Origin of the sequence: Streptomyces sp. NPDC050610 (assembly GCF_040654875.1) — a bacterium.
In the GTDB taxonomy this organism is placed as follows: Bacteria; Actinomycetota; Actinomycetes; order Streptomycetales; family Streptomycetaceae; genus Streptomyces.
This window is the reverse complement of the sequence record NZ_JBFAIV010000009.1, coordinates 1-56626: the sequence shown is the minus strand read 5'-3', so window position 1 is coordinate 56626 and position 56626 is coordinate 1. Positions and strand designations below refer to the sequence as shown.

Sequence of the window (56626 nt, the reverse complement as noted above, 5' to 3'; positions counted from 1 at the left end):
CGCGCGGATGCGGTGCGCGTACCGACGTCCGAAGCTCACGAACTCCCGCTCGGCGGGGCCGGGGCCGATGGTATCGCCGGGGCCGCTTATGGAGGGTGAGGTGGGCGTTCCGGACCACAGGGGCGGTGCCCCAGGCTCGTGGAGCCCGTGAGCCTCGATTAAGCCGCTGGGTGATTCATCAGGGGTTCCATCCGGTCCGTCAGATCTGTTCGGTGTATCCGATCGATCCGATCGATCTGGTCTACCTGGTTCGAGTGTCACGCCGCGCCCCCGCTCGCCGGGATCCGCCATCGATTGTCGGTCGATTGACCGTCACACGTCCGCGGGCGCCGACGATAGCGTCTGTCAGGTCAGCGTGCGGGCCGCTCCGGCACCTTGCCGGGACGGGCCCGTACATCGCCGGGACGTCCTCACCGCCCGGCCCGGGGCGCCGACCGGCCAAGGACACCGACCGGTGCTCCGGGCCCGTGGTGCCGCGGGTCCCGGGCCGAAGGACTACGACTCTGAGCCAAGGCGCTACGGCTACGAACCAAGGCGCTCCGGCCAAGGTGTTGCGGCGGCCCGGCAGAGACGCCGGACCTGACCTACCGCCCGTGACATCGGATCGCCGGGGCGCTGGACGTCCCGCCCGGGACGCCGGGGCATCGGATCGCCGGGACCGCCGGGTCTCCTGCCCCACGGGGGTGGGCAGGGGTACCCGGCCGGATGGTTTCGGGGGCGGGCAGCGCCCCTGCCCGGCGGGCCCTGAGCGTATGGCCCGCAGTCCTCGCACCCTGCGCACCCTTCGCGGACCCGCTCTGATCAGGCTGATAGCGTCTCTGCCGAAAGTGAGGGCACGTCAGGATCGTGCCGCCGGGGCGGGAAGGAACGAACGCGCGATGATGGGCCATTCGCACGCCATGAGCGGTGCGCTGATCTTCGCGGGCACCGCGTCGTACCTGCCGCCCCTGGTGATGCACACTCACCTCTCGCCGCAGGAAATACTGATGGGCACCGTGCTCTGCGCCGGTGCCGCGCTGCTGCCCGACCTGGACCACCACGACGGGACCATCGCCAACTTCCTCGGCCCGGTCTCCAAGACGCTGTGCCGCTTCGTCGCCTGGATCTCCGGCGGCCACCGGCACGCCACGCACTCGCTGTTCTTCGTGGCCTTCATGACCCTCGGGAGTTGGGCGGGGGTGACCTACCTGGGCCGCCCGTTCACCCTCGGCATGTCCTTCTTCCTGCTGGCGCTGGCCGTACGGGCACTCAACCTCTGTCCGCCCGGGCACGGTTTCTCCGCCTGGGGCACCATCGTGGCGATGGCGGGGATGGGTACGGCGGTGCTCGCCAAGTTCATCCCCTCGGCGCCGGGCTGGCTGCCGTACGCCATCGGGCTGGGCTGCATGGCGCACCTGCTGGGCGACTCCATCACGAAGATGGGCGCGCCGTGGCTGTGGCCGCACAAGAAGCGCTACGAGATCGTGGTGATCCAGCACAGCGGCAACAAGCTGGAGACGGAGATACTCACCCCCATCATGGGCGTGGCCACCGTCATCCTGCTCTGGTTCACGGCGCTTTCGCCGAACTCCATCAGCTGACGCCATAGGCGCGCTCGAAGCTTCGGCGGAGCGACGGAGCGTCTCTGGCCCCTCGGCTCCATCAGCCCCGTCAGCTCTCCAGGCCCCTCAGCCCTTCAGGCCCCATCCGGCCCCTCAGCCCCCAGCCCTTCAGTCCTCCGGCCGTACGCGTACGGACCGCAGCGTCGGGTCCATCGCGTCCGGTAGGTGCATGCCGCCCGCGACGCCGGTCCGCAGATACCGCAGTACGGGGTCCGTCAGCCGCTCGCCGGGCAGCACGGCGGGGATGCCGGGCGGGTACGGGGTCAGCATCTCGGCGGCCACCCGCCCGGCGGCCTCGTCCACCGGCACGGCCTCGGTGGGGCCGAAGAACGCGTCGCGAGGCAGACACGCCTGTTCGAGCCGGAGGTCGCCGGACGGCGGGACGTCGATGACGGGGGCCGGCCGCAGCCGCCGAGCCTGCCCGGCCAGGGCGCGCAGGGCCTCGACCAGCGCGCCCGTAGTCGCCGCGTCGTCGGCGTGTGTGATCTGGGCGCTGATCCTGCGGTGGTCGGCGAGGTGCGCGTCGATGCGATGGTGCTCGCGGAGCCAGTCCGCCGCCCGGTAGCCCGTGGTCCCCAGTCCCCGGACGTCGATCACCACGGGGAGGGGGTCGAACCCGGCGGCCAGCCCCGGCCCGCAGAAGTCGTCCCGGTCGTTGACGTGCAGCCCCTCGATGTCCTCGATGGCCGCGCGTGCCTCGGCGGCCAGGTCCAGGGCGCGGCTCATCAGCCGGTGCCCGTCCAGCGCCATCTGCCGCCGCCAGCCGTCCATTCCGGCGTAGAGGAGGACGGAGGGGCTGGTGGTGCCCAGCAGATCGGCCCGCGAGGCGAGGACGGCGGGATCGACCAGGCCGCCCCGGAGGTGGAAGACGGAACCCTGCTCCAGCCCGCTGCCCATCTTGTGGATGCTGGTGACGCAGACGTCCGCGCCGGCGTCCATCGCCCAGGACGGCAGCTCGGGATGGAACGGCAGATGTGCGCCCCACGCCTCGTCCACGATGAGCGGCCGCCCGCGCCGGTGGCACACCTCGGCGATGGCCGGGAGGTCGGCGCAGCTGCCGTACGGGGTGGGGCTCGTGACCAGTGCGCCCATGGCGTCCGGGTGCTCGGCGAAGCCCCGCTCGAACTCGGCCGCGGACGGCGGGTGCGCCAGGTGCAGTTCGTCGTCCCAGCACGGGTCCGCCCACACCGGCCGTACCCCGGAGAGGATCAGTCCTGACACCACCGACTTGTGCGCGTCGCGGCCCACCAGCAGCTTCTCGTGCGGACCGGCGACCGAGAGCATCGCGGCCTTGACGGAGAGGGAACTGCCGCAGGTGGAGAAGAAGGTGTGCTCGGCGCGTACGGCGTCGGCCATCAGAGCCTCGGCCCGTTCCAGTACGCGGCCGGTGGTGCGCCGGTCGTCGAGGCCGCCGGACGCCAGCAGATCACCGTAGAAGACCGCGTCACCGAGCACTTCGCGCACTCGCGGGTCGGCTCCGCGCGCTTGTTTGTGACCGGGTGGGGTGAAGGACAGTTCCTTCGACTCGCGGTAGCGGACCAGTGCGTCGAGTACCGGCGCTTCATTGTGATCGATGCGATCCACGTGCTCGACTTGATCGACTTCATCGACAGCCATGGACAGACGACTGCCCGAGACCGCGCGGACCCAATCCCTTTCGGACGTGCACCGCGAATTACCGCCGGTCAACTGATTGCCGATCAACTTCCTTACTGAGCAAAGGACAAGAAGTCGTTATGCGTCGGTGGTGGCTGCTGCCAGGTGTTCACTTGATTGGCGGATGAAGTGGAACAGGTGTCACCGGTGAGCGTATGGGTACTCCTCCGGCACCGACCGGTGAACGAGCGAAGAGGCCGAACGCGTCGAACGGATATCAGCGCAGGTGGGACAGGCTGCGATTAACTGGAGGCGGCATGACTATTTCTCGTGGTCCGGCATGAGGACGCCACGACGGCGTCCTTCCCGTAGGGGAGAACCGCTGCCGCCTCGGGCAGGCGAGCCGCAGTCTTCCGCGGGGGAGTCGCGGCCTTTCGCGGGAGAGCCGCAGCCGCAGCCCTGTGCAGGCGAGCCGCGGCCATACGCGGACGAGCCACGGCCATACGCCGACGAGTCACGGTCATACGCGGAGGAGTCACGGTCATACGCGGACGAGTCGCGGCCTTCCGTGGGGGAGCTGCGGCCTTCCGTGGGGGAGCCGCCGCCACCTCCGGCGAAGGGCCCGCAGCGACTGCCCGTACCGCGCGTCATCGCCCCCGGCATCGAGGGACCCGAGGACGTGATCGTGGACGGCGCGGGCCGGATTCTGGCCGGCGCCGCCGACGGGCGCATCTGGCGGTTCGCGCTCCCGGAGGCGGCCGGGGACGCCCGGCCGGAGGTCGTCGCGCGCACCGGGGGCAGGCCGCTGGGCCTGGAGGCCCTACCCGGCGGCGGGCTGCTCGTATGCGACGCGGAGCGCGGACTGCTGCGGGTGGACCCGGATACCGGGGCCGTGGTCACCCTCGCGGACGAGGCGGCGGGCGCACCGCTGCGCTTCTGCAGCAACGCCGCCGCAGCCGCGGACGGCACCGTCTACTTCACGGTCTCCAGCCGCCGTTACGGCCTCGAAGACTGGCTCGGCGACATCCTGGAGCACATCGGCACGGGCCTGCTGCTGCGCCTGCGCCCGGGCGGGGAACCCGAAGTGCTCCTGGAAGGGCTCCAGTTCGCCAACGGCGTGGCGCTCGCCCTGGACGAGTCCTTCGTCGCCGTGGCGGAGACCGGCGCGTACCGCGTCGGCCGCTACTGGCTGTCCGGCCCCCGAGCCGGACAGCACGACACCCTCGCTGACGGCCTGCCAGGCTTCCCCGACAACATCTCCCGCGACGCCGACGGCCTGTTCTGGATCGCCCTCGCCGGGCCGCGCCTGCCGGGCCTGGGCCTGCTGCACCGTAGGGGCCCCGCCGTCAGACGGGCGGCGTGGAACGCGGCGAAGCGCGTCCGGCCCCGGCCGAGCCGCACGGTACGGGTGCTGGCGGTCGGCGCGGGCGGCGGCGTCGTCCGCGATCTGCGGTACGCCAGGAGCCCGTACCGGATGGTCACGAGCGTCAGCCGGCACGGGTCGCGCCTGGTGATGGGCAGTCTCGTGGAAGGGGGCATCGCCACGTTCGACCTCCCGCCGGCGCCAGGGGCCGTCCCTGGCATCCCTGACGTTCCTGGTACTCCTGGCGCTCCTGGCGCTCCTGGTGTCCCGGGCATTTCAGGCGCCCCTGGCGTCTCTGGTGGCCCGGGCGTCTCTGGCGACGGCGTGGAGTAGTGGAGTAGGGGTGGTGGATCGGCCGCTTTCACGCGGAGTCGAAGAGGTTGTGTGGGGTTCGTGGGGCGTATGGGATGGCAATAGCCGTGGCATTAGCCGATGGCAACCTCTTCCGTCTCTTCCTCGCCCTCTCCTCCATCTCTTCCGCCCTCCCGTTCTTCGCTCCTTCTTCGCCTCTTCCCCGTCTCTTCTTCGCTCCTTCTCTGCCTCTTCTCAGCCTCCTCGCCGTCGCTTCACCGCTTCACCACTTCTTCGCCGGACCGCTTCTTCGGCTCACCAGCGCTCCTCTTCTCCGGCTCTCCGTCTCTGTGGTTGTTCACGACGCCGGACAGGCGCCTATGCCCGCATCAGCCCGTTCGGCAGAGCCGGTTTGTATCGGCTTTGCTACGGGATCCCTCATACGCGGCCGGATGCGTGTCATTCGGCGCAGAGATTGTGTGTTCATCTTTAAGATTGCGGGATGTACATAGCCAGCACACTTCCCAACGGGGTGATCCGGTGATCGGTCGCGACGCCACCGACGAGCAGTGGGAGGGCCTGGCCGAGGTCGTCCCCCTGCGCAGTCGCAACGCATGGCCTTCCTGGCCCAACCACCGGGCGCTGCCCGAGGAGGAACCCGACGAGGAGCAGCGCCGGTTCGTCGTCATCCGCGTGCAGGTCTTCGCCGACGCCCGAGAGGTCGCCGAGTACCTGATCGCCCAGATCCCGGTCCTGCTCGACCTCAGCGTCGCCGACAGCGAGGTCGCCAAGCGGATCCTGGACTTCTCCAGCGGGGTCGTCTTCGGCCTGGGCAGCGCCATGCACCGGGTCGACGCGAACGTGTTCCTGCTGGCCCCCGTGGGCACCGAGGTCGAGGAACCGGCGATCGGTTCGGGCGTACCCCGATCGTAGGAAGAGCGGTCAGCTAAAACGGTTCGCCGCACAGGCCGGTGCATACGGTCCGGACATGGACGCACGCTGCGCCGGACCGGCCGCCACAGTTCGCCCGACCGCTCGCCCCACCGTCACCGAAATCAGGCTCCCCGCCTTCAAAACACACCGCAGAGCGGCCTTCCCGCTCGGCCCGCTCACCCTCTTCACGGGCGCGAGCGGCAGCGGCAAATCCACCGTCCTCCAGGCGTACGAGGCGCTCGCCCGGCTCGCCGGCGGTGAGCCCCTCGACGCCGCCCTGGCCCCGGTGGCCGGCGGCAGTGCCGCGTGCGTGCCGCACCACGCCAGACCGGACGCGCAAGGACGGCGCGGCTTCCGCATCGGCTGCACGATCGACGGGCCGGCCGGCGAGATCCGCCTCGACCTGGCCGTACAGACCGAGCCCGAACTGCGCCTGGTCGGCGAGCGGCTCACCGGCGCGGGCTGCACACTGCTGTCCAGCGCGCTGCGCGACCCCGAGCGGCGCAGCGTCCAGGCGGCCTGGCACACCGCCGGCGCCGTGCCCGTCACCCGCGCCCCGCTCCCCGACGACCTGCTCGGCACGGCCCTGCTGCCGCTGCGGGTCGCGGGCAAGACCGCGGGCCAGCGGCTCGTGCTCCAGGCCGCGGAACAAGTCGTCGTCGCGCTGCGCTCCGTCTTCGCCTGCGACCCGCGGCCGGAGCTGATGCGGTCCCCGGCGCAGGCGCGGGACGTGCTGCTGCGGAGCGGTTGCGACAACGTTGCCGCGGTGCTGGGGCGTACGAGCACGGAGTGCGCCATCCGGCACACGGCCCTGGTCGCGGCGGTACGGGCGGGGTGCCGGGGGGCCGCGGTGGACGGGCTGACCGCGCGGGAGACGGAGGGCGGTCTCGTACGGGCCGTACTGGCGTCGGCGCCGGACGGCGACGGGATGCCGGTGGAGCGGCTGGGCGACGGCGAACTGCGCTACCTGGCGCTCGCGCTCGTCCTGCTGACCGGCCCCGGGGTGCTGGCCATGGAACGGGCGGCGGAAGTGCCAGCGGCCCGGCAGTCGCTGACCCTGCTGCTGGACGGCTTCGACCGGTGTCTCGACCGGCGGCAGGCGCGCGAGCTGCTGGCGCTCGCGGTGCGGATGTGCGCGCGGGGGCATATCAGGCTGGTGGGAACGGTGGGGTCGGCCGAGGCTCTCGGGGTGGGGGAGGCGGGGGCCGGGTGGGGCGGGGAGGTGACGGTGGTAGACCTGGGGCGTGACCGAAACCCCTGATCCCGCACTGCACAACGGCTCCGCGCGGTACGACGGCTCTGCGACGCACGATGGTTCTGCGACGCGCGAGGGCTCCGCGCCGAACAATGGCTCTGCGCCGCGCGACGGCTCCGCACCTGGCGACATCGATGCCCGTACGGCCGGCAATTCCGGCACCGCCGAGGACGTACGGGCGCTTCAGCGGCGGCTCGTCGCGTTCGCGGCGGCGCGCGACTGGCAGCAGTTCCATACGCCCAAGAACCTGGCGGCGGCGCTGAGCGTCGAGGCGTCCGAACTCGTGGAGATCTTCCAGTGGCTGACTCCGGAGCAGTCCGGGCGGGTGATGGAGGAATCGAAGTCGGCGGCGCGGGTCGAGGACGAGGTCGCGGACGTGCTGGCGTACCTGTTGCAGTTCTGCGAGGTCCTGGGGATCGACGCGCTGGCGGCGCTGGCGGCGAAGATCGACCGCAATGAGCACCGCTTCCCCGCGGTGCTCACGGTGTCCGAGGAGTCGAAGCGGAACGGTCCGGATTCGACCGTTCGTCACTCTCCGGAGTGATTGAGTTATCCACAACGCATCTGGTATCCACAGATTTCTGCTTTCCCCTGGCTTTTCCGGCGACTATTCATCACTCTGGGTAGTGAGGTCGGGACGGCGAAGAGTGGGGACGGAACATGGAGGCACTGCGGCTCATCGGAGCCACACGGCACGCCCTGGCAGGAGCCAGCGGCGTGCGGGACATCGTCACGGAGGCGTGGCAGGTACAGGCGTTGGCCCAGGCGATGGGCAGTCATCTGGCGGCCACGGGGCCGGCGGAGATACGGGCCGAGGCGTGCGGCCTGAGCGAGGCGGGGAGCAGGGCCTGCGGTTCGTTACGTCAGTCCGTCCTGCGCGATGGCGGGGTGCGGGCCACGCAGCTCTCCGAGATGCGGGACCCGCGGCGAGCTCTGCTGGGGCTCGGCGGACTGCTCGGAGATGTGGGAATAGCTCTGGTGACGGTCGCCTCCGCCTCTGACGAGGACGGCGTGTACTGGCAGTGCATGGAAGCGATCGACGCCGCCGACGAGTCCAGCGACCGGGTGCTCGGACTGCTGAGGCGCTTCGCGGTGCGGGAGCGGGGGCCTGACGACGCGTGGGCGCGACGCGCGTGCGGTGGGTAGCGGCATCGGGTACGGCCCGGCGCCGCGCGGGTGCGGCGCGGCCCGCACCCGACGCATCCGACGAACCCGACGCGGTCGAAACCGCAGGAGGTTCGGCGGCGGTGATGACGGGGGTGACGGCGGTGGCGGTGGCGGTGGCGGCGTCAGCTCAACCGCGCCGACACCACCTCGCCGACCCCTTCACGTCAGTCCCGTCACGTCAGCCCCATCACATCAGGCCCATCACGTCAGCTCGACCACACCGGCCCGCTGACTCCGACTGACCTGCTACGACCCGCCCGGTCCGGCCCGCCTGCTCCGACGTGTCTGGTCCGGTCCACGTACATCAACCCGTCCGCGTCAGCTCATCCGCGTCGTCAGCTCACCTACGTCAGCTCACTTACGTCGGCTCACCGTCGTCAGTTCATCCGCGTCAGTTTGTCTGTATCAGCCCATCCGCGACGGCTTATTCGCGTCAGCTCACCTGCGGCATGACCTTGTCGGCGATCAGCTCCAGGTGGTCCAGGTCCGACAGGTCGAGCATCTGGAGGTAGAGCCGCTGCGACCCGATCGACTCGAACTTGCCGATCTTCTCGGCGACCTCGTCCGGGGACCCGGCGAGCCCGTTCTCCCGGAGATCCTCCACGCTGCGGCCGATCGCCTCGGCCCGGCGCGCGACCTCCGCGTCGTCCTTGCCGACACAGGCGACGAGGGCGTTGGAGTAGACGAGGTCGGACGCCTTGCGTCCCCGCTCCTCGGCCGCCGCCCGCACCCGACCGAACTGCAGCTCCGTGTCTTCGAGGGAGGCGAAGGGAATGTTGAACTCGTCCGCGTAACGCGCGGCGATGGCGGGGGTGCGCTTCGTGCCGTGGCCGCCGACGAGCACCGGGATGCGGGGCTGGGCGGGCTTCGGCAGCGCGGGTGAGTCGGTGAGCTGGTAGTACGTGCCGTCGAAGGAGTAGCGGTCGCCGACGGGCGTGTTCCACAGCCCGGTGATGATCTCCAGCTGCTCCTCCAGCCGCCCGAACTTCTCCTTCGGGAAGGGGATGCCGTACGCCGCGTGCTCCTCGGCGTACCAGCCCGAGCCGAGGCCGAAGTCCACTCGGCCGCCGGACATCTGGTCCACCTGGGCCACCTGGATGGCGAGCACGCCCGGCAGCCGGAAGGTGCCGGCCGTCATCAGGGTGCCGAGGCGGATGCGCTTGGTCTCGCGGGCGAGCCCGGCCAGCGTGACCCAGGCGTCGGTCGGACCGGGCAGACCGTCGACGTTCCCCATGTGCAGATAGTGGTCGGAGCGGAAGAAGGCCCCGTAGTTCAGCTCCTCCGCGGTCTGCGCGACGCGGAGAAGGGTGTCGTAGGTTGCGCCCTGCTGAGGTTCGGTGAAGATGCGAAGATCCATGCCCCCCATCTTGCCCCGCGGAACCGGCGAGCCGGCCACCGCGTGGCCCGAGGACCACCCATGATCACTGCTCCCTCTCCCCCGATCGCCGCAGCCCTCGCCCATGGGCCGCTCGTCCTCGACGGCGGACTGTCCAACCAACTGGAGGCGCAGGGCTGCGACCTCTCCGACGACCTGTGGTCGGCGCGCCTCCTCGCCGACGACCCGCGGCAGATCGAGGCGGCGCACACGGCATACGCGAGGGCGGGTGCGCGGGTGCTGATCACCTCCAGTTATCAGGCCACGTACGAGGGGTTCGCGCGGCGCGGGGCCGGGCGCGCCGAGGCGGGGCGGCTGTTGCGGCGGAGTGTGGAGCTGGCCCGGCGGGCGGCCGGCGCCGTGGAGGGCGCGGTCTGGGTCGCCGCGTCCGTCGGGCCGTACGGCGCGATGTTGGCGGACGGCAGTGAGTACCGCGGGCGGTACGGGCTGAGCGTGGCGGAACTGGAGCGGTTCCACCGGCCCCGGGTGGCGGCGCTCGCCGAAGCGGAGCCGGACGTTCTCGCCCTGGAGACCGTGCCGGACACCGACGAAGGAGAGGCCCTGCTGCGGGCGGTCGAGGGGTGCGGGGCGCCCGTGTGGCTCAGCTACACCGTGACGGGGGAGACCACTCGCGCCGGGCAGCCGCTGGCGGACGCCTTCCGCCTGGCGGCGGGCAATGACCAGGTGATCGCGGTCGGCGTCAACTGCTGCGAGCCGGACGACGCCGAGCGGGCCGTGGAGATCGCGGCGCACACCACGGGGAAGCCGGTGGTGGTGTATCCGAACAGCGGGGAGGCATGGGACGCGCGGGCACGGAGCTGGCGGGGCAGGCCCACGTTCGACCCGGCGCGGGTCAGGGCGTGGCAGGCGGCGGGCGCTCGGCTCATCGGGGGCTGCTGCCGGGTCGGCCCGGACCGGATCGAGGAACTGGCGCGAACCATCGCCGGAGACGCCGCCCACGGCGAATCCACCCCAGGGCTCATAGCCGGCCCCAGCACCAGTAGTCCTGTCACCGGCACCGGCCGCGCACCAGGGGGCGGGGCCGGCGAGAACTGAATCAGGAGCGCAGATCGGAAAACAGATAGAAGCGCAGGTCGAGGGGGGAGATAATGGCACATGTGTTCCTGACAATCACCACTACCGGCAGCCCTGAGCGCCCCGCGACCGATCTCGGATTCCTGCTGCACAAGCATCCCGACAACGCGCAGCGCTTCTCCACCTCGTACGGCACCGCGCACGTCTTCTACCCCGAGGCGACGGCGGAGCGGTGCACGGCGGCGCTGCTGCTGGAGGTGGACGCCGTGGCGCTGGTGCGGCGGAGCCGGGGCAAGGGGCGCGGCGGGGCGGCCGACTCGGCCCTCGCGCAGTACGTCAACGACCGCCCGTACGCGGCCTCTTCGCTGCTCGCCGTGGCGATCGGCGCCGTGTTCTCCAGCGCCCTCAAGGGGCAGTGCCGTGCCCGCCCCGAGCTGCCCGGGCAGCCGCTGCCGCTGCGGATCGAGGTGCCCGCGCTGCCCGCGCGCGGCGCCGGCGACCTGGTGACCCGGCTGTTCGAACCGCTCGGCTGGGCGGTGACGGCGGAGCCGGTGGCGTTGGACGAGCAGTTCCCCGAGTGGGGCGACTCGCGGTACGTGCGGCTCGTGCTGGAGGGCGAGCTGCGGCTGGCCGACGCACTGCGCCAGCTGTACGTACTGCTGCCGGTGCTCGACAACGCCAAGCATTACTGGGTCTCGCCCGACGAGGTCGAGAAGCTGCTGCGCTCCGGCGAGGGCTGGCTGGAGAACCACCCCGAGCAGCGCCTCATCACCAGCCGCTATCTCGCCCGGCGCGAGGGGCTGACCCGGGACGCGCTCGACCGCCTGGAGCTCGCCCGGCTCGCCGAGGCCGACGGCAGCGAGGCGGAGGAGCTGGACAACGCCGTGGACGAGGAGAGCGATACCGAGGAGAAGCCCGTACCACTGGCCGTGCGGCGCCGCGAGGCGATCCTCGGGGAGCTGCGGGCGGCCAAGGCGGCGCGGGTGCTCGACCTCGGCTGCGGGCAGGGGCAGTTGGTGGCCGCGCTTCTCAAGGAAGCCCAGTTCACCGATGTCGTCGGCGTCGACGTGTCGATGCGGGCGCTCAAGGAGGCCGCGCGGCGGCTGCGGCTGGATCGGATGTCCGAACGGCAGGCCGCGCGGGTGCGGCTGATGCAGGGTTCCCTGGCCTACACCGACAGCAGGCTCAAGGGGTACGACGCGGCGGTGCTCAGCGAGGTGATCGAACACCTCGACCTGCCGCGGCTGCCCGCTCTGGAGTACGCCGTCTTCGGTGCGGCCAGGCCGGGGACCGTGCTGGTGAGCACGCCCAACGTCGAGTACAACGTGCGCTGGGAGAGCCTGCCCGCCGGGCATGTGCGCCATGGCGACCACCGCTTCGAGTGGACGCGCGCGGAGTTCCGCACATGGGCCGAGGGCGTGGCCGAGCGGCACGGTTACGCGGTGGGGTTCCGGCCGGTGGGGCCCGACGACCCGGAGGTCGGGCCGCCTACCCAGCTGGCCGTGTTCACCATGAACGTGCAGGAAGCGACCGACAAGCGGGGCGCGACCACCGACAAGCGCGACTCGACCGAGAAACAGGCCAGGAACGAAAAGCAGGCCAGGAACGACGAGCCGGCCAGGAGCGGCGAGCCGGCCAGGAACGACGAGCGGGACAAGACCGAGAAGAAGAAGGAGGAGAAGGCAGCATGACCGGCATCGAAACCGATACTCGCGCCAAGCGCACTCTCGCCGTGCCCGACCTCTCCCTCGTGGTCCTCATCGGCGCCACCGGCTCCGGCAAGTCCACCTTCGCGGCCCGCCACTTCAAGCCCACCGAGGTCCTCTCCTCCGACTTCTGCCGCGGTCTGGTCAGCGACGACGAGAACGACCAGGGCGCCAGCCGGGATGCCTTCGACGTCCTGCACTACATCGCGGGCAAACGCCTGGCGGCCGGCCGGCTCACCGTCATCGACGCCACCAGCGTCCAGGCGGAGAGCCGCGGCCAGCTCGTACGGCTGGCCCGCGAGCACGACGTGCTGCCGGTGGCCATCGTCCTCGACATGCCCGAGGAGGTCTGCGCGGAGCGCAACGCGGCACGCCCCGACCGGGCCGGGATGCCCCGCCATGTCATCCAGCGCCACCAGCGCGAACTGCGCCGCTCCCTGCGCCACTTGGAGCGCGAGGGGTTCCGCAAGGTGCACGTCCTGCGCGGCGCGGAGGAGGCGGAGGCCGCCGAGATCACCCTGGAGCGGCGCTACAACGACCTGCGGCACCGCACCGGGCCGTTCGACATCATCGGCGACATCCACGGCTGCCGCTCCGAGCTGGAGACGCTGCTCGGCAAGCTCGGGTACGCCGTCGAGCGGGACGGCGCGGGCCGGCCGGTGGACGCCGCGCACCCCGACGGCCGTACGGCCGTCTTCGTCGGCGACCTCGTGGACCGCGGCCCGGACAGCCCCGGCGTGCTCCGCCTCGTCATGGGCATGGTCGCCGCCGGCCACGCGCTGTGCGTGCCCGGCAACCACGAGAACAAGCTCGGCCGGTACCTGAAGGGCCGCAAGGTCCAGCACACCCACGGGCTCGCCGAGACCGTCGAGCAGCTGGAGAAGGAGGACGACGCCTTCGTCGCGGAGGTCCGCTCCTTCATCGAGTCGCTGGTCAGCCATTACGTGCTCGACGGCGGGGGACTCGTCGTCTGCCACGCCGGGCTGCCCGAGAAGTACCACGGTCGCACCTCCGGCCGGGTCCGCTCGCACGCGCTGTACGGGGACACGACCGGGGAGACCGACGAGTTCGGCCTGCCTGTGCGCTACCCGTGGGCGGAGGAGTACCGGGGCCGCGCCGTCGTCGTCTACGGTCACACGCCCGTACCGAACACCTCCTGGATCAACAACACCATCTGCCTCGACACCGGCGCCGTCTTCGGCGGCAAGATGACCGCTCTGCGCTGGCCCGAGCGCGAGCTGGTCGACGTGCCGGCCGAGCAGGTCTGGTACGAGCCGGCCAGGCCGCTCGCCTCCGAGGCGCCCGGCGGCGCCGACGGCCGGCCGCTCGACCTCGCCGACGTCGCCGGCCGGCGGGCCGTGGAGACCCGGCACGCGGGCCGGATAGCGGTGAAGGAGGAGAACGCCGCCGCCGCGCTGGAGGTCATGAGCCGCTTCGCGATCGACCCGCGGCTGCTCGCCTATCTGCCGCCCACCATGGCGCCCTGCGTGACCTCGAAGGAGGACGGCTACCTGGAGCACCCGGCGGAAGCCTTCGCCGGTTACCGCTCGGACGGCGTGCGCCACGTGGTGTGCGAGGAGAAGCACATGGGGTCGCGGGCCGTGGTGCTGCTCTGCCGCGACCAGGACACCGCGCGGGAGCGCTTCGGCGCGGCAGACGGTGTGACGGGGGCCGTGCACACGCGCACCGGACGGCCGTTCTTCGACGATCCGGCGCGGACCGAGGCGGTCCTCGCGCGGCTGCGGAGCGCCGTCGACGTGGCGGGCCTGTGGGAGGAGCTCGCCACCGGCTGGCTGCTGTTCGACGCGGAGCTGATGCCGTGGTCCCTGAAGTCCGGCGGGCTGCTCCGTAACCAGTACGCGGCCGTCGGCGCGGCCTCCCGCGCCGTCTTCCCGGGCGCGCTGGCGGCCTTGGAGTCCGCGGCGGCGCGCGGCGCGGACGTGTCCGGCCTCCTCGGCCTCCAGCGCGAACGGGCCGCCGACGCGGCGGCCTTCACCGAGGCGTACCGGCGCTACTGCTGGCCCGTCGAGAGCCTGGCCGACGTGCGGCTCGCGCCGTTCCAGATCCTGGCCGCCGAGGGCCGCAGCCTCGCCGCGGTGCCGCACGACGAGCAGCTGGCGTGGCTGGACCGCCTCGTCGACGCCGACCAGGACGCCGACCAGGGCGAGCGGAACGGTGGTGGCGGGCTGCTGACCCGTACCCGCCGGCTCGTCGTCGACACGGAGGACGAGGCGTCGGTCGCCGACGGCGTGCGGTGGTGGCTCGACCTGACCGCGGCGGGCGGCGAGGGCATGGTCGTCAAACCGCTCCAGGCCTATCGGCGCCGGGCGGACGGCAGACTCACCCAGCCCGGCGTCAAGTGCCGCGGCCGCGAGTACCTGCGCATCGTCTACGGGCCGGAGTACACGCGCCCGGAGAACCTGGACCGGCTGCGCGTACGACACCTGGGGCACAAGCGCTCGCTGGCCCTGCGCGAGTACGCGCTCGGTCTGGAGGCGCTGGACCGGATGGCGGACGGCGAACCGCTGTGGCGGGTGCACGAGGCGGTGTTCGCGGTACTGGCCCTGGAATCGGAGCCGGTCGACCCCCGGCTCTGACGTGACAGACGGCTCCGACGCGTCCGAGAGCTCCGGCAGTTCCAGCAGTTCCAGCAGCTCCAGCAGCTCCGACGCGTCGGACGGCTCTGCCCCTTCGGCGGCCCCGGCGGCCCCGGCGGCCCCGGCGTCCCCGGTGGCCCTGGCGTCCCCGGCGATCCCCGACCCCCGCCCCCGGGCAGGCCCCGAGACCCGCACCCCCACCCGCGAGCCGCCCCGCCCTGCCCGCCCCACCATCCGGCAAGCCGGCGCCCCCATGCCACCCCGCTCAACCCCACTCCACCCCTGCCCCCCTCCGGGCCCGAGCCGGAACGTGGCGCGTCGTGCGCCGAGTGATCTCGGCTGGTTCGGGCCAGGATGGGCGCATGGGATTCCACGTCGACTCCGAGGCCGGGCGGCTGCGCCGCGTCATCCTGCACCGCCCCGACCTGGAGCTGAAGCGCCTCACGCCGTCCAACAAGGACGCCCTGCTCTTCGACGACGTCCTGTGGGTGCGCCGCGCCCGTGCCGAGCACGACGGCTTCGCCGACGTGCTGCGCGACCGCGGCGTCGAGGTGCACCTCTTCCAGGACCTCCTCGCCGAGAGCCTGACGGTGCCGGCGGCTCGTACGCTCGTACTGGACCGGGTCTTCGACGAGAAGGAGTACGGGCCGCTCGCCACCGGCCCGCTGCGTGCCGCCTTCGACGAGCTGTCGGTGCCCGAGCTGACCGAGGCGCTGGTCGGGGGGATGACGAAGCGGGAGTTCCTGGCCGGGTACGCCGAGCCGGTGTCCGTGCGGTTCCACGCGATGGAGCTGGACGACTTCCTGCTCAATCCGCTGCCCAACCACCTCTTCACCCGCGACGCCTCGGCCTGGGTCTACGACGGGGTCTGCATCAACGCGATGCGCTGGCCGGCCCGCTGGCACGAGACGGTCCACTACGAGGCCGTCTACCGGCACCACCCGCTCTTCGCGAGCGCCGATTTTAACGTCTGGTCGGAGGGGCAGGCGTCCTATCCGTCCACCATCGAGGGCGGAGACGTGCTGGTCATCGGCGATGGGGCGGTGCTCATCGGGATGAGTGAGCGGACCACTCCGCAGGCGGTGGAGATGCTGGCGCGCGGGCTCTTCGCGGCCGGGTCGGCCCGTACGATCGTGGCTCTGGACATGCCGAAGGGCCGGGCGTTCATGCACCTGGACACCGTGATGACGATGGTGGACGGGGACACCTTCACCCAGTACGCGGGGCTCGGGATGCTCCGTTCGTACACGATCGAGCCGGGCGCGGGCGAGCTGGACCTCAAGGTCACCGACCATCCGCCGGGCCATATGCACCGGGCCATCGCGGCGGCGCTCGGGCTGGACGCGATCCGGGTGCTGACGGCGACGCAGGACGTGCACGCGGCGGAGCGCGAGCAGTGGGACGACGGCTGCAACGTGCTGGCCATCGAGCCGGGCGTGGTGGTCGCGTACGAGCGGAACGCGACCACCAACACGTTTCTGCGCAAGCACGGGATCGAGGTCATCACGATCCCCGGCAGCGAGCTGGGCCGGGGGCGGGGCGGCCCGCGCTGTATGAGCTGCCCGGTGGAGAGAGACCCTGTATAGCCCGGCCGAGAAGCCTGGTACCGGCACTCGCGCGCAGACGTCCAGGTCGGACCGCCGCATCCATATACGGTGCGTCGTATAGACTTCCGTAATTCCCTGTAGTCGTGACCGAGGAGCCCACCCCATGGCGATAGATCTCACGGGCCGCCACTTCCTCAAGGAGCTGGACTTCACAGCCGAGGAGTTCCGCGGCCTGGTCGAGCTGGCCGCGGAGCTCAAGGCCGCCAAGCGCGCCGGTGCCGAGGAGCAGCGGCTCCGCGGCAAGAACATCGCCCTGATCTTCGAGAAGACCTCCACTCGCACCCGCTGCGCCTTCGAGGTGGCCGCCGCCGACCAGGGCGCGTCCACGACCTATCTCGACCCGGCCGGTTCGCAGATCGGGCACAAGGAGTCGGTGAAGGACACGGCGCGCGTGCTGGGCCGGATGTTCGACGGGATCGAGTACCGGGGGAACGGCCAGGAGATCGTCGAGGAGCTGGGGCGGTACGCGGGCGTCCCCGTCTTCAACGGGCTCACCGACGAGTGGCACCCCACCCAGATGCTGGCCGACGTGCTCACGGTCGTCGAGCACACCGCGAAGCCGCTGGAACAGGTCGCGTTCGCCTATCTGGGCGACGCCCGCTACAACATGGGCAACTCCTACCTCGTCACCGGCGCCCTGCTCGGGATGGACGTGCGGATCGTCGCGCCGCGCCGGATGTGGCCGACGGACGAGGTCGTGGCCGAGGCGCGGCGGCTGGCCGAGGGCTCCGGCGCGCGCGTCACGCTCACCGAGGACGTCGCCGAGGGCGTGCGCGGCGCGGATTTCGTCGCCACCGACGTCTGGGTGTCGATGGGCGAGCCCAAGGAGGTGTGGGAGGAGCGGATCAAGCTGCTCTCCCGGTACGCCGTGACCATGGACGTGCTGCGCGCCACCGGCAACCCCGACGTGAAGTTCCTGCACTGCCTGCCCGCCTTCCACGACCTCGGCACCAAGGTCGGCCAGGAGATCTACGAGCAGCACGGGCTGACCTCCCTGGAGGTCACCGACGAGGTCTTCGAGTCCGGGCACTCCGTCGTCTTCGACGAGGCCGAGAACCGCATGCACACCATCAAGGCCGTACTGGTCGCGACGCTGGGCGGCGGGGACGCCGCGACCGCGTAACCGCCGCGACCGCGTAACCGCAGCGCGCCGCACCACCACACCGGCGTCCGCATAGCCATACGCCCCAACGGGCGATCATGCATCGATTGCGGTTACTATTCACCTATTCGGTGGGGTCCGGGCCTGCGTGCCCGGACCCCACCCGCTTGTGCACGACCAGAGAAGAGAACCACCCCATGCCCCCGTCCCGACTACGCGTCAAGTCCCCCGATCTGCTCATAGCCGAGTCCGGCGCGGACCTCGAAGGGCATGGCCTCAAGCGCACCATGGGCCTCTTCCAGCTCGTGTGCTTCGGCGTCGGTGCGATCGTCGGCACCGGCATCTTCGTCGGCCTCTCCGACACCGTCTCCCAAGCCGGCCCGGCGGCCGCGGTCTCCTTTGTGATCGCCGCCGTGACCTGCGTCTTCACCGCCTTCTCCTTCGCGGAGCTGGGCGGCGCGATCCCCGTCTCCGGCTCCTCCTACTCGTACGCCTACGCGACGCTCGGCGAGGGCGCGGCCTTCCTGATCGGCTGGTGCCTGCTGCTGGAGTACGGCGTCTCGGTATCCGCCGTCGCGGTCGGCTGGGGCCAGTATCTGAACGAGCTGCTCGCCGGGCTCACCGGCCACCAGCTGCCCGCCGCCCTGTCCAACGCCCCCGGCGAGGGCGGCGTCGTCAACCTCCCCGCCGTCGTGGTGATGCTGCTCGCCGCGACGCTGCTGGTGCGCGGGGTGCGGGAGAGCGCGCGGGCGACCGCGTTCATGGCCGTACTGAAGATCGCCGTGCTCGTCCTCTTCTGCGCCATCGCGTTCACCGCGTTCAAGGCCGGCCATCTCTCGCCGTTCGCCTCCCACGGCATCGCCGGGGTCACCTCCGGCGCCTCGGTCGCGTTCTTCTCGTACATCGGCTTCGACGCGATCACCACGGCAGGTGAGGAGGTCAAGAACCCGCGGCGCACCATCCCGCTGGCGATCATGATCTGCATCGGCGTCGTCACGCTGCTCTACTGCCTGGTCGCCTTCGCCGCCGTCGGCGCGATGTCCGCCGACGCCGTGGCCGACCGGCCCGCGGCCCTCTCGCTCATCGTCAACCAGGTCACCGGCTCGACCCTCGGCGGCGGCGTCATCGCCTTCGGCGCCGTCGTCGCCATCGCCTCCGTCGTGCTGGCGGTGATGTACGGGCAGACCCGCATCCTCATGTCCATGTCCCGCGACGGCCTGATCCCGCGCGTCTTCGAGCGCATCTCCCCGAAGACCTCGACGCCCGTCGCGGGCACCTGGATCGTCGCCGTGGTCTTCGCGGTGCCCGCCGCGTTCGTACCGCTGGACGTGGTGCTGAACCTGACCACCATCGGCACCCTCGCCGTCATGGCCGTGGTCAACGTCGCCGTGATCGCGCTGCGCCGCACGCGCCCCGATCTGCCGCGGCCCTTCCGGGCCCGGCTCTTCCCGCTCACGCCGCTGCTGGGCGTCGGCTTCTGCCTGTATCTGATGTACGGGACGGGGCCGGCGACCTGGGCGCAGTTCGCCGCCTTCCTGGCGGTCGGCGCGCTCGTGTACGTCTGCTACGGGCGTCCCCGCTCGCGCATCGGCGCCGCCAAGGCGGGTGCGGACGGCCCCCGGGTCCCGGTGGGCGCGGGCGTCAGCACGCCGGGCGGAGAGTGAACCAGACGGCCTTGCCGTGCTCCGTGGCGCGGTAGCCGGACGCCGCGCTCAGCGTACGGATCAGCAGCAGGCCCCGGCCGTGCTCGTCGAGGCTGTCCGGCGAGGGCGACGGCGCGGGGACGCGGCTGTCCAGGCCGCCGACCGGGGCCGGGTCGCGGTCGTGCACCTCGACCTGGCAGCCGGTCTCCAGCAGCTCCACCACCAGCTCTATCGGGTGGTCGCCGCCCGTGTGCTCCACCGCGTTGGCCACCAGCTCCGCCGTGAGCAGCTCCGCCGTGTCGCTGTCCGCCGCCGCCTCGATGTCCGTGAGCGCACTGCGGATCAGAGCGCGTGCGATCGGCACGGCGGCCGTGGTGTGCGGCAGGAAGATGCGCCAGAAGGCCGGGCGGGCGGTGTCGGGCAACGTATCGGTCCGTTCGTCGAAGGACGTGAGGAAGGAGTCGTGGGTGGACTCTTTCCGCCTTCAACAGTACGAAACGGGCGCTGGTGGTGTCAGAGTCCCCGGTCCGCGGCTTATGGGACTTCCGGCCCTCTCGGAATCGGCTCGATATCGGCCCGGCATCGGCCCCGCTGCCTGGAGGCCGCACCGCCCCGGTATCGCGCCCCGGTATCCAGTCCCGGTATCGCGCCCCAGTATCCAGTCCCGGTATCGCGCACTCGTGACGACGGTCACGCTTCGGTGATAACTTCGGAAGGCAGGCAGCACCAGCCGTCCGGCTGAAGGAGGCCGTGCTCCATGAGTCCGTTCACCGGTTCCGCGCACCGCACCGAAGCCGAGGAGTGGCGGCATCTGCGCCTCTCCCTCGACAACGGCGTCGCGACCGTCACCCTCGCCCGCCCCGAGAAGCTCAACGCCCTCACCTTCGGCGCCTACGCCGATCTCCGCGACCTCCTCCCGGAGCTGGCCCGCGACGGTTCCGTACGGAGCCTCGTGCTCGGCGGCGAGGGCCGCGGCTTCTGCTCCGGCGGCGACGTCGACGACATCATCGGCGCCACCCTGGCCATGGACACGGGCGAGCTCCTCGACTTCAACCGGATGACCGGCCAGGTCGTACGGGCGCTGCGCGAATGCCCCTTCCCCGTGGTCGCCGCGGTGCACGGCGTCGCCGCGGGCGCGGGCGCCGTCCTCGCCCTGGCCGCGGACTTCCGGGTCGCCGACCCGTCCGCCCGCTTCGCGTTCCTGTTCACCCGCGTCGGGCTATCCGGCGGCGACATGGGCGCCGCCTATCTGCTGCCGCGCGTCGTCGGCCTCGGGCACGCGACCCGGCTGCTGATGCTCGGCGAGCCGGTACGCGCCCCGGAGGCCGAGCGGATCGGCCTGATCAGCGAGCTGGTCGACGAGGGGCGGGCCCCGGCCGCGGCCGCCACCCTCGCCCGCCGCCTCGCCGAGGGCCCCGCCCTCGCCTACGCGCAGACCAAGGCGCTGCTCACCGCCGAACTCGACATGCCGCTGTCCGCCGCCGTCGAGATGGACGCGGCGACCCAGGCGCTGCTGATGAACAGCGCCGACTACGCCGAGTTCCACGCCGCGTTCGCCGAGAAGCGCCCGCCGAAATGGCAGGGGCGGTAGTGGCCGCGGCGGGAACGGCCGGAACGGGAGGACCGGGAGGAGCAGCGGGACCGGCAGCGGCAGCCGCCACCCGTATCGCCGTCATCGGCGGCGGCCCCGGCGGCCTCTACGCCGCCGCCCTGCTCAAGCGCCTCGACCCCCGGCGCGAGATCACCGTCTGGGAGCGCAACGCCCCCGACGACACCTTCGGCTTCGGCGTCGTCCTCTCCGACGAGACGCTCGGCGGCATCGAACACGCCGACCCCGTCGTCTACCGCGCGCTGCAAGACGAGTTCGTGCGCTGGGACGACATCGACGTGGTCCACCGCGGCACCGTCCAGCGCTCCGGCGGCCACGGCTTCGCCGCCCTCGGCCGCCGCCGGCTTCTGGAGATCCTGCACGAGCGGTGCGCCTCGCTCGGCGTCGAGCTGCGCTTCCGTACGCAGGCGCCGCCCGCCGCCGCGCTGGCCCGCTCGTACGACCTGGTCATCGCCGCCGACGGGGTGCACAGCCTCACCCGCGACGCCCACCGCGACGCCTTCCGGCCGCGCGTGACCACGCACCGCTGCCGCTACATCTGGCTCGCCGCCGACTTCGCCTTCGACGCCTTCCGCTTCGAGACCGCCGAGACGGAACACGGCATCGTCCAGCTGCACGGCTACCCCTACGCCCGCTCCGAGGCGGGCGGCGCCGGCGCCTCCACCGTCATCGTCGAGATGCGCGAAGAGGTCTGGCGCGCCGCCGGCCTCGACCGCTGCGACGAACAGGGCTCCATCGACCAGTGCGGCAAGCTCTTCGCCGACACTCTCGGCGGCCGCCCGCTGCGCGGCAACAACTCCAGCTGGACCGCCTTCCGCACGGTCGTCAACGAGCACTGGTCGCACGGCCACACCGTCCTGATCGGCGACGCCGCGCACACCGCGCACTTCTCCATCGGCTCCGGCACCAAGCTCGCCGTCGAGGACGCCCTCGCGCTCGCCGCCTGCCTCACCGAGCGGCCCACCGTCGCCGAGGCGCTCGCCGCGTACGAGGCCGAGCGCCGCCCCGTCGTGCAGTCCACCCAGCGCGCGGCCCGCGCCAGCCTCGAATGGTTCGAGGACCTCGCGGTCTACGCCGGCCAGCCGCCCCGCCAGTTCGCCTTCAACCTCCTCACCCGCAGCCGCCGCGTCACCCACGACAACCTGCGGCTGCGCGACGCGGAGTTCGTCGGCTCCGTCGAGCGCGAAGCGGCCGTGCCGCCCGGCACGCCGCCCATGTTCACGCCCCTGGCCCTGCGCGGGCTGACCCTGCGCAACCGCGTCGTCGTCTCGCCGATGGACATGTACAGCGCCGAGGACGGCGTGCCCGGCGACTTCCACCTCGTCCACCTCGGCGCCCGCGCCCTCGGCGGCGCGGGCCTGGTCATGACCGAGATGATCTGCGTCAGCGAGCGGGGCCGCATCACCCCGGGCTGCGCCGGCCTGTACGCGCCCGAGCACGAGCGGGCCTGGCGGCGCGTCACCGACTTCGTGCACGCGAGCGCGCCCGGCACCGCCATCGGCGCCCAGATAGGCCACTCCGGCCGCAAGGGCTCCACCCGCCTCATGTGGGACGGCATCGACCAGCCCCTGCCGGACGGCAACTGGCCGCTGGAGGCGCCCTCGCCACTGCCGTACCGCCCCGGCGTCAACCAGACCCCGCACGCGCTCGACCACGCCGGACTGGCGGCCGTACGCGAGCAGTTCGTACGATCCGCCGAGGCCGCCGACCGCGCCGGGTTCGACCTCCTGGAACTCCACTGCGCGCACGGCTACCTGCTCTCCTCCTTCCTCTCCCCGCTCACCAACCGGCGCACCGACGCCTACGGCGGGGACCTCGCAGCCCGGCTGCGCTACCCCCTCGAAGTGTTCGACGCCGTACGGGCCGTATGGCCCGCCGAGAAGCCTATGACCGTCCGCATCTCCGCGACCGACTGGGCCGAGGGCGGCACCACCGGGGACGACGCCGTCGAGACCGCCCGCGCCTTCGCGGCCCACGGCGCCGACGCCATCGACGTCTCCACCGGCCAGGTCGTCCCCGACGAGGCCCCGGACTTCGGCCGCTCGTACCAGACGCCGTATGCCGACCGGATACGCAACACGCTGGGCGTACCGGTCGTCGCGGTGGGCGCCATCTCCTCCTGGGACGACGTCAACTCCCTTGTCCTGGCGGGCCGTGCCGACCTCTGCGCCCTGGCCCGCCCGCACCTCTACGACCCGCAGTGGACCCTGCACGCCGCCGCCGACCAGTCCTATACGGGCCCCGGCGCGCCCTGGCCCCTGCCCTATCGGGCGGGGAGCCGCACACCTCCGACGGGCCGCACGGACGGCCCCAAGCCGAGGCTCACCCTCCACACGTGACGGGCCGTCAGGACGCGACGGGAAGTCAAGACATGACGGGAAGTCAAGACATGACGGGGAGTCAAGACATGACGGGCCGTCAAAGCAGCCACTGCGCCGCGTACACCGCGCCCGCGTCGCGCAGCTTGCGGTGCAGCGCGCCGAACACGTCGGCCGCCCGCGCGCCCGGCCAGTCCGGCGGCAGCAGCGCGGGCGGCAGCCCCGGGTCCGCGTAGGGCAGCCGCCGCCAGGAGTCCAGCGCCAGCAGGTAGTCCCGGTAGGCGTCCGCGGGCGGTACGACCCGGCGGCGCGTCCAGCGGTCCAGCACCGGCTCGTGCGCGTCCAGAAAGGCCTGGTGCCGCTTGGCCAGCCCGGCCAGGTCCCACCACCGCGCGACCGCCGCGGCCGTCGGTTCGAACCCGGCGTGCTCGCCCCGGAAGAGGTCCACATAGCCGGCCAGCCCCAGCCGCTCCAAGGTGTGCCGCGTCTCGTCGTGGACGTGCGCCGGGGCGATCCACACCCCCGGCGCCGCCGTGCCGAACCCCAGCCGGGCCAGCCGCGAACGCAGCAGATGCCGCTTGTTGCGCTCCTCCTCCGGCACCGAGAAGACCGCGAGGAGCCAGCCGTCGCCGCAGCGTGCAGGGGGCCGGGTGTAGATGCGCCGGTCGCCGTCGTCGAGCAGTTGCCGGGCGTCGGGGGAGAGCGCGTAGCCGGCCGCCCCGCTCTCCGTACGGTCCGCGACGAGCAGTCCGCGCCGCTTCAGCCGGGAGACCGCCGACCGCACCGAGGGCGCGTCCACGCCCACGGCGCCCAGCAGCCGGATGAGGGCGGCGACCGGCACCGGGCCGGCGGGGGAGTGGGCGTCCCCGCGCCCGTACGCGCCGTAGAACGTGACGATGAGGGAACGGGGAGCGTGCTGGTCAGTCACGGGGAAACTGTAAAGCGCCGCCGCGCAGCCGAAAGCGCTGGAGCTTGCCGGTCGGCGTGCGGGGCAGCGCCTCGACGAACACGATGTCGCGCGGACACTTGAAGGGCGCGATCTGCTTCTTGGTGAACTCGCGGAGCGCGGCCACGGTCTCCGCGGTGCCCGCCACGCCCGGCCGGAGCACCACATGGGCGACGGCGATCTCTCCGCGCTCCTCGTCCGGCCGCCCCACCACCGCCACCTCGGCCACATCGGGGTGGAGGGCCAGCGCGTCCTCGACCTCGGGGCCCGCGATGTTGTACCCGGCCGAGATGATCATGTCGTCGGCGCGCGCCACGTAGCGGAAGTAGCCGTCGGGTTCGCGGACGTAGGTGTCGCCCGTCAGATTCCAGCCGCCCTGTACGTACCCGCGCTGGCGTTCGTCCGCCAGATAGCGGCAGCCCGTGGGCCCGCGCACCGCGAGCAGCCCCGGCGAGCCGTCCGCCACCGGCCGCCCGTCCGCCCCGACCACCCGCGCCTGGAACCCGGGCACGGCGACGCCCGTCGTGCCCGGCCGGATGTCGTCGTCGGCGGCCGAGATGAAGATGTGCAGCATCTCGGTCGCCCCTATGCCGTTGATGACGCGCAGGCCGGTGGCCCGGTGCCAGTCGCGCCACAGGGCGGCGGGCAGATTCTCCCCGGCGGACACGCACCGGCGCAGCGACGACGTGTCGTACGAGCCGAGCTTGCCGAGCATCGCGCGGTAGGCGGTGGGCGCGGTGAACAGCACGGAGACGCGGTGTTCCTCGATGTGGGCGAGCAGCCGTTCGGGGCCGGCGCGGTCCACGAGCAGCGCGCAGGCGCCCGCGCGCAGCGGGAAGATCACCAGTCCGCCCAGCCCGAAGGTGAAGCCCAGCGGCGGGCTGCCCGCGAACACGTCGGTGGGCCGGGGCCGCAGCACGTGTGCCGAGAAGGTGTCGGCGATGGCCAGCACATCGCGGTGGAAGTGCATACAGCCCTTGGGCCGGCCCGTCGTGCCCGAGGTGAAGGCGATCAGCGCCACGTCGTCGGCGGCGGTCGCCACCGGCTCGTACGACGCGGGCTTGCCGTCGGCCAGCCGCAGCAGGTCGTCGGGGCCCTCGCCGTCGAACGCCGTGACGCGCAGCCCCGGCACGTCCGCCCGCGCGAGATCGTCGAGGCAGCCGGCGTCGCACAGCGCGTGCCGTATGCGGGCGATCCCGCAGATCGTCGCCAGCTCGGCGGAGCGCTGCGCGGCCAGCACCGTGACGGCCACCGCGCCCGCCTTCATCACCGCGAGCCAGCAGGCCGCCAACCACGGCGAGGTGGGCCCGCGCAACAGCACCCGGTTGCCGGGCACCACCCCGAGATCGGCGGTGAGTACGTGCGCTATCCGGTCGACATGGCCGCGCAGCTCGTCGTACGACCAGACGCCGCCCGCCCCGTCCAGCACGGCCGGGCGCCCGGAGTCCGGGCCGAGCCGCCGCACGGTGGCGTCGAGGAGTTCGGCGCCGCAGTTGAGCCGTTCGGGGTACTGCGGCGCGGGCGGCTCGTGGAGCAGCTCCGGCCACTCGTCGGCGGGCGGCAGGTGATCGCGCGGAAAGGTGTCGACGTGGGCCGAAGGACTGAGCTCCATGACGCATGCGCCCCCTTGCGCCGAAAAGGGAAGTGGGGGTCTTGCAGGCAGCGACGATCCGATGTCAGCGTAACGTCTTGGTGACGGCAGTCAACAGACCGCGATAAAGGAGGCGCCCGGTGACCACCCCCTTCGCACTGGAGCCGCACCAGCGACAGTGGTGCGCCGAACTGCGCGCCCTCACCGCCGGACAGCTCCGCCCACTCGCCTCCGACGGCACCCCCGGCCGCGTCAACCGGCCGCTCGTCGCCGCCCTGGGCGAACTGGGGCTGCTGGCACGGGTCTTCCCCGCCGAGGGGCCCGTACGCGCCATGGACCTCTGCCTGCTGCGCGAATCACTCGCCGCCGAATGCACCGAGGCCGAGACGGCCCTCGCCCTCCAGGGCCTCGGCGCGTACCCCGTCGCCCTCTCCGGGACCGCCGAACAGCGCGCCCGCTGGCTGCCGGAGGTCGTCGCGGGCCGCGCGGTCGCCGCCTTCGCGCTCAGCGAGCCCGACGCCGGGTCCGACGCCGCCGCCCTGGCCCTGCGCGCCGACCCGGACGGCCCCGGCCGGTGGCGGCTTACCGGTGAGAAGTGCTGGATCTCCAACGCCCCCGAGGCCGACTTCTGCACCGTCTTCGCCCGTACGACCGAGGGCGCGGGAGCCCGCGGCGTGACCGCCTTCGTCGTACCCGCCGACCGCCCCGGCCTCACCGGCGCGCCGCTCGACATGCTCAGCCCGCACCCCATCGGCACCCTCGCCTTCGACGCCGTCCCCGTCACCCGCGACGACCTGCTCGGCGAGGCCGACGCCGGCTTCCGCGTCGCCATGCGCACGCTCAACCTCTTCCGGCCCAGCGTCGGCGCGTTCGCGATCGGCATGGCCCAGGCCGCGCTCGACGCGGCGGTGCGCCACGCGGGGGAGCGGCAGGCTTTCGGCGGCCCCCTCAAGGACCTCCAGGCCGTCTCCCACCAGCTCGCCGAGATGGCCACCCGCACCGAGGCCGCACGGCTGCTCGTGTACGCGGCCGCCGCGGCGTACGACGCGGGGGCGCCCGGCGTCGCGAGCAGCTCCGCCATGGCCAAGCTGCTCGCCACCGAGACGGCCCAGTACGTGGTGGACGCCGCCGTCCAGCTCCACGGCGCGCGTGCGCTGCGCCACGGCCATCTGCTGGAACACCTCTACCGGGAGGTGCGCGCGCCGCGCATCTACGAGGGGGCGAGCGAGGTGCAGCGGACGATCATCGCCAAGGAGCTGTATCGGGGGCGGGCGGGGGTCGGTTTTGGGGCTGGGGCCGGGGCTGGGGCCGAGGTCGAGGTTGGGGCCAAGGCCGGTTCCGAGCCGGGCGGGGAGCCGCGGTGAGAGTCCCGAGAAAGCCCCTTGGAAAGCCCCGAGAGAGTCCGGAGAAAGCTCCGAGACAGTCCTGAGAAAGTCCCGAGAAGGAGAGGACCGATGACCGATGAAGGACGAGGCCGCTGAGCAGGAGCTGGTGCGGATCAACCCGGCGGAGCTGTCCCCGCCCACCGGATTCACGCACGCCGTGACCGCCACGGGCGGCCGGCTCGTCTTCCTGGCCGGGCAGACCGCCCTCGACGGGGACGGCAAGGTCATCGAAGGCGGCCTGGCGACGCAGTTCGAGCAGGCGCTGACCAATCTGCTGGCGGCCCTGCGTGCGGCGGGCGGGCGGCCCGACCAGCTCGCCCGCGTCACGGTGTACGCCACGGACGTGGCCGAGTACCGCGCGCACGCGCCCGAACTCGGCCGCGTATGGCGGAGGCTGGCCGGTAGCGACTACCCGGCGATGGCCGTCATCGGGGCGGCGAGGCTCTGGGACGAACAGGCGATGGTGGAGCTGGACGGCATCGCGGTCCTGCCGTGAGCGACGCGGGTCACTTGTCCCCGCCCGCCGCGCCCTCGCCGCCCTCCGATCCCTCCTCGCCCTGGGAGCGGGCGGCGGCGAAGCCGCGCAGCCAGGGGGCCCGCAGGGGGTGGCCGGCCGGGTACGGGCAGTCCGCGCTGCCCTCGCCCAGCTCGTGGGCCAGCCGCCCTTCCTTGAGCGCCGCCACCAATTCGCCGCGTGCCGCCATTGATCTCCGCCTCCCGATTCCGACCCGGCCCGTCGTGTCTCGTCGCGGCCCGATTCGCCGCGACCCGTTCCGCCCGGTGTCGTACATAAGTTTGGCGTCTCCCCTCATGATCGGGTAGACCAGGAAGGTGCTGTTTCGCCAACTCGAATATCTGGTGGCGCTGTCGCGCGAGCGGCACTTCGCCCGCGCCGCGCAGGCGTGCTATGTCTCCCAGCCGGCCCTTTCCGAGGCCGTACGGAAGCTGGAGGACGAACTCGGCGTGCCCCTGGTCCGCCGGGGCCGGAAGTTCGAGAGCCTCACGCCGGAGGGCGAACGCATCGTCCTGTGGGCCCAGCGCATCCTCGCCGATCGCGACGCCCTCACCGACGAGGTCGACGCCCTGCGCACGGGCCTCAGCGGACAACTCCGCATCGGTTCCGTGCCGACCGCCTCGACGGCCGTATCGCTGCTCACGGAGCCTTTCTGCACGGAACATCCGCTGGCGAGCGTGCGCGTTCTCTCCGATCTCAGATCGGAGGACGTGCTCAGTAAGATCCAGGATTTCGAGATCGACGCCGGAATTACTTATCTGCGCGCCGGAATTTCGGAGAAATTTCAGGTGGTGCCGCTTTATCGGGAGCGCTATGTGCTGCTGACCGGTACGGCCGTGGGTCGCCCCGGAGCCCGTAGCGCGACGTGGGCGGAGGCGGCCCGGCTGCCGCTGTGCCTGTTGGTCGGCACGATGCAGGGCCGCCGTGTGCTGGACGAGATCTTCGAGGCGGCGGGTGCGCGGGCGGAGCCGGAGGTGGAGACCGATTCGGTGGCGTCCCTGTTCGCCCACGTCAGAACGGGCCGCTGGGTGGGTGTCGTGCCGTACGCCTGGCTGCACGTCTTCGGCGTGCCGCGCGGGATGCGGGTGCTGCCGTTGGTGGAGCCGGACCACACGGTGCCGATGGGGCTGGTGACCACGGTGCGGGAGCCGGGGTCGGTGATGGCGAGGGCGCTGGCGGAGCTGGCGCGCAAGACGGATGTGGCGGCGGTGCTGGAACGCTTGCCGACGGACTCGCTGACGCCGTGAGCCCACGACCCCACGAGCCCAGGACCCCACGACCTCACGAGGTCCGGAGGCCATGAAGCAGGGCCTACGCGACCCTTCCCGACCGTGATAGGCCGAACTTATCAGGTATTCCAAAATGCCTCTTTGACGGTGCTCCGGAACGGGGCCAGGGTGGAATCAGTTCGGAATTCGGCGCACCGCCGGATGAACATCCGACTGCTTCCACAGGAGTAATGATGGCCAAGATCGTGTGTGTTCTGTACCCGGACCCGGTGGACGGTTTTCCGCCGAAGTACGCTCGCGACGACATTCCGGCCGTGAACGGCTACCCCGGCGGTCAGACCACGCCCACCCCCGACGCCGTGGACTTCACCCCCGGCGAACTGCTCGGCAGCGTCTCGGGCGAACTCGGCCTCCGCAAGTTCCTCGAAGAGCGCGGCCACACCCTCGTCGTCACCTCCGACAAGGAGGGACCGGACTCCGAGCTGGAGCGCGAACTCCCCGACGCCGATGTCGTCATCTCCCAGCCGTTCTGGCCCGCCTACCTCTCCAAGGCGCGCATCGCGAAGGCCCCCAACCTCAAGCTCGCCATCACCGCGGGCATCGGTTCGGACCACGTGGACCTGGACGCGGCCATCGAGCGCGGCATGACCGTGGCGGAGGTGACGTACAGCAACAGCATCAGCGTCGCGGAACACGCGGTGATGCAGATCCTCGCGCTGGTCCGCAACTACCTCCCCTCCCACAAGTGGGCGGCCGAGGGCGGCTGGAACATCGCCGACTGCGTGACCAACGCGTACGACCTGGAAGGCATGAACGTCGGCGTCATAGCCGCCGGCCGGATCGGCATCGCGGTACTGCGCCGCCTCGCGCCGTTCGACGTCAACCTTCACTACACCGACAAGCGCCAACTGCCGCGCGAGATCGAGGAGGAGCTGGGGCTGACGTACCACCCGGACGCGCAGTCGCTGGCCCGCGCCGTCGACGTGGTGTCCATCCACTGCCCGCTGCACCCGGAGACCGAGCGCCTCTTCGACGAGAAGCTCATCGGCAGCATGAAGCGCGGCTCGTACATCATCAACACCGCCCGCGCCCAGATCGTCGACCAGGACGCGGTGACCGCCGCCCTCAAGTCCGGCCAGCTGGCGGGCTACGCGGGCGACGTCTGGTACCCGCAGCCCGCCCCCGCCGACCACCCCTGGCGCACCGCCCCCCACAACGGCATGACCCCGCACGTCTCCGGCACCACGCTCTCCGCCCAGGCCCGGTACGCCGCGGGCACCCGCGAGATCCTGGAGGACTTCCTGGCCGAGCGCCCGATCCGCGACGAATACCTCATCGTCGACGGCGGCAGCCTGGCCGGCACCGGCGCGGCCTCGTACACAGCAGGCGGCGGCACGGCCCCGGGCGTCAGCGCGTAACCCTCACCACCCCTCCCGCAGGCAGAACGGGCCGGACGGCACACCAGCCACCCGGCCCGCTGTGCTGCGCGCGCAAACATCCGAGCACTGGACCTGGCGCCCCCATGCCCCCGGTGATCGCCCGCGCGTACTGCCAGGTGCTCCCCGCCTGCGCGAGCTGATACTGCGTCGAGAACGGGTACTTCGGGTCCTTGTGATCGGCGCCCTGATAAAGGGTGACCGAACCATCCGACCAGCGGACGACCATGTCCATGTGCCGCTTGCCGCCGGCCGAGCCGCCCGTGAGGTAGCCCGAGGCCAGTGACAGTCCGGCGATGATGCCGGTCGCGAGAAAACCCGTCGCCTACCCAGAGCGTGCAGCCTTGCCAGGCATGTGTCTTTCTTGACTATTTCTTTGGGATTTAGGGTGCAACTTGATGACCATGGTAGTTGGCGCGGCCGTCACTTCTTGGCGACGATCTCCAGCAGAGTAAAATCGGGCCCCTGGGAGCCGGAGACCTCTCCGGTCGAGGTCCACTTGTCCTTGTCCAACCTGAAGGATTTCTCAGAAACAGCCGTGATCATGTTGAGGTTGACTGCGTAGTCATTGCCCTTGGCTGTGTACGCAGCGGGCAGCTTCAGGGTCAAGTATCCTGCTTTCCCGGTGACGCGGAAGCAGTAGGGCCGCTGAACGGACGGTGCCGGTCGTTAATCAGGCGATCTCTCCGCTCGTGGGGTTGTTTACTTGGTGGTATGACGCAATTCGCATGAAGCGCGAGTAGGTGGCAGTCGCATGGATGGTTCACAATGTCGCAGTGTTTGTCACTTGTCGTGCTGAGATCCGATAAGACAGCAAGATGCGGGGCCCCGCGGTGAGGCCCCCGCAGAGCAAAGGGAAAAGACATGCAGCTTCCGTCCGTTCCGCTGAATATCTGGTGGGGCGCATCCGTCGTGGTGACAGCAATTTTTTTGGTTTTCTTTATTCCGCTCATGCCGAACCAGCAGTACAGAGTTCGGATGCTCCTTGCCCCTGCGCTTGTTATCGCATTCTGTATAATCGCCTCCTTAGCGAAGGGGTTTGGCGTCGGGGAGCTGCTCCCGATCTACTCTTTTGTGGTCCTGGCGTTTCCTGTTGGCTTCATCGGTCATCGGGCGGAGGTCAAGAGGAGATATCAGGATAGGGTGACGAACGGTGAGGGGCCGGCTAACGGCCTGTCCATGGGTTTGCAGTTGCAGCTGGTCTTGGTGATGGCGGTCGCCGCTTCTTTCGGGGCACTCTTTTCCATGTCGGCGTCGTGACGAGATCAAGTGGGCCCGGGTGTCGGGCGCTGCTGACATTTGGAGAATGGCGTGCAACCTCCTGTCATCTCCATGCTTATATGGTGGTCCGTCGCTGTGATCAGCGTGGTTGCATTCCTGGCATTCTGCGTCACGCTCATGCCGAACCGGCGGTACAAGATTCAGGTGTCTTACGCTCCGGTGGGTGGAGCAATGGTCGCCTTGGTGGCCGGTTTTGTGAAGCATATGGATACGCATACATTGCTGGCGCTGTATTCGAGCGTGATGCTTGGAATCCTTCTGGGGCTGCTGGGGAATCGGCGAGAAATGAAGGAAAAAGCTCGGGATGTAGCGATCCACGGAAATCGCCCGGAGAACAGGGCATCCCGCAGGATTATGGTGCAGCTTCTGACCACGCTGACTGCCACGGGAGCGCTCGCGGCATGGCTCTCCACGGCGAAGCCGTGAACGGAATGTGGCCGCTGCGTCCGGCAGGGCCATGGCGAGGCTGTCGCCTTCTGGCTCCGGCGTTGCGTGACACGCCACGGCTGTCATCTCCCGTCCGCCCGTCCCGTCTGTTCGCCCGTCCCGTCCGCCTGCACAGGACGGGCGCCTGGCGCATCCCAGCCGTGGCGCTGGAGCAGCACCGCGACTCTGGTGTGAGACCGGTGCGTACCCCTCGTGGGCGGCCCGTGGCGGCACCGCCTGGCCGGGCGAAAAAGCGGAGGGCTATCATGTGAGCGCCGCCTAGCTCGAAAGATGAACCTGTGACTGTCAATGACGACTCGTTCACCAATTGGAAGCACCGCGAAGAGATCGCGGAGTCCATGATCCCGATCATCGGAAAGCTGCACCGGGAGCGTGATGTCACGATCCTGCTGCACAGCCGCTCGCTGGTGAACAAGTCGGTGGTGAGCATCCTCAAGACGCACCGATTCGCCCGGCAGATAGCGGGCGAGGAACTCTCGGTGACGGAGACGCTGCCGTTCCTCCAGGCGCTCACCGCGCTCGACCTGGGCCCCGCCCAGATCGACCTCGGCATGCTCGCCGCGATGTACAAGGCCGACGACCGCGGCCTGACCGTGGCGGAGTTCACCGCCGAGGCGGTCGCCGGCGCGACGGGCGACAACAAGATCGAGAGCCGGACGGGGCGCGACGTCGTGCTCTACGGCTTCGGCCGCATCGGCCGCCTCGTCGCCCGGCTGCTCATCGAGAAGGCCGGCTCCGGTAACGGTCTGCGGCTGCGCGCCATCGTCGTGCGCGGGGGAGGCGAGCGGGCCGGCGAGGATCTGGTCAAGCGGGCCTCGCTGCTGCGCCGGGACTCCATTCATGGCCAGTTCCAGGGCACGATCACCGTGGACGAGGCGAACAGCACCATCGTCGCCAACGGCAACGAGATCAAGGTGATCTACGCCGACGACCCCTCCGAGATCGACTACACGGCGTACGGCGTCAAGGACGCCATCCTCATCGACAACACCGGCAAGTGGCGCGATCGCGAGGGACTCTCCAACCACCTGCGCCCCGGCATCGACAAGGTCGTCCTGACCGCGCCGGGCAAGGGCGACGTCCCCAACGTCGTGCACGGCGTCAACCACGACATGATCAAGCCCGACGAGCGGATCCTGTCCTGCGCGTCCTGCACCACCAACGCGATCGTCCCGCCGCTGAAGGCGATGGCGGACGAGTACGGGGTCCTGCGCGGCCACGTGGAGACCATCCACTCGTTCACCAACGACCAGAACCTCCTGGACAACTACCACAAAGCCGACCGCCGCGGCCGCAGCGCGCCGCTCAACATGGTCATCACCGAGACCGGCGCCGCCTCCGCCGTCGCCAAGGCCCTGCCGGACCTGAAGGCCCCGATCACCGGCAGCTCCGTCCGCGTTCCGGTGCCGGACGTCTCCATCGCGATCCTCAGCCTGCGGCTCGGGCGCGAGGCCACCCGCGAGGAGGTCCTCGACTACCTCCGCAAGGTGTCGCTGACCTCGCCGCTCAAGCGCCAGATCGACTTCACCAGCGCCCCTGACGCCGTGTCGAACGACTTCATCGGCTCGCGCCACGCCTCGATCGTCGACGCCGGCGCCACCAAGGTCGACGGCGACAACGCGATCCTCTACCTCTGGTACGACAACGAGTTCGGCTACTCGTGCCAGGTCATCCGCGTCGTCCAGCACGTGTCGGGGGTGGAGTACCCGACGTACCCGGCGCCGGTGGCCTGACGCCGGGGCGCTGGACGCGACGCTGCCCGACCACGCGCCTGCGGCGGCGGCCCGGCTGCGACCGCCGCAGGCGCGGGAGCACGCGGGGGTGTGCGATGCTCCCGCCGCTGCCTGCCCCTGCTGGTCGATGCGCACGCTGGCCGCTGCTGCCCGCCGTGGCTTGAACTCTTCGGTTCTCGCTCACAGGTACGAGGGAATCCTGCTCCCACCACCGGAGGCCCACCGCGTCACACACCGCACGCCGTGGCAGCGGAAGGCAGGTACGTACGCCCATGGCCGACCTGGCGAGATTCCCCCCGTCCGCCCCGCCGCAGGATCTCATCGACGGGATCGAACGGCACGGCGTCGTCGTCGCGGAGGGCCTGCTCGCGCCGGGTCTGCTCGACCGCCTCAACGCCGAACTCGACCCGCTCCTCGAACGGCCGCCCCGGATCACGGCAAGGCGTTCCTCAACCCGACGCTGTCGGAATTCTTCGGCGAGCGGATCCGCCACCTCACCGGGGTCTCCGCCGTCTCCCGGGTGTTCGCCACCGAAGTACTCACGCACCCCGTGCTGCTCGCCGTGTGCGACGCCTTCCTCCTTCCCGGCCGCGCCCGCTACCAGCTGAATCTGGCGCATGTCATCGACCGTGGCCCCGGCGCGGAGCGCCAGTGGCCGCACCGTGACGAGGACAGCGAGGCCCGGCGCTGCCCCGGCCCCCGCGCCGTGTGGTGGTTACGATCCTGAAGCCCGCTTCCGCGACGCCACAGCGACCGGTATCTCGTACGGCTGCCCGATTCGGCGGCGGGCGCCCTACCGTCGCGGGGTGATGAAGGCGTCATTCACAACGTATCCATCCAGTCCGTGGAGCTCGCCGTACGCGATCAGGTCGCTGGTGCGGTTGATGAACCCGCGCCCCGAATAGTTGAGCGAGGTGTTGCAGAGGACGCTGAATCCGGTCAATTCGCCGAAGGAGGTCAGCAGCTCGGCGATTTCCGGGTTCGCCGTCGGGTCGACGGTCTGGGTGCGAGCTGTTCCGTCGACGTGCGTCACCGCCCGCAGTTCGCCGGACTCGACCTGGCTGAAGTACAGCATGTAGGGATCGGGGCCTCCTCCGCCGAACCAGCGGCCCGCGTCCCGCTCCAGGCAGATCGGGGCGATGGGGCGGTAGCCCTCGCGCTGCTTGATCTTGTTGAGCCTGGCTGTCGTCTCCACGGTGAAGGGGGCGGCCAGGATCGACCGGTTCCCGAGCGCGCGGGGACCGACTTCCCAGCGGCCTCGCGCCCAGCCGATGATGTTCCCGTCGCGGAGGCAGCGGGCGACCTCGTCGTAGCTGACCGGGCGGATTTCGTAGTGCTGCGGGTCGAATGCCATGTCCTCGACGAATTCGCCTCCCGCGTAGACGTCCCAGTCCAGGTCGGCCGACCCGGTGTAGAAGTGCTGGGCGTCGATGGCGGTCCCGATCGCGGAGCCGCTGTCGTTGGGGCACGGCGGGACGAAGACCGCGGGGAAGAGCCCGCACTCGCGCCAGCGGCGGTTCCACTCGCAATTGAGTCCGCAGCCTCCTGAGATGAGCAGCGGGAGGCCCTCCCTCAAGTGCTCGCGGGCGTATGCGTGGAACCGGTCGAAGATGGCGTTGGACAGGCGGGCCGCGAGGCTTTTGTACGCGTCTGATTCCACGCCGATGTTGTGGAAGGGGGAATCGGTCATCCGGTCTTTGAGGCGGCCGGTGATGACGTTCTTCTGGCCGAGGATGAAGTCGATGACTTCTTGTTCCGTCCGGGTCGCCGATCGATTGTCGGCGAATCCGGCCAGGGCCATCTGCTTGCCCGCGTCCTGGAAGCGGACGAATTCTTCGTGCGGACTGTACTTGGGGTCCGCGAGCGCGAAGCCGTAGGAGTACTTGTTGCCCGGGTAGTTGAGCACCTCCTTGAGATGGGTCACCTGCCCGCGCTCGTCGATGCGGTAGAACGAGCCGATGTTCCCCTCCCACACCAGGCTGTAGAAGGGCTGGTCCCGACGGAATGCCGACATTCCGTAGGACGTCATGATGTGGGAGCGCTCATGCGTGGAGGAGAAGGCGCGCACGTTCTTCCCGAAGAACCGGCCGGCCTCGTCCGAGATCGTGGACTCGCCCACACCGTAGTACCCGGCACGCGAGGGCTGGTCGGTGGCCTGGGTGCCCTTGATCCAGCCGCTCAGGGCGACGACGTCGGGCTGTTTGTCCAGCCGGTCCGCGGCTACGGCGAACACCTCGGCGGTCAGACCGCTGTAGCGGACGAACGAGTCCTTCTCCGCCTCCAGCGAGAAGAGCAGCTTGCCGTCTTCGACGGCTGCGATCGCCCCGTCATGGCCTTCCTTGAGGGAAAGAATCAGCATGATGGTCCTTTTCTCTGCGTAACGCCGCCGAAGGTGGAACCGGGCGGGTCCGAAAGGGCTTTGAGAGCGAGTTCATGCAACTGAGGGTTTGCGGACAGGGCGCCGGTGCCGCTTTGGGGCGAGGCGCCCAGGAGGTCGGTGCAGATACCGCCGGCTTCTTCCACGAGGATCTGTAGGGCGGTGATGTCCCAGGGGTTCACGACTGGTTCGGCCGCGATGTCGAGGGTGCCTTCGGCGACCATGCAGTGTTGGAGGAAGTCTCCGAAGGCGCGGTCCTCCCAGCATGCTTCGGCCAGGCGCAGATATGCCTCACGTGAGTGGAAGGTGTCCCAGGTGCGAGTGCTGGTGGTGGACAGGTAGGCGTCGGCGAGGCGGGTGTTGCCGGAGACGTGCAGGGGCAGGGGGGTGCTGTCGGGCGCCCCGCGGCGCAGCCAGGCGCCCTGTTGGACCGCCGCCCACCAGCGGCTGCGGAGGGCGGGGGCGCTGACCACGCCGACGCTGGGCCGGCCGTTCTCCAGCAGGGCGATCAGTGTGGCCCAGACCGGTACTCCGCGCAGGAAGTTCTTGGTGCCGTCGATGGGGTCGACCATCCATGTGCGCCCGGCGGTGACGGAGCCGCCGGTCTCCTCCCCGGCGAAGGCGTCGTCCGGGCGGGCGGAACTCAGTGCCTCGCGTACGGCCGTTTCGACGGCGGTGTCCGCGTCGGTCACGGGCGTACGGTCCGGCTTCTCGTGGACGCGCAGGTCGCGGGCTCGGAAGCGACGGCCGGTGATGCTGTCGGCGATATCGCCGAGTCGCAGGGCCAGTTCGAGATCATCCTGTCGTGACATGGAGCGCCTCACCGCACACACCGTAGGTTTCGGGGGCTCGGCCCTTGGCGGTCCGGGTGGAGCGCCGCGGGCTGCGGGATCACTGCGGGTGCAGTTCGAGCAGGTGGTACTCCATGACCCCTACTTCCTCGATCCGGCGCACGCGGTGCAGCAGTTCGACCCGCAGGCCGGCTTCCCCGGCGAAGGCGTCGAGCCGTTCGCGGTCGCCGAGGTCGGCCGTGCCCAGCAGCAGCCTGCCGCCGTCGGCCAGATGATCATGGGCGCCGGCGAGGTAGCGGGCGTGGCCCTGGTAGCCGGGGTCGAAGACGGCGGAGTGCAGATCGGTGGAGAGGGGGAAGCCGTCCTCCACGTAGGTCCAGGGCACGTTCCAGAAGATGGCGTCGAAGCGCTCCGCGGGCTCAAGCGCCGCGTACATGTCGCTGTGGAGGACGCGTACCCGGTCGCTCACGCCGTGCCGCTCGGCGTTGGCGACCGTGTTGGCCACTGCCTTCTCGTTGATGTCCAGCGCGGTGACAAAGGCGCAGCCGTCGAGCGCGGCGGTCACGGAGATGACGCCCGTGCCGCAGCCGACCTCAAGGAACGAGCCGCCCTTGGGATAGGGCACGATCGAGGCCATCACCTCGGTGGCGGCGCCCAGGGTGCCGGGGAAGACGCCTCGGTGCAGGTCCCATTCCCGCCCCAGCAGGGTGAAGGAGTCCGGCAGGTCGTCACCCGCGAGGGCGTGCCGCAGGACTTGGGCCACGTCCTCGGGAGACTCCTCAATGGTCATGTTCTCCACCTCTTCGGTCGGTCGTGTCGGTCGTCTTCGGCGGGGCGGGTCGTCTCTTCGGCGGCGTGGGTCATCGGGGCGGGTCGGCCGCGTACCGTACGAGCGTTTCGCGATGGCGGCCGATCTTGCGGAAGGCTTCGGCGTACTGGCCGATGAGCGTGGTGTCCTCGGGCCAGTTGGTGAAGGTGGGCAGGGACAGCGCGTGCTGCTCGACGTGTTCGGCGTGTGAGCCGGTCTCCGGTGCGGTGCCCTTCTTCGGCGTTCCGGGGAAGAGGGGGTTCTCCGGGTCGGTGTAGAGCGGCAGGGTCGACAACCGGGGGCCGGAGGGGGCGCCCACTTCCATGCCTTCGGCGCGCAGCGCCTCGATGAGTACGGAGCGTGGGACGCCGCCCAGTGCGTCGGGCCGGTAGAGCGGTTTGTAGCCGTACCAGGCGCCCATGTCCACGTGGTCGGCGACGTGTACCGGCTCCAGGTAGGTCACGTCGCGGAGCTGCTCGCTGAAGTGGCGCAGGCAGCGGTGCCGGGCCTCCTTGCGTGCCGGGAACGCCGCGAGCGCGTGCCGGGCGACGATGGCGTTGAACGGCGACATGCGCAGTTTGAGTCCGAAGCCGGTGACCCAGTGCGCGCGCAAGTCCTCGTCGAGGACGGCGTCCCGGGAGCGGTCCCGGTAGTGCCCGAGGAGTGTGGCGAGGTCGTGGACATGGGTGTCGCTGGTGACGAGGATGCCGCCCTCGCCCGCGTAGACGGCTTTGTTGGCCTGGAGGGAGAAGACCGCGGCATCGCCGAAGGTGCCGACGGGCTTGCCCTTGTAGCGGCTGCCGTGGGCGTGGGAGCAGTCCTCCAGCACGCGCAGCCCGTGTCGTTCGGCGATCGGCAGGATCGCGTCCATGTCGCAGGGGTGGCCCCATTGGTGGACGACGGTGATGACCTTGGTGCGTTCGGTGAGCGCGGCTTGGAGCGCTTTGGGGTCCAGGCCGCGGGTGTCGGGGTCGATGTCGGCCAGGACCACGTCGCCGCGGAGCGCGAAGACGGGGCTCAGCGCGGCGTGGTAGGTGAGCGCCGGGCCCACGACGTCCACGCCGTCGCGGACGCCGAGCGCGAAGTAGGCGGCGAAGAGTGCGCTCGTACCGGAGTTGAAGGTGACCGCGAAGCGGGCTCCGCCGTCCAGAAAGGCCAGGAAGTCGTCCTCAAGCCGGCCGATGGGACCGCTGTTGCCCTTGATGGAGATGTCGGTGTTCCGCTGCTCGGCCAGTTCGGACAGCTCCGCCTCGTCGGCGGGGGGCGGCCAGACCTCGTGCGGCAGCGGCTGTCCGATGGCGGGCGCGCCTCCGAGGAGGGCGAGTTGTTCGGTGGTGGTCATGTGTCCTGCCTGCTGTCGCGGCGGGTGGGCTCGGGCCCGGGGCGTCGGGCCTGGTCGATATGTGTACGGCCGAAGAGGCGGTGCGGAGCGCGTTGCGCGGTGATCTCGCTAGGCCCGCCGTACTCGGTGGTGAGAAGGGCGGAGGCGCCGGTGTCCACGGCGCCTTGTTTCAGGCGCACCGGTCGGCGAGCTCGTTCTGCTCACGCAACCGGTCCCGGTAGATCCCGTCGATGGTGCGCACGGCGGCGAGTTGACGCTGGAGATGGTCGTGCCGGTAGTAGCGGTCGTCCAGGTGCCCCAGATAGTGGACGATCATGGAACGTACGGCGTCGGTCTTGGTGCCTTCCCAGGCGTAGCGCTCCAACGGCAGCCCTCCTCCGATGGAGTGCAGGGTGGCCGCCCCGGGGATGACGTTCAACGCGCCCTCCGTACCGAGCACGCAGAGGTGTTCGGCCTTCTCGTAGTTGTGGCGTGAGATGCGCAGCGAGCCCGCCAGCCCTGTTGCGGGATAGCTGCACGTGAGGCTGACGAGATCCTCCAGTCGACGGTCCCGCATCTCCTGGTATTGGTACATGAAGGCGGAGTGCACCCGAGGGGGCTCGGGTTCGGGGAACATTCCGCTGAGTACGTCGATGAGGTGGTAGCCCATGTCGAGGAGCACACCGCCCATCGCCTGCTCCCTGGACGCGCGCCAGCCCGTGGTCGGATGAGCCAGGTCGAAGTGATAGTCGTAGGAGAACCAGTAGGGTTCCCCGATCCGTGCGAGGTTCTTCTGGGCGAACTGGAATACGGGGTTGAAGTTCCGCTGCAGCAGCGTGAAGACGCTGCGGTCGGCTCGTTGCGCCAGCTGTATCAGGTCCCGGGCTTCCTGCTCGGTGACGGCGAACGGCTTCTCCTTGATGACGTGCCTGCCGTGCGCCAGGAGTTTCGTGCAGACCGGGAAGTGCTCGCTATGCGGCACGGTGACCACCGCGGCGTCGAAGTCGACTTCTTCGAGTGCTTCACCGAGGATTTCGCAGTGCGGGAATCCCCATTCGTCGGCGAGTGATGAGGCCGCCGGGGCGGGGTCGACGCCGCCGACGATATCCGCACACTCCCGCACGATCGGCAGGTACTCCTTTCCTTGATGTCCGGCGAACCCGATCACCAGTACTCGCGGTCGCGGACGTACGTTATTCAACCTGTCTCTGGCCATGCGGAATATCCCCTCGCGAAATTTCATTTGAGGATGATGCGGGAAGCCAGAAGAGGCTCGTTGAGGTCCCGGTCGGACTCGTGGCCGCAGGCGGTTCAGGGAGTTTTACGGCTCTTCCCGGAGGCATCGGCGAGCCAGGAGTGTGCTGCGGTCACGATGTCCTTGATAAAGGTGCCTTCGCCGCGCAGCGCGTTCTCGTCGAGCAGTGAGACTTCCTCGGCCGCCACCCAGGCGAACTCGGTGTGCTTGTCCCATTCGAGTTCAGGCGACGAGAGGTCCCCGTCCACCTCGACGACATAGTCCGACTCGATGTGCCGTAGTCCGTTCGCCGTCCACTCCTCGTGCGCCACCCGGGCGAGCACTCGGCCCAGCCGCCACCCGGTCTCCTCCGCTATCTCCCGGCGGAGCGCGTGGAGGAGGGATTCCCCTTCCTCCACGGCTCCGCCGACGACATCCCAGCATTCAGGGAAGAGGCGACGGCCGGCCGAGCGGCGCTGGACGAAGATCCGGTCGTGCGGGTCGCGGATCAGCGCGCCCACCATCCGTCGGGGTTCGGTCACGTCGGCCCCCTCAGCCGCCGCCGGCGGGTTTGCGGGCCGTGGATGCCATGGCCGGGAGGGGCTGATGGGGAAACTGGGCGGGGGATGAGGTCCCAGACGGACCTTCAGTCACACGCCTTCTTTCACGGAACCAGCTGACCATTCTTCCCTCATTTCACCTGCACGTAAAACTCGCGTGCACTACACACCAGGTAAAATATGTATAGAGTCGAACAATCCGCACGGCGACATTGGGGCGGCCGGAATTCAGCGGATTGTGATCATTGCCGGGCCTAAAATTCCTCCCTGGACACTACGCCGGAATCCTGGGAGGCGCATGGGGCCACACGAGGCTTCGGACGCCTCAACTTCTCCTTGACACCACGTCGACTCGCGCGTTGCGGGGTGCGGTCCGGTGGTTGCCGCGTATCCAGCTGGGTGCGGGTGTTCGAGTGGCCCGCGCAGATTCGCGGGCCACTCTCGTCCCGGTCTGCCTGCTCCCTGGGCGAGAGGTTTCCTCATGGGAGTCACGCAAGACTTCGGACGCCTCAACATCTTCTTGACATGTCGTCAACTCATAATGTCAAGGGGTATGGTCCGGTGGGCACCGCGTTTCCCTCCGGGTGCAGGTGTTCGGGTATCCAGTGCCGGTCCGCGGGCCGCTATCGCCTCGGTCCACCTGCCGCGCGGGCGAGGAATTTCCTATCGCGCTTCCCCTAAACCATTGTTTTCTGCCACCGTTAGCCGTTTCGTTGTCGTGTATGTTGGCCAGATTCGCCACTCATCGTGGCCCGGCGGCGCCGCCCGTCCACCACATCGACGCGCAAGAGACGACCTCGATGGCCTGGACCGCCTGGACCGCCTGGACCGCCCGGGCCGCGACCGCGACAGCATCCAGAACGTCGCCCCTGCCTGTCGGCGGGGCCTGCGGCAACACCTCCTGCTCTCCCGAGCGGGCCCTTCGTTCAAGGGCGTTCACGGGCGGCGGGCGACCAGGAAGACATAGCCGATCTGTGGGAGCGCACCGAACCGGGGAAGGGAGCGAGTGGAGTTGAAGAACTCGTAATGGGGGTCATCGACGGAGGGCGCGACACCGTCGAAGGCATCGGCGAACGCCTGGTAGGTGCGCTGGACTTGCTCACCGATGTCGTTGAACTCCACCACCTCCAGACCGGCCCGGCCGAGGGCCGTGCGGAGCTCCTCCGGTCCGGGGAACGAGGGGGACTGGAACGCCCGGCACGTCTGGCAGACTGTCTCCGCGGCCTCCCCGGTCACCGGTGACCGGAGCAGTACATCGGTGATGACCAGCGGGCTGCCGGGCCGTAGGGTCCGGGCGATCTCGGTGAGGGCGGCGGCCCGGTCGCTGATGTGCATCATGGACTCGATCGCCCAGGCGCCGTCGAAGGACGCGGATTCAAAGGGCAGTGCGCAGGCGTCCGCGTACCGGAAGTCCACCCGGTCGGCGAGCGCGCTGGCGTCCGCCCGGGTTCGGGCGAGGTCGATATCCGGTTCGCTGACGGAGATTCCTGACACGCGGGCGCCGGTGGCCCGGGCGATGCGCAGGGCGGGCCGTCCGGTCCCGCAGCCGACGTCCAGCAGGCGCCGACCGGGTGCGGCGGCCAACCGCCCCGCCACGAGGTCGGTGAGCCGGTCGGTGGCCTGGTCGAGCGAGCGGTCGTCCGCGGCGCTGTCCCAGTAGCCGACGTGGATGTTCCCGTCGACGGCCGCGCCGTCCGCGCTCTCGGTCTGCTCGTCGTAGAGCCGGCCGTCGTCAGGCGACGACGGGACGGTGTGGTGCGCGGATGGGTCGTTGGTCATCGAGACCTCCCGAGCATGAGGGGTGTGTCAGCTGGTGATGAGGCCCGTCTGCCGCGATTCGCCGAGTGAGCGGTCAAAGGCTTCCAGGGCTTCCAGGGCTTCCTGGGCGAACGCGATGTGCTTGTCCGCGTGGACGCTGCCCGAGAGTAGAAAGGCGTGGAACGTCGGCAGATACACACCGTGCGTCCGCAGCCGGCAGGCCGGTGCCGCGGGCACCTGCCGCGTCGACACCGTGGAGGGCGCCCCTGGAGCGCTGGAGCCTCTTGCGGGTGAAGGCGGGGGAGAGGAATGAGCGGTTGGCCCTCAGGCCGGCTGTGCCCGGACAGCCTGCTGCCGGTTCGGGTGCATGGGCGGGGCCTGCGGCGCCGAAACGGGAGTTGGCGAACGACTGATCACTGATCCGCAGTGCGGCGGGGACACCGCGTTTGACCGCCTTCACCGCTACGGGAGCGCCGTCCTTCAGGGGCGTGCGGTGCACCAGAGCCATAGAAGCACTCGCCACAGAGTGGGGGGCGAAGTAACCGAAGACGCGCGTGAGACGTCCGCCGCAAGCCCTCTTCGGTTGACGTCTGACGGTGGTGGTGGGCATCGAGTGACTATTTTCCTGGAGGGCGCGCAGTTCGTCCAGAGTGCCCGAGGGGGGTCAGTCGCGACGGCCGGCGGGATCTGCCCGGCCTTGGTCGCCATGGGGCCGGGCAGTGTGCAGAGGCGGCGTAGCCGGCGATCGGGCTGCCTGTCCCGGTCAGTCCTTGGCAGGCGCGTTGATCTTCTTCACGCACATGTCCTTCACGCACATGTCCGCCATGCACACGTCTTTCATGCACACGTCGAGGCCAACGGATGCCGGAGGCATGCCGGTTACGGCCCGGCCCTCCGCGTAAGGAGGCCTCGCAAAATGATCTTAGTGAGGCACAGTGGATGGGGTCGGCCGCTTGTGTCGTAGCCCCTGCACCATCGGAGACCCGCGTGCTCGACTGACGTCATGGAAGCGGTAACAGGAAGCGTCATAGCCGTGCTGGGCACGTTGTTCGGAGCCGCACTCACCCACAGGTTCCAACGGAGGGCGACCGCCGACGCCGTGCGCTTCGCACGGGACGAGCAACTGCGCCAGGAGCGATTGGACGCCTACGCCAGGTACGGGGGCGCACTCATGAACTACCGGCGCAGCGTGATGAACCACTGGCTCGCGCAGCAGGAGCGGCGATCGGACGAGGTCCAAGAGGCTCTGACTCAGGAGTCCTACCGTCAGCGCACAGCGGCTCAGGAAGCCATGTTCAGGGTCGAGTTGCTCAGTGACGATCCGGTGCTCATCGAGGCGGGTCGGGATGCGCTGGAACGGATGTCCGCGATTCGTCAAGCGCGGTCAGGTGAGGACTTCACCCAGCGGCGTAACGCCACACACGCGTTGATCTACGAGTTCATCACCTCGTCCAAGGCCCAGCTGTCGGGGCGGGATTCCCGAACTTGAGCTGCGGACAGGAGCCTCGCGCGCCCAGGTCGACCTGCGGCGGGCGGGCCGTGCGGACAAGGCGGGACTCCGCCGCGTCCCGGCCCAGCTCGGCCAGCCGGTTCAGGAACCGCTCGGAGACCGCCAGTTCCTCCCGTTCGGCCTGGACCTCCTCTGGCTGTTTGGCCAACTCCACGGCGAGCAGGTCCAGTTCACTTCGGGGGCGTGTGATCCGCTCCAGATCCTGCGTCCCCGCATCCTTCAGGTGCGTCGGCCGCCGACCAGCGCGAGCACGGGAAGAGTGCGCACGTCAGCCCCGCTACCTGCAACTGCACAATGAACAAGGCTAATTGGCTGCCGGTTCTCGCGACAGTCGTCCGGGGCCGGGGCCGGGGCCGGGGCCGGGGGCTGCACGATCGAGCAAGCCGAGTTCCGCCAGGCAGCGCGGCCGAACTCCTCACGGCAGTAGGGTAGGGCCACCGCCAGCGGGTATGTCCCAGTCACGGTCGGCTCATCGCGCTGCCGAGGCCGTCGCCCCCGGTTCCGAGGCGCCGAAGCCGTTCAGGGAAGGGCCAGAAATCATGCACCGACCTGCGCAGTACCACCTGCTTCTGCTGCCCGACGGAGCGTGGGACACGGTGGAATGCCTAGCCGCCATGATCCGCCACCACGCCATCGCATCCACCATCATCATCGATGTATCAGCGGTGGACCGGCTGAACATCGATGCTCTGGCAATTCTGGTGCGCAAAGCCATGCGGCTGCGCTCGGTCGGCGGGGAGCTGTTTCTGGCAGGGCCCGCCCCGGCCGTACGCAAGCTCATCGAGCGCACCGGAAGCGGGTGCCTGCTGCACACCCTGCCCAGCAGCGCCGCCGCCGTGCGCCACCTCACCCGACATGGCCGCGTCTGGCACCAGGTCAGCCTGGCGAACGGGCAGGGCACCCTCTTCACCGACCTGCGCGAGCCTGTCTGAGCCGAATGTCAGGCGGAATCCGGGTGCCGGCGCCGAGCGGCGAAGAACAGACCGACACGGTGGGGCCGCTGTCCGGGGCGTAGGCCAGGCGCAGGTTGTAGTTCAGCGTGCGATGGGCGGAACTGCCGTGGCGGGGAAGTAGCGATCGAACATTAGGGAACTCCCGGCTACGGGGCCTTTGCGCTGGACCGCCGCCACTGAATTCCCGCGCGCTGACCGTGCCATGGAAGAACTTTGACTTGTGCAGTGCACTGTTTTCGTCAACGGTCGCGTCTCCGGTCACGAGGCGGTGTGGCGTGACTGCGGACTTCGCGGCGCTCCGTCTTCGCGGCGCTCCGTGAGCTCGCGGCCAACTGGCATGACGTGTGTGCTGCCCGGCTCAGGACCCGGTGGTTCTCATGTGTGAAGCCGTGAGGGCAGGACAACCCGACGGCGGGTCGATCACGGAACCACCGCTCGTCGGCCACCGCTCGTGGTTTTGGGGCGCATGGTTCCTGTGTGTTGAACTGAGGAATGTTCGAGGGTTCCTCGGGCACGAGTTGATCTGACGCGGCTGGTCCGGCCCAGGTCCGGCCCCTTACGTGAGGAGATATGTATGAAGGCATGGCGCAAGCGAATGGCCTACGGCCTGACTGTCGCTGCCGCCGCAGTCGCGATTCCCCTGGCGGCCGGCACCGCCTCGGCCGCGAGCTGGCACGACGTCGCCGGCGGTCCCGAGATGTACCCCAACATGGCCGCGTGCAAGGCGGACATCCCCGAGGCGAAGAAGCACTACAAGGACGCCACCTGCGTCGAGAACAACGGGCGCGTCTCCCTCTGGGCGCTGTACTGATGCCGTAGCCACCGCACGCACCGGGCCCTCTCCCGCTTCGCGCCCGCCGGCGAAGCCCTGAGCACCCCGCAGGCGGGGGAGCGGCGGCGCCACCGGTCCGGGACGTCGATCGATCTCGTACCGGGGCACGCCGCGCTGAAGCCGGGGCCGGGTGTTGCCCCAGGCCGCGATGACGATGCCCTGGCGTCCCGCGCCGGAGATCCGTGTACCTGAGCCTTCAACAATGTCCGCGCCAACCGAGCGGAATGCGGCAGCTTCGAAGGAGTTGAAGCACTTTCATCGAAAGCTCCGTGACCGCCCTACCACCCCCGTAATCTCCTCGACTCCAGCACAGGCGGGGCGACCCGACCTTCCGAGGGAGCCTTGAGGGGATTTCCGTGACCGTACGTCACGTTGCGCCGGGCGGGTTCCCGGACGACGAGGGAGCCGATGATTTCGTCCGGGAGTTCCGGCAAGCCGTGGCACCCGCCGAGCGGGAGTCGCTGGCGCACACCCCGCCACTGATCATTCTGGACGTCCAGAGCGACGACACGGAGTACGACGGCCGGGTCCGGCGGGTGCTCGGCGAGTTGGAGGACTCCCTAAGGGGCGGCGGGGACCGGAAGCTGGTCCCCTACACCCTCGTCACCGCCGTGGACGACAGCGACCTGCTCAGCGGTACCGCCGCCCGGGGGCTCGCCCTCGGCCTGCCCAAGAACATGACACCGGATCGCCTTCCGGGCTTCTGGCCCCTGTGGGACTCCGTCTCCTACATGCGGCAGCACGCCGGGGACCGCAGCGCGCCCGGCGCGCACGTCCTGCGCGACCACGCCCACGAGCAGCTGCGCCTGCACCGCGGACAGCGGCGTGAGGGACGGCTGCAGGTCTTCCTGTGGGCGCTGGGCGGCAGCGCCGCCCCCCCCGGCCGACGGACTGCGCGGCTGGCTGCTCGGCTCCGTCTGGCACGGCATCACCCGGACCTTTCCGCGCTGGTGCTGGGAACGGCGCAAGATCCGCCTGCTGGTAAGCCCCGGCCGCTTCTCGCGCCGCGGACGCCGTGGCTGGCTGGGCAGCGTTCTGGGCACCACCGGCGGCTCCGAAACCGTGTTCGCGGTGATGGACGAGGTGGCCGACCGGCAGATGCCCCGCCTTCTTCTGCCCCCTGAGCACGAGCGGCACCAGGAGTCGCTGCTCGCTCTCGACCAGCTCCTGACCCGCGCCCTGCTTGAGGACCTGGCGAAACCCCGGCTCGGCGGCCGGCTGCCACAGCGCCGCCGCAGAACCGCCCGACCGGTCCTCCTGGTCCCTCTCCCCCGGCAGGGGACCCCGGGAGCACAGGCCGCGGAGCGGTTCCTGCACGCCTACCACCAGGAGCGCGCCACTACCGCGGGGGAGCCCGGCCCGCTCGTCATCGCGGTCGGACGGCCGTCGCGGCAGCTGGTGAGGGACCTGGACGAGCCACCGGAGAGCACCCTCCGGCAGGCGGGAGAGCTGCTCCACCAGTCGGCGCGGGGCCTGGCCCTGGTGGGGCTGAGTGAAGAACCCTTCGGCCGGGAGGGGATCCTCATCCGGCCGAGCTCTCCCAGGAGGTTCAGGTTCAGCTGGCGCACCGTCGCCACGGGCGTGACAAGCGGCGTCTCCGCGCTCGCGCTACTGCTCGGCACGGCTGCCTTCGAACTCTCACCCTCGCCCGCCTCTCACGACTGCATCGGCGGCGACACACCGGTCGCCGGCGCCCCGTATGCCCAGCCCGTCACCCTCCGCCCCAAGCAGTGGTACGACGAGGCACTCGCGAAGATCCGGGAACAGAACGAGCGCGCTGAGAAATTCGCCCGTGAGGGCCGCACGGTCCGTACCATCGTCTCCTTCATCTCCAGCGAGCCGGCCTCCGAGACGGAGACCCTGTTCGACGGGACGGTCTCGGATCTGCGCGGCATCGCGATGTGGCAGGAGAAGCTGAACAAATACGCGGGCTTCGACGACCAGCGCGTACCGCTGCGGGTCGAGGTGCGGACCACCGGTGAGGGCTTCGTGGATGCGAAGGAGAAGGCCCGCAAGCTGGTCGACGAGGTCCAGAACGGGCGTCCGGCCAGGGACTACGAGAGAGTCATCGGCGTTCTCGGCTTCGCCCAGAGCAGGGACTCGACCCGGGACGCCCTGGACATCCTCGAAGCGGCGGGGCTGCCGGTGATCGGCACCACCACCACCGCCGACGAGATGCTGGTGAACGGAATGTACTGGCCTATCGCCCCCCTCAACAGCACCCAGGCACGGATCGGGGCGGACTTCGCGGAGGGCTCGCCCGTGGTGGCGCGCGCCTCCGGCGGCTGTGAACCGGCCGGGAACGCGGTGGTGATCGAGAGTTCGGCGGACCTGAACAGCCGGAGCCTCGCGCAGAAGTTCCGCCAGAATTTCCACGGGACGCAGCAACTCATCGACTTCTCGCAGACCGGCGACTTCGGCGCTACGCCCGCCAGCACTCCGCAGTTCAAGGACGCGCGCAGCCTCGCCGAAACGGTGTGCGAGGAACTCCGCACGAACGGACCGTCCATCGTGTACTGGTCGGCGCGGACCCGAGACTTCGCGGCCTTCATCAACGCCTTGGACAGCAAGGGGACTTGTACGCACAAGGACCTGACCGTGCTCGGCCAGGACGAGTTGACCAACGTAGCGCTCACCGGTGCCCTCAACGACAAGGACTGGCTGCGGCTGTACTACACCGGGTTCCGGATACCGGCCGACGACCGCCTCGCCGACCCCAACACCAAGCAGTTCGCCGCCGCATACAACCAGTTCGTGTCCGGTGGGGCCGAGAATGACCCGTGGCACGACAACGCGGACACCGCGGTGGCATACGACGCGTTCCACGTGCTGTCCACGGCCGCCGACATGGCCCTGTCCGACCAGGGCGGCGTCAACCCGGACGCCATGATCACGGCGCTCAGGACCGGGATCACCTTCACCGGGGCAACGGGATACATATCGTACGACGATGGCACCAATCAGCCACCGCGAGACAAGACGCTGGTGCTGCTGCGGCAGACAAAGCACGGACCAGTCGTCGCGGTCGCGTGCGGGGCGTACCGGAGGGGCGAGTCGAGCCAGAAGCAGGGACCGCCGTGCAGTGACTGACAGATCACCATTTCCTGCCACTACGCGGGTTCGACTCTGCCTCACGTCGGTGCGCGAGGCGGCGTCGCCGTCGACGCGGTCTTCGCATAGTCATAGCCCGGGCGACTGGGAGCTGCCCGATCCTGGCCCAAAGTCCCAGAGAAGTCCCAGAGGCGCCGCCGCACCCCTCCCGGCCCGCATGCGTGCAGGCCAGGTCGGGCGCGGCGGCCTTCGTTGTTCAGATGTCCCGGAACGTCTCGATCTGGGCGCCGATCGAGTTGAGGCGTTCCGCCAAGTCCTCGTAGCCGCGGTTGATCACGTACACGTTGCGCAGGACGGACGTGCCCTCGGCCGCCATCATCGCGAGGAGCACGACGACCGCGGGGCGCAGGGCCGGCGGGCACATCATCTCGGCGGAGCGCCAGCGGGTGGGGCCTTCCACCAACACGCGGTGGGGGTCGAGGAGTTTGACGTCGGCGCCGAGGCGGGTGAGGTCGGTGAGGTAGATGGCGCGGTTGTCGTAGACCCAGTCGTGGATGAGGGTCTGGCCCTGGGCGGCGGCGGCGATGGCCGCGAAGAAGGGCACGTTGTCGATGTTGAGGCCGGGGAACGGCATCGGGTGGATCTTGTCGATCGGGGCGCGCAGCTTCGAGGGCCGTACGGTCAGGTCGATCAGCCGGGTACGGCCGTTGTCGGCCGGGTATTCCGGGGTGCGCTCGTGGTCGAGGCCCATTTCCTCCAGGACCGCGAGTTCGATCTCCAGGAACTCCACCGGCACCCGACGGATCGTCAGTTCCGACTCCGTCACCACGGCCGCCGCCAGCAGGCTCATGGCCTCCACCGGGTCCTCCGACGGCGCGTAGTCCACGTCGCGGTCGATGTGGCGCACGCCGTGCACGGTCAGCGTCGTGGTGCCGACGCCCTCCACCCGTACGCCCAGCTCCTCCAGGAAGAAGCAGAGGTCCTGGACCATGTAGTTGGAGCTGGCGTTGCGGATGACGGTGACGCCCTCGTGCCGGGCCGCGGCCAGCAGCGCGTTCTCCGTCACCGTGTCGCCGCGCTCGGTCAGCACGATGGCTCGGGTGGGGGCCACGGACCGGTCGACCTCCGCGTGGTACGTGCCGTCCGTCGCCGTCACCTCCAGGCCGAAGTGGCGCAGCGCCGTCATGTGCGGCTGGACGGTCCGGGTGCCGAGGTCGCAGCCGCCCGCGTACGGGATCTTGAACCGGTCCAGGCGGTGCAGCAGCGGGCCGAGGAACATGATGACGCTGCGGGTCCGGCGGGCCGCCTCGGTGTCCATGGCGGCGAGGTCCAGTTCGGCCGGCGGCACGATCTCCAGGTCGTTGCCGTCGTTGATCCAGCGGGCCCGTACGCCGATGGAGCCGAGCACCTCCAGAATCCGGTAGACCTCCTCGATCCGGGCCACCCGGCGCAGGGTCGTGCGGCCCGCGTTGAGCAGCGTGGCGCAGAGCAGCGCCACGCACGCGTTCTTGCTCGTCTTCACGTCGATGGAGCCCGAGAGCCGGCGTCCGCCGACTACGCGCAGATGCATGGGCCCCGCGTACCCGAGGGAGACGATTTCACTGTCGAGCGCTTCACCGATTCGGGCGATCATCTCAAGGCTGATGTTCTGGTTGCCGCGCTCGATGCGATTGACCGCGCTCTGGCTGGTGCCGAGAGCCTCCGCGAGGTGCGTCTGGGTCCATCCCCGGTGCTGTCGGGCGTCGCGGATGAGCTTGCCGATGCGGGCGAGGTACGCGTCTGTCATGCGCCAGACGGTATCTCAGATATGAGATTCCTTCCTAATCGACTGTTGTTCTACTACTATGCGAACAACGGGAGGTTCAACATGACTTTTTCTCGCGCGTCGGCACCGGTCGTCACGCCTCGCAGCCCCTGGGTCGCCGTCGCCGCGGCCCTGCCCTTCCTGGCCTCGGCCCTGGTCGTGGGCGGTGTCTACTTCGCCTTGCGCGCCCGGCTCCCCGACCCCATGGCCACCCATTTCGGCTCCGGCGGCGAACCCAACGGATTCACCTCATTGGGTGCCATCTTCTGGGTCCCGCTCATCGCCCTGCTGTTCGTCGGCGCCGTATTCACCTCCCTCCACTACCTCTCCAGCGCCACGCCCCTCGCCCAGCGCGGCTTCATGGCGATCGGCTACGGGCTCGCCACGCTCCTCGGCTACCTCTTCGCCGCGCTCTTCCACACCAGTGCCGACATCCCCGACGCGTCGGACGTGAGATTCCCGCTGTGGCAGATCGGCATCTCCCTCGGTCTGGCGGCCGTCGCCGGGGCGATCGGCTGGTTCATCGCCAGGCTCGTGCCCGCGCCCGCCCGCCCCGCACCGCAGGAGGCCGCCGCGCCCCGGCCCGCACGGCTGGGCCTCGCCGCCGACGAGCGCGCCGCCTGGACGCGCACCATCGGCTCCGCCCCCGTCGCGCTCGCGGGCGGCGCGGCGTTCTGCGCCGGCATCGTTCTCATGCTCACCGTGGGGTCGGGCCCCGGCCTCACCCTGCTCATACTCGGCCTCACCGCCGCGATGTTCGGCACCGTCCGCGTCACCGTCGACCAGCGCGGCCTCAGCCTCGCCCCGCGCGTCGTCCCCCTCCCGCGCGTCCACATCCCCCTCAGCCGCATCGAGGAGGCGCGCGTCCGCGACATCCGCGTCTTCAGGGACTTCGGCTGGGGCTACCGCGTCCGGCCCGGCGTCAGCGGAGTCGTACTGCGCTCCGGCGAGGCCATCAGCCTGCGGCTCGCGACCGGCAGCGAATTCCTCGTCTCCACCGACGACGCCGCCACCGCCGCCGGCCTCCTCAACACCCTCATCGACCGGCGGCCCGCCTCCTCGGGCCCGGGCAGTAGGAGTTGACGTGCTCTTCCGCGTCGACCCGGGCTCCCCGCTCCCGCTCGGCGACCAGATCGCCGGCTGTGTCCGCGGCGCCATCGCCGACGGCACGGTACGTACGGGCGAACGCCTGCCCGCCGCCCGCGAACTGGCCCAGTCCCTCGGCGTCAACGTCCACACCGTGCTGCGCGGCTACCAACGCCTGCGCGACGAGGGACTGTTGGAACTCCGCCGCGGCCGAGGCGCCGTCATCACCGCCGGCGCCTCACCGTCCCGCGCCCGCCTCGTCGAGGGGGCGCGGGACCTGGTGGCCCAGGCGCGCGATCTCGGACTCGCCGATGACGAGATCCTGGCGCTCGTACGGGCCGGACTCGCCCCGGGGTGAAGGACCGGACGCCGCCCCGCCGAACCTGAACGGAGACGGCGTCACGTGACGTACGCTCACCAACGCCCGTACGGGCGTAGCCAGGCGTACGCGTTTCATGCCCGTCCCATCAACCCGGACCACTAACTCTCTTTGACTTGAGCTGAGTTCGCTGGCGAGGCGCGGTGCATTCAGCCCTCATGTCGCGCAGCGGTCTGTTCGGGCATGTCGTCGGGGGCGGACGCGAGTGCGCCCTTCCGGCCAAGTACTGCCGTGCCCGGTGATGGGCCGTCATCATGCGTGGATGGACTGGAATCCGATGAACGGGACGCCGGCCGTCACGCGGCTCGCGCGGTACACGGGGAGCGAGTTCGACGAGATCAGAGGGGACGTCGTCGACCCCTTCGAGGTCAAGGGGTCCGGTCTGGTCTGGCGGCCCACGGAGGAGCACTTCGGCATCCGGCTGGACGGCCGACTGGTGGCGCACGCGGGGTGCGTGCCGGTGCCGTTGGCGGTGGGCGGCGCCGGGATACGGGCCATCGGCGTCGGCAGCGTCATCGTCGCCCCCGGGCAGCGGGGGCGGGGGCTGGCCCGTTCCGTCGTGGCGTCCGCGGTGGAGCACGGGCGCGGGCGGGGGCTGGAGCACGGGCTCCTCTTCTGCCGGCCGGACCGCGTGCCCGTGTACGAGCGGCTGGGGTGGCGGCTGCTGGAGGGCGACATGCGGGTGGAGCAGCCCGGCGGGCCGATCGTCATGCCGCTCCGCTCGATGTGGCTGCCGCTCCGGGAGGGGGCGGTATGGCCGGGCGGACCGATGCGGCTGCTGTCCCTGCCGATGTGACGGAAGCGACTGAATGCCATGTGGGCAAAGAAATTTGATTAGCCATCAGGTATCGCCCTCGTGCGGCCGCGCCCGGACGCGGGTACCGTCGGCGCGCATGACGCCTACTCGTACCCGACCTCCTTACGAGGCCGACGAGCGGAGCCAGCTCGTCGGCTGGCTCGACATGCAGCGCGCGATCATCCTGTGGAAGTGCGACGGACTCTCCGAAGAGGACGCCCACCGCCCGGTCCTGCCGACCTCGCCCCGGATGACGGCGGCGGGCGTCGTCTCCCATCTGCGCTGGGTCGAACACTGCTGGTTCGAAGTGATGCTGCTGGGCCGGCCGGCCGAGGGGCCGATGTTCGACGACGGCGTCGAGGACGCCGACATGGCGGTCGACGGCGTCCCGCTCGTACAGCTCCGCGCGGAGTACGAGCGGCAGTGCGCGCTGTCGAACGAGACCATCGCGGCCCACTCGCTGGACGACACCGGCCGGAACACGCAGTTCCGTGCCGGTGCCGCGAGCCTGCGGTGGATGCTGCTCCACATGATCGAGGAGACCGCCCGGCACGCCGGCCACTTGGACGCCGTCCGTGAACTCCTCGACGGCGAGAAGGGCTACTTCTGAACTGGCCCGTTCGCTGCGGTGGTTCGGTGCGGTGATTCGCCCCGGTGCCCCGGTGCCCCGGTGCTCCGGTGCGGTTGTCGGCCGGTGGGCTGACGGCGAGGGGCGGCGGGCGTCGGCGGATCAGTCCTGGGTCGAAGCGATGCGGCCGAGGAGGGCGGCCAGTTCGGCGGGGGCGGACAGGAAGGGGGAGTGGCCCGTGGCGATGCGCTGGACGGCCCCGGCGCGTTCGGCCATCTTCTCCTGCATCGAGGGCTGGAGCGCCTGGTCGTGTTCGCAGAGCACGTACGTCGAGGGCACGGTCCGCCATGCCGCCTGGGTGATCGGCTCGTGGAACGACCGCAGGCTCTGCTCGACCAGTTCGCCGATGGCGCGCTCGGCCATGTCGTCGGGCACGTCCTGGTACAGCACGGGGCGGGGGTCGGCGAAGGCGAACGCGGGGCCTTCGAGGTCGTCGGTCTGCGGGGCGCCGTGCATGCCGCGGATGGACTCGCCTTCCTCGGGCACGTAGGCCGCGAGGTAGACGATGCGGGCGACGTTCGGGTGGCCGGCCGCCGCCTGGGTGACGGGGAAACCGCCGTAGGAGTGGCCGACGACGACCACGGGGCCCGGTATCCGCCGCAGCTGCGCGGAGACCTCTTCGGCGTCGGCGTACATGCCCGCGCTGGGCGTCCCCTGCGGGCCGGCGCTGGGCAGGGTCACCGTGCGGGACTCCCAGCCGTCGGCGGTGAGGGCGTCCTGGAGCGGCGCCCAGCAGGTGGGGCGGTGCCAGGCGCCGTGAACGAGGAGGAAGGTCGGGCGGGGTTCGGCAGCGGACATGGTGGTGCTCCTGAGGTTGTGCCAGGCTTACTGTTAAGTTGACAGTAAACCTGCCAACCTGTGTGGGGCAAATCCCGGGCCCGTACGTCGGACATGCCAAAATGGGGTCAGCATGAGAGGTGGAATCAGCGATGCCCCGAACGCCGCCGCGCGTCGAGACCGTCAGCGACGCGCATGAGGGGCGGCTCGAATACGCCCTGTGGCAGGTGAACCGGACCCTGCTGAAGACCCTCGACGACGAGCTCAAACCGCTCGGCCTCACCATGGGGCAGTTCGGCGCGCTCAACCGGCTCGCGGCACGCGGCCCGATGTCCGCCGCCGACCTGGCCCGCGACGCCGGGATGCGCCCGCAGACGGTGGCGCAGAGCGTGACCGTGCTGCTCAAGGCGGGCCATGTGCACCGCCGCCGCCACCCGGTCCACAAGCGCGTCCTGCTCATCGAACTGACCGACCAGGGGCGCCGGGTCTGGGAGGACGCCGAGCGCCGGGTCGGCGCGGTGGAGCGGCGCATCCGCGAGGCGCTCGGCGAGCGATGTCATCAGGACATGTGCCGCGACGCCTGGAAGATCGTGGACGCGTTCGGCGGCCTGCCCGACGAGGCCGGTGACGGGTAACTCCCGCCCGTGCTGCCCGACGAGGCCGATGCCGGCACCCCCACGCCGACCGCCGAGTTCATCGACTACTACAAGACGCCCCGGTGGACCGGCACCCCCGGTCCACCGGGGACGTGGTCACCCACAGCGCCGACCTCCTCGACCAGTTCGACTCCTTCGCCGACGTCGCGAAGATCGCGCCTCGCCCCCTGCTCATGATCGCCGGGACCGAGGCCGTCACCCGCGGTGTCTCCGAAAAGGCGGTGGCCGACAGCCCCGGCAACGCCGAACTGTACCGAGAACGGCGGAAGCACCTCGCCTGAGAACGGCGGAGCACTTCGCCTGAGAAAACGGCGCGGGGGCGGGCCGTTCCCAGCCGGCGCGGCTCCGCGCGGCCGGTCCGCCGTCTTCGGGACCCTCGGGCCGTTTACAGGTCGGCGACGCGCCACACGCCGATCGACTTGTCGGCGAAGTCGTGCTGAACGTGAACGCCCGACCCGCCGCCCTCCTGGGCCACGTACACCTCGGAGCAGTTCTCGTTGATCAGGTGGCTCGGGGCGGGAAGGGAGAACGGCGCGCGGCAGAGGTTGAGCGAGCGCCAGCCGCCGGTCTCGATGTCGGCGGCGTTGTCGGTCCTGCCGGTGAAGGTGGTGGCCGCGAAGTACGTCGAGCCACTGCGCTTGACGTTCTCCAGGGCTTTTCGCACAGCGGCATCGCTGAAGTGCACCAGGCAGTCTCTGGAGAAGATCATGCCGACTCGCGGAAGCGGGCTCCGCGTGATATCGAGGACGCGGAATTCGCGGCCTGGCCGCGCGAAATCACGTTTGTTCCGCTCGACGACTTCCGGGACGAGATCGGCTCCGATGTAGGAGTCGATCCCGAGGTCCAGCCGGGACATCCAGTAGAAGTCCCCGCAGGGAATGTCGAGAAGAGTACGGACGCCGAGCCGCGCGATCAGCTCGGGAAGCTCGGAGCGGAGGGTGGCGGTCTGCGTCAGATTCGAGCCGTTGCCCGAACGCGACGCGTCCCCGTCACCGCCTCGCCTGGCCGTACGGCCTTCGTTACCGTCTCCGTCCTCGCCGGCGGCTCCGCTCTCGCCGCCGGGGAAGAGGTTCCACGTGTCGCTGTCGTACAACTCGGTGAAGACATCTTCCATCGTCCGTTCCGATGGGGAGCCGGGAGAGTAGCGAACGCCGGGGGAGGAGAATCCGCGATTCATGTGGCTCATGTCGACCCTTCAATGGAGGTTTATGAACTGAACCGCCGCTCGGAAGGTTTCTACAGAATGAATCGATGCCCGAACAGGCTCTCGTGGCTCCGTGAGCTTGTCAACGGCACGTGATTTCGCCGCCAGAAGCGGTCAGAAGTTGTAGGGCTTCTTGGTGTTCCAGTTCAGGACGTCGGCTTCGTTCCAGTTGAACTGGGGGTTGTCGCCCTTGGTGTCGACGGAGTAGGAGGGGCCGTTGTGGCCGTCTGTGCCGCGCAGGGCGAGGGCGAAGGTGTTGGCGGTGTGGTGCTTGGAGCCGTAGTCGAAGAGGTTGACCGCGCTGTAGGCCTTGCCGCCGGGCTGGAGCGTGATGTGCTTGC

Annotated in this window: 52 protein-coding genes and 2 pseudogenes (1 of these 54 cut by a window edge); 33 read left to right on the top strand and 21 right to left on the bottom strand. The window is 70.1% G+C overall.

Translation table 11 applies throughout. The features are described 5' to 3' along the window. Positions 1-39, bottom strand: partial view of an ATP-binding protein gene (locus tag AB0I22_RS13825; protein ID WP_363130960.1) — the 5' portion only. 1062 nt of this gene lie to the left of the window's left edge; 39 of the gene's 1101 nt are visible here — the first part of the coding sequence; it begins with the start codon at positions 37-39; its stop codon lies beyond the left edge, outside the window. An 839-nt stretch (positions 40-878) separates the two neighbouring features. Here AB0I22_RS13825 and AB0I22_RS13820 point away from each other — a divergent pair. Further along, a complete protein-coding gene (locus AB0I22_RS13820; RefSeq protein ID WP_363130959.1) occupies positions 879-1580 on the top strand; it encodes a metal-dependent hydrolase in 702 nt (233 codons plus the stop codon). A gap of 129 nt (positions 1581-1709) precedes the next feature. Here the strand turns inward: AB0I22_RS13820 and AB0I22_RS13815 are convergent, their stop codons facing one another. Continuing rightward, on the bottom strand, positions 1710-3218 hold the full coding sequence (locus AB0I22_RS13815) for an ornithine decarboxylase (protein ID WP_363130958.1): 1509 nt from the start codon (positions 3216-3218) through the stop codon (positions 1710-1712). Positions 3219-3786: 568 nt separating this feature from the next. Here AB0I22_RS13815 and AB0I22_RS13810 point away from each other — a divergent pair. The 5 genes from AB0I22_RS13810 to AB0I22_RS13790 all read left to right on the top strand — a co-directional run bounded on the left by AB0I22_RS13810 (position 3787) and on the right by AB0I22_RS13790 (position 8185). Continuing rightward, complete coding sequence (locus AB0I22_RS13810; RefSeq protein ID WP_363130957.1) at positions 3787-4893, top strand: SMP-30/gluconolactonase/LRE family protein; 1107 nt, start codon at positions 3787-3789, stop codon at positions 4891-4893. A 498-nt stretch (positions 4894-5391) separates the two neighbouring features. Continuing rightward, on the top strand, positions 5392-5784 hold the full coding sequence (locus tag AB0I22_RS13805) for a cell division protein SepF (RefSeq protein ID WP_363130956.1): 393 nt from the start codon (positions 5392-5394) through the stop codon (positions 5782-5784). 55 nt (positions 5785-5839) lie between these two features. After that, on the top strand, positions 5840-7045 hold the full coding sequence (locus AB0I22_RS13800) for an ATP-binding protein (RefSeq protein WP_363130955.1): 1206 nt from the start codon (positions 5840-5842) through the stop codon (positions 7043-7045). A 124-nt stretch (positions 7046-7169) separates the two neighbouring features. Next, positions 7170-7583 carry a nucleotide pyrophosphohydrolase gene (locus AB0I22_RS13795; RefSeq protein WP_363131125.1) on the top strand — a complete coding sequence of 138 codons (414 nt, stop codon included), beginning with the start codon at positions 7170-7172 and terminating at the stop codon, positions 7581-7583. Positions 7584-7699: 116 nt separating this feature from the next. Then, positions 7700-8185 (top strand): DUF6099 family protein, encoded by a 486-nt coding sequence (locus AB0I22_RS13790; RefSeq protein ID WP_363130954.1) that lies wholly within the window; start codon positions 7700-7702, stop codon positions 8183-8185. A 454-nt stretch (positions 8186-8639) separates the two neighbouring features. Here the strand turns inward: AB0I22_RS13790 and AB0I22_RS13785 are convergent, their stop codons facing one another. Then, entirely contained in the window at positions 8640-9563 is a 924-nt protein-coding gene (locus tag AB0I22_RS13785; RefSeq protein WP_363130953.1) for an LLM class F420-dependent oxidoreductase, read from the bottom strand. 60 nt (positions 9564-9623) lie between these two features. Between AB0I22_RS13785 and mmuM the strand changes: the two genes are divergently transcribed. The 6 genes from mmuM to AB0I22_RS13755 all read left to right on the top strand — a co-directional run bounded on the left by mmuM (position 9624) and on the right by AB0I22_RS13755 (position 19292). After that, the gene (mmuM, locus tag AB0I22_RS13780) at positions 9624-10637 is read left to right on the top strand and encodes a homocysteine S-methyltransferase (protein WP_363130952.1); all 1014 of its coding nucleotides are present in this window, start codon (positions 9624-9626) and stop codon (positions 10635-10637) included. Positions 10638-10699: 62 nt separating this feature from the next. Further along, positions 10700-12307 (top strand): 3' terminal RNA ribose 2'-O-methyltransferase Hen1, encoded by a 1608-nt coding sequence (locus tag AB0I22_RS13775; RefSeq protein WP_363130951.1) that lies wholly within the window; start codon positions 10700-10702, stop codon positions 12305-12307. Then, positions 12304-14919, top strand: coding sequence for a polynucleotide kinase-phosphatase (locus tag AB0I22_RS13770; RefSeq protein ID WP_363130950.1), 2616 nt, complete (start codon positions 12304-12306; stop codon positions 14917-14919). The genes AB0I22_RS13775 and AB0I22_RS13770 overlap by 4 nt, the downstream gene beginning before the upstream one ends. Positions 14920-15281: 362 nt before the next feature. Beyond that, the gene (locus AB0I22_RS13765; RefSeq protein WP_363130949.1) at positions 15282-16505 is read left to right on the top strand and encodes an arginine deiminase; all 1224 of its coding nucleotides are present in this window, start codon (positions 15282-15284) and stop codon (positions 16503-16505) included. 124 nt (positions 16506-16629) lie between these two features. Next, positions 16630-17649 (top strand): ornithine carbamoyltransferase, encoded by a 1020-nt coding sequence (gene argF, locus AB0I22_RS13760; protein WP_363130948.1) that lies wholly within the window; start codon positions 16630-16632, stop codon positions 17647-17649. A gap of 176 nt (positions 17650-17825) precedes the next feature. Continuing rightward, positions 17826-19292 (top strand): amino acid permease, encoded by a 1467-nt coding sequence (locus AB0I22_RS13755; protein ID WP_363130947.1) that lies wholly within the window; start codon positions 17826-17828, stop codon positions 19290-19292. Here AB0I22_RS13755 and AB0I22_RS13750 read toward each other — a convergent pair. Then, positions 19270-19695 (bottom strand): ATP-binding protein, encoded by a 426-nt coding sequence (locus tag AB0I22_RS13750; protein WP_363130946.1) that lies wholly within the window; start codon positions 19693-19695, stop codon positions 19270-19272. The two genes, AB0I22_RS13755 and AB0I22_RS13750, sit on opposite strands and share 23 nt — an antisense overlap. Positions 19696-20028: 333 nt before the next feature. Here AB0I22_RS13750 and AB0I22_RS13745 point away from each other — a divergent pair, with 333 nt between their 5' ends. Together AB0I22_RS13745 and AB0I22_RS13740 are read left to right on the top strand one after the other, a co-directional pair. Beyond that, positions 20029-20862: an enoyl-CoA hydratase family protein gene (locus AB0I22_RS13745; protein ID WP_363130945.1), complete on the top strand. Its 834-nt coding sequence runs from the start codon at positions 20029-20031 to the stop codon at positions 20860-20862. Continuing rightward, positions 20847-23219 (top strand): bifunctional salicylyl-CoA 5-hydroxylase/oxidoreductase, encoded by a 2373-nt coding sequence (locus AB0I22_RS13740; protein WP_363130944.1) that lies wholly within the window; start codon positions 20847-20849, stop codon positions 23217-23219. The genes AB0I22_RS13745 and AB0I22_RS13740 overlap by 16 nt, the downstream gene beginning before the upstream one ends. 79 nt (positions 23220-23298) lie before the next feature. Here AB0I22_RS13740 and AB0I22_RS13735 read toward each other — a convergent pair whose 3' ends face one another. Together AB0I22_RS13735 and AB0I22_RS13730 are read right to left on the bottom strand one after the other, a co-directional pair. Continuing rightward, positions 23299-24126, bottom strand: coding sequence for a PaaX family transcriptional regulator C-terminal domain-containing protein (locus tag AB0I22_RS13735; protein WP_363130943.1), 828 nt, complete (start codon positions 24124-24126; stop codon positions 23299-23301). Continuing rightward, positions 24119-25756 (bottom strand): AMP-binding protein, encoded by a 1638-nt coding sequence (locus AB0I22_RS13730; RefSeq protein ID WP_363130942.1) that lies wholly within the window; start codon positions 25754-25756, stop codon positions 24119-24121. Before AB0I22_RS13730 ends, AB0I22_RS13735 begins: the two co-directional genes overlap by 8 nt. A gap of 119 nt (positions 25757-25875) precedes the next feature. Here AB0I22_RS13730 and AB0I22_RS13725 point away from each other — a divergent pair, with 119 nt between their 5' ends. Beyond that, positions 25876-27099, top strand: coding sequence for an acyl-CoA dehydrogenase family protein (locus AB0I22_RS13725; RefSeq protein ID WP_363130941.1), 1224 nt, complete (start codon positions 25876-25878; stop codon positions 27097-27099). Positions 27100-27196: 97 nt separating this feature from the next. Further along, positions 27197-27616 (top strand): RidA family protein, encoded by a 420-nt coding sequence (locus tag AB0I22_RS13720; protein ID WP_363130940.1) that lies wholly within the window; start codon positions 27197-27199, stop codon positions 27614-27616. Positions 27617-27626: 10 nt separating this feature from the next. Here the strand turns inward: AB0I22_RS13720 and AB0I22_RS13715 are convergent, their stop codons facing one another. After that, a complete protein-coding gene (locus AB0I22_RS13715; RefSeq protein ID WP_363130939.1) occupies positions 27627-27824 on the bottom strand; it encodes an Rmf/CrpP family protein in 198 nt (65 codons plus the stop codon). Between the two features lie 127 nt (positions 27825-27951). Between AB0I22_RS13715 and AB0I22_RS13710 the strand changes: the two genes are divergently transcribed. Together AB0I22_RS13710 and AB0I22_RS13705 are read left to right on the top strand one after the other, a co-directional pair. Continuing rightward, positions 27952-28881 (top strand): LysR family transcriptional regulator, encoded by a 930-nt coding sequence (locus AB0I22_RS13710; protein ID WP_363130938.1) that lies wholly within the window; start codon positions 27952-27954, stop codon positions 28879-28881. A 215-nt stretch (positions 28882-29096) separates the two neighbouring features. Further along, positions 29097-30281, top strand: coding sequence for an NAD-dependent formate dehydrogenase (locus AB0I22_RS13705; protein WP_363130937.1), 1185 nt, complete (start codon positions 29097-29099; stop codon positions 30279-30281). Between the two features lie 441 nt (positions 30282-30722). On the opposite strand, the gene AB0I22_RS13700 is transcribed toward AB0I22_RS13705, so the two are convergent. Further along, positions 30723-30908, bottom strand: coding sequence for a hypothetical protein (locus AB0I22_RS13700; protein ID WP_363130936.1), 186 nt, complete (start codon positions 30906-30908; stop codon positions 30723-30725). Positions 30909-31163: 255 nt separating this feature from the next. Here AB0I22_RS13700 and AB0I22_RS13695 point away from each other — a divergent pair, with 255 nt between their 5' ends. The 4 genes from AB0I22_RS13695 to AB0I22_RS13680 all read left to right on the top strand — a co-directional run bounded on the left by AB0I22_RS13695 (position 31164) and on the right by AB0I22_RS13680 (position 34487). Then, on the top strand, positions 31164-31559 hold the full coding sequence (locus tag AB0I22_RS13695; RefSeq protein WP_363130935.1) for a hypothetical protein: 396 nt from the start codon (positions 31164-31166) through the stop codon (positions 31557-31559). A gap of 96 nt (positions 31560-31655) precedes the next feature. After that, positions 31656-32006: a hypothetical protein gene (locus AB0I22_RS13690; protein WP_363130934.1), complete on the top strand. Its 351-nt coding sequence runs from the start codon at positions 31656-31658 to the stop codon at positions 32004-32006. A 299-nt stretch (positions 32007-32305) separates the two neighbouring features. After that, positions 32306-33760, top strand: coding sequence for a glyceraldehyde-3-phosphate dehydrogenase (locus AB0I22_RS13685; RefSeq protein WP_363130933.1), 1455 nt, complete (start codon positions 32306-32308; stop codon positions 33758-33760). Positions 33761-34280: 520 nt separating this feature from the next. After that, positions 34281-34487, top strand: a complete 207-nt coding sequence (locus tag AB0I22_RS13680; protein ID WP_363130932.1) for a hypothetical protein — start codon at positions 34281-34283, stop codon at positions 34485-34487. 66 nt (positions 34488-34553) lie between these two features. On the opposite strand, the gene AB0I22_RS13675 is transcribed toward AB0I22_RS13680, so the two are convergent. The 9 genes and pseudogenes from AB0I22_RS13675 to AB0I22_RS13635 all read right to left on the bottom strand — a co-directional run. Beyond that, on the bottom strand, positions 34554-36119 hold the full coding sequence (locus AB0I22_RS13675; protein WP_363130931.1) for a carbamoyltransferase C-terminal domain-containing protein: 1566 nt from the start codon (positions 36117-36119) through the stop codon (positions 34554-34556). Further along, entirely contained in the window at positions 36113-36949 is an 837-nt protein-coding gene (gene hisN, locus AB0I22_RS13670; protein WP_363130930.1) for a histidinol-phosphatase, read from the bottom strand. The genes AB0I22_RS13675 and hisN overlap by 7 nt, the downstream gene beginning before the upstream one ends. A gap of 79 nt (positions 36950-37028) precedes the next feature. Further along, complete coding sequence (locus AB0I22_RS13665; protein ID WP_363130929.1) at positions 37029-37718, bottom strand: methyltransferase; 690 nt, start codon at positions 37716-37718, stop codon at positions 37029-37031. A 70-nt stretch (positions 37719-37788) separates the two neighbouring features. Beyond that, entirely contained in the window at positions 37789-39078 is a 1290-nt protein-coding gene (locus AB0I22_RS13660) for a DegT/DnrJ/EryC1/StrS family aminotransferase (RefSeq protein ID WP_363130928.1), read from the bottom strand. Positions 39079-39247: 169 nt separating this feature from the next. After that, positions 39248-40273, bottom strand: coding sequence for a Gfo/Idh/MocA family oxidoreductase (locus tag AB0I22_RS13655; RefSeq protein WP_363130927.1), 1026 nt, complete (start codon positions 40271-40273; stop codon positions 39248-39250). A 95-nt stretch (positions 40274-40368) separates the two neighbouring features. Then, positions 40369-40833, bottom strand: a complete 465-nt coding sequence (locus AB0I22_RS13650) for an NUDIX domain-containing protein (protein ID WP_363130926.1) — start codon at positions 40831-40833, stop codon at positions 40369-40371. A gap of 954 nt (positions 40834-41787) precedes the next feature. Continuing rightward, a complete protein-coding gene (locus AB0I22_RS13645) occupies positions 41788-42630 on the bottom strand; it encodes a methyltransferase domain-containing protein (RefSeq protein ID WP_363130925.1) in 843 nt (280 codons plus the stop codon). Positions 42631-42657: 27 nt separating this feature from the next. Then, positions 42658-42861: a hypothetical protein gene (locus AB0I22_RS13640; RefSeq protein ID WP_363130924.1), complete on the bottom strand. Its 204-nt coding sequence runs from the start codon at positions 42859-42861 to the stop codon at positions 42658-42660. A gap of 187 nt (positions 42862-43048) precedes the next feature. After that, positions 43049-43249 (bottom strand): annotated as a pseudogene (locus AB0I22_RS13635) (AarF/UbiB family protein); the annotation flags it as partial. A gap of 363 nt (positions 43250-43612) precedes the next feature. On the opposite strand from AB0I22_RS13635, the gene AB0I22_RS13630 reads away from it, so the two are divergent. From AB0I22_RS13630 to AB0I22_RS13610, 5 genes are all read left to right on the top strand, one after another. Beyond that, a complete protein-coding gene (locus tag AB0I22_RS13630) occupies positions 43613-44098 on the top strand; it encodes a hypothetical protein (protein ID WP_363130923.1) in 486 nt (161 codons plus the stop codon). Between the two features lie 560 nt (positions 44099-44658). Then, the gene (locus tag AB0I22_RS13625; RefSeq protein ID WP_363130922.1) at positions 44659-45051 is read left to right on the top strand and encodes an STAS domain-containing protein; all 393 of its coding nucleotides are present in this window, start codon (positions 44659-44661) and stop codon (positions 45049-45051) included. A gap of 595 nt (positions 45052-45646) precedes the next feature. Beyond that, positions 45647-45883 carry a hypothetical protein gene (locus tag AB0I22_RS13620; protein WP_363130921.1) on the top strand — a complete coding sequence of 79 codons (237 nt, stop codon included), beginning with the start codon at positions 45647-45649 and terminating at the stop codon, positions 45881-45883. A 377-nt stretch (positions 45884-46260) separates the two neighbouring features. Continuing rightward, the gene (locus AB0I22_RS13615) at positions 46261-47028 is read left to right on the top strand and encodes a hypothetical protein (protein ID WP_363130920.1); all 768 of its coding nucleotides are present in this window, start codon (positions 46261-46263) and stop codon (positions 47026-47028) included. Then, complete coding sequence (locus AB0I22_RS13610) at positions 46976-48994, top strand: ABC transporter substrate-binding protein (RefSeq protein WP_363130919.1); 2019 nt, start codon at positions 46976-46978, stop codon at positions 48992-48994. The genes AB0I22_RS13615 and AB0I22_RS13610 overlap by 53 nt, the downstream gene beginning before the upstream one ends. Positions 48995-49211: 217 nt before the next feature. Here AB0I22_RS13610 and AB0I22_RS13605 read toward each other — a convergent pair whose 3' ends face one another. After that, positions 49212-50741 (bottom strand): UDP-N-acetylglucosamine 1-carboxyvinyltransferase, encoded by a 1530-nt coding sequence (locus AB0I22_RS13605; RefSeq protein WP_363130918.1) that lies wholly within the window; start codon positions 50739-50741, stop codon positions 49212-49214. An 81-nt stretch (positions 50742-50822) separates the two neighbouring features. On the opposite strand from AB0I22_RS13605, the gene AB0I22_RS13600 reads away from it, so the two are divergent. From AB0I22_RS13600 to AB0I22_RS13585, 4 genes are all read left to right on the top strand, one after another. Continuing rightward, positions 50823-51842, top strand: coding sequence for a DUF1648 domain-containing protein (locus AB0I22_RS13600; protein ID WP_363130917.1), 1020 nt, complete (start codon positions 50823-50825; stop codon positions 51840-51842). A gap of 1 nt (position 51843) precedes the next feature. Then, a complete protein-coding gene (locus tag AB0I22_RS13595; RefSeq protein WP_363130916.1) occupies positions 51844-52203 on the top strand; it encodes a GntR family transcriptional regulator in 360 nt (119 codons plus the stop codon). 283 nt (positions 52204-52486) lie between these two features. Continuing rightward, positions 52487-53020: a GNAT family N-acetyltransferase gene (locus AB0I22_RS13590; RefSeq protein ID WP_363130915.1), complete on the top strand. Its 534-nt coding sequence runs from the start codon at positions 52487-52489 to the stop codon at positions 53018-53020. A gap of 97 nt (positions 53021-53117) precedes the next feature. Beyond that, positions 53118-53630, top strand: a complete 513-nt coding sequence (locus tag AB0I22_RS13585) for a DinB family protein (protein WP_363130914.1) — start codon at positions 53118-53120, stop codon at positions 53628-53630. A gap of 120 nt (positions 53631-53750) precedes the next feature. Here AB0I22_RS13585 and AB0I22_RS13580 read toward each other — a convergent pair whose 3' ends face one another. Then, complete coding sequence (locus tag AB0I22_RS13580; RefSeq protein ID WP_363130913.1) at positions 53751-54446, bottom strand: alpha/beta hydrolase; 696 nt, start codon at positions 54444-54446, stop codon at positions 53751-53753. A gap of 131 nt (positions 54447-54577) precedes the next feature. On the opposite strand from AB0I22_RS13580, the gene AB0I22_RS13575 reads away from it, so the two are divergent. Continuing rightward, positions 54578-55060: a MarR family transcriptional regulator gene (locus tag AB0I22_RS13575; protein ID WP_363130912.1), complete on the top strand. Its 483-nt coding sequence runs from the start codon at positions 54578-54580 to the stop codon at positions 55058-55060. Positions 55061-55143: 83 nt separating this feature from the next. Further along, positions 55144-55362: a hypothetical protein gene (locus AB0I22_RS13570; RefSeq protein ID WP_363130911.1), complete on the top strand. Its 219-nt coding sequence runs from the start codon at positions 55144-55146 to the stop codon at positions 55360-55362. Positions 55363-55466: 104 nt separating this feature from the next. On the opposite strand, the gene AB0I22_RS13565 is transcribed toward AB0I22_RS13570, so the two are convergent. Next, positions 55467-56195, bottom strand: coding sequence for a class I SAM-dependent methyltransferase (locus AB0I22_RS13565; RefSeq protein WP_363130910.1), 729 nt, complete (start codon positions 56193-56195; stop codon positions 55467-55469). A 204-nt stretch (positions 56196-56399) separates the two neighbouring features. Beyond that, positions 56400-56626: pseudogene (locus tag AB0I22_RS13560) on the bottom strand (hypothetical protein); the annotation flags it as partial.

What these genes read in the sequence shown, in the direction of transcription:
- AB0I22_RS13820 (WP_363130959.1), top strand. Translation starts at nt 879, where the DNA reads ATGATGGGCCATTCGCACGCCATGAGCGGTGCGCTGATCTTCGCGGGC.
- AB0I22_RS13815 (WP_363130958.1), bottom strand. Translation starts at nt 3,218, where the DNA reads ATGGCTGTCGATGAAGTCGATCAAGTCGAGCACGTGGATCGCATCGAT.
- AB0I22_RS13800 (WP_363130955.1), top strand. Translation starts at nt 5,840, where the DNA reads ATGGACGCACGCTGCGCCGGACCGGCCGCCACAGTTCGCCCGACCGCT.
- AB0I22_RS13790 (WP_363130954.1), top strand. Translation starts at nt 7,700, where the DNA reads ATGGAGGCACTGCGGCTCATCGGAGCCACACGGCACGCCCTGGCAGGA.
- AB0I22_RS13785 (WP_363130953.1), bottom strand. Translation starts at nt 9,563, where the DNA reads ATGGATCTTCGCATCTTCACCGAACCTCAGCAGGGCGCAACCTACGAC.
- mmuM (WP_363130952.1), top strand. Translation starts at nt 9,624, where the DNA reads ATGATCACTGCTCCCTCTCCCCCGATCGCCGCAGCCCTCGCCCATGGG.
- AB0I22_RS13770 (WP_363130950.1), top strand. Translation starts at nt 12,304, where the DNA reads ATGACCGGCATCGAAACCGATACTCGCGCCAAGCGCACTCTCGCCGTG.
- AB0I22_RS13765 (WP_363130949.1), top strand. Translation starts at nt 15,282, where the DNA reads ATGGGATTCCACGTCGACTCCGAGGCCGGGCGGCTGCGCCGCGTCATC.
- argF (WP_363130948.1), top strand. Translation starts at nt 16,630, where the DNA reads ATGGCGATAGATCTCACGGGCCGCCACTTCCTCAAGGAGCTGGACTTC.
- AB0I22_RS13755 (WP_363130947.1), top strand. Translation starts at nt 17,826, where the DNA reads ATGCCCCCGTCCCGACTACGCGTCAAGTCCCCCGATCTGCTCATAGCC.
- AB0I22_RS13745 (WP_363130945.1), top strand. Translation starts at nt 20,029, where the DNA reads ATGAGTCCGTTCACCGGTTCCGCGCACCGCACCGAAGCCGAGGAGTGG.
- AB0I22_RS13740 (WP_363130944.1), top strand. Translation starts at nt 20,847, where the DNA reads ATGGCAGGGGCGGTAGTGGCCGCGGCGGGAACGGCCGGAACGGGAGGA.
- AB0I22_RS13730 (WP_363130942.1), bottom strand. Translation starts at nt 25,756, where the DNA reads ATGGAGCTCAGTCCTTCGGCCCACGTCGACACCTTTCCGCGCGATCAC.
- AB0I22_RS13720 (WP_363130940.1), top strand. Translation starts at nt 27,197, where the DNA reads ATGAAGGACGAGGCCGCTGAGCAGGAGCTGGTGCGGATCAACCCGGCG.
- AB0I22_RS13715 (WP_363130939.1), bottom strand. Translation starts at nt 27,824, where the DNA reads ATGGCGGCACGCGGCGAATTGGTGGCGGCGCTCAAGGAAGGGCGGCTG.
- AB0I22_RS13705 (WP_363130937.1), top strand. Translation starts at nt 29,097, where the DNA reads ATGGCCAAGATCGTGTGTGTTCTGTACCCGGACCCGGTGGACGGTTTT.
- AB0I22_RS13695 (WP_363130935.1), top strand. Translation starts at nt 31,164, where the DNA reads ATGCAGCTTCCGTCCGTTCCGCTGAATATCTGGTGGGGCGCATCCGTC.
- AB0I22_RS13675 (WP_363130931.1), bottom strand. Translation starts at nt 36,119, where the DNA reads ATGCTGATTCTTTCCCTCAAGGAAGGCCATGACGGGGCGATCGCAGCC.
- hisN (WP_363130930.1), bottom strand. Translation starts at nt 36,949, where the DNA reads ATGTCACGACAGGATGATCTCGAACTGGCCCTGCGACTCGGCGATATC.
- AB0I22_RS13665 (WP_363130929.1), bottom strand. Translation starts at nt 37,718, where the DNA reads ATGACCATTGAGGAGTCTCCCGAGGACGTGGCCCAAGTCCTGCGGCAC.
- AB0I22_RS13660 (WP_363130928.1), bottom strand. Translation starts at nt 39,078, where the DNA reads ATGACCACCACCGAACAACTCGCCCTCCTCGGAGGCGCGCCCGCCATC.
- AB0I22_RS13655 (WP_363130927.1), bottom strand. Translation starts at nt 40,273, where the DNA reads ATGGCCAGAGACAGGTTGAATAACGTACGTCCGCGACCGCGAGTACTG.
- AB0I22_RS13645 (WP_363130925.1), bottom strand. Translation starts at nt 42,630, where the DNA reads ATGACCAACGACCCATCCGCGCACCACACCGTCCCGTCGTCGCCTGAC.
- AB0I22_RS13630 (WP_363130923.1), top strand. Translation starts at nt 43,613, where the DNA reads ATGGAAGCGGTAACAGGAAGCGTCATAGCCGTGCTGGGCACGTTGTTC.
- AB0I22_RS13625 (WP_363130922.1), top strand. Translation starts at nt 44,659, where the DNA reads ATGCACCGACCTGCGCAGTACCACCTGCTTCTGCTGCCCGACGGAGCG.
- AB0I22_RS13620 (WP_363130921.1), top strand. Translation starts at nt 45,647, where the DNA reads ATGAAGGCATGGCGCAAGCGAATGGCCTACGGCCTGACTGTCGCTGCC.
- AB0I22_RS13605 (WP_363130918.1), bottom strand. Translation starts at nt 50,741, where the DNA reads ATGACAGACGCGTACCTCGCCCGCATCGGCAAGCTCATCCGCGACGCC.
- AB0I22_RS13600 (WP_363130917.1), top strand. Translation starts at nt 50,823, where the DNA reads ATGACTTTTTCTCGCGCGTCGGCACCGGTCGTCACGCCTCGCAGCCCC.
- AB0I22_RS13590 (WP_363130915.1), top strand. Translation starts at nt 52,487, where the DNA reads ATGGACTGGAATCCGATGAACGGGACGCCGGCCGTCACGCGGCTCGCG.
- AB0I22_RS13585 (WP_363130914.1), top strand. Translation starts at nt 53,118, where the DNA reads ATGACGCCTACTCGTACCCGACCTCCTTACGAGGCCGACGAGCGGAGC.
- AB0I22_RS13580 (WP_363130913.1), bottom strand. Translation starts at nt 54,446, where the DNA reads ATGTCCGCTGCCGAACCCCGCCCGACCTTCCTCCTCGTTCACGGCGCC.
- AB0I22_RS13575 (WP_363130912.1), top strand. Translation starts at nt 54,578, where the DNA reads ATGCCCCGAACGCCGCCGCGCGTCGAGACCGTCAGCGACGCGCATGAG.
- AB0I22_RS13565 (WP_363130910.1), bottom strand. Translation starts at nt 56,195, where the DNA reads ATGGAAGATGTCTTCACCGAGTTGTACGACAGCGACACGTGGAACCTC.